Raw genomic sequence first — 57255 nt, 5'->3', positions numbered from 1 at the left:
AGGAGGTGCTGGACATCCTCGAAATTCCCGCCCGGCTGGACGTGCCGATCGGCCGGGGACGGATCGCCGGCCTGGTGCTGGTCGGCGAGCAGCAACTGGAACTGGTCGATCCGTTCACGCTGTTCGAGGAGGTCGCGGCCCGCCCGACCTCTGACGCCGCGCAGGCCGTGCGCTGCATGATCGCCGATGTCGAAGACCCGTGGATGCGCAACATCCTGGCGCCGCTGCTCGTGCAGGCCGGCTATGACGTCGTTCTGGGCGCCACAGGCGACGCGCCGCCCGATGTCGTACTATATGGGAGTGGACATGCCCCTGCACCCATGGGCGTTCCGGTGCTTGCCCTGCGGGATCAGCCGCAGCTGCCCGCCGACCCTGACGCGCCGCCTTCCATCTACCGCTATGACCGCGCCGGGCTGATGGCGGCGATCTCCAGCTTCGCACGGAAGGCCGCATGACCGACTCGCTGTTCCTGTTCGCGTCCATCGCGGGCGCCCCGATTACCGTGCGTGCCTGTGCCATCGAAGCCGTGGTGCGGCTGGGGGACATCGTACCCGTGCCCTTAGCGCCTGTGCATGTGCGCGGGCTGGCGGCGCTGCGCAGCCGGGTGCTCACCGTGATCGATCTGCAATCGCGCATCTTTGGCACGGCGGCGGATGCACAGACCGCACCGCTGGCGATCGTCGCAGACATTGCCGGGCACAGCTATGGTTTCCTCATCGATGCCGTGACCGATATCTGCCAGGCGCAGGGCGGCGTGCAGCCATTGCGCGGCCGCATCGATCCTGTCTGGCGGCCGTTCGTTTCCGGCCTCGTCGATTATGATGGCCGCAGCCATCTTCTGCTCACACTCGCCGATTTCACCAACGCCCCGTCTGGCGCGCTGGCCGCCTGAGATATTTAACGAATTTACCAAAATGACACGCTCTGCCCGTAGGTTACGTAGCCAAGCAAGTATCAGGGGTCGCGACTCATGCCGAACTGCCTCATTGTCGATGACTCCAAGGTGATCCGGAAGGTGGCGCGCCACATTCTCGAATCCCTCGATCTCGACGTTCACGAAGCGCAGGACGGGCGTGAGGCGCTGGACATGTGCGAAGGCCAGGTGCCGGACGTGGTGCTGCTCGACTGGAACATGCCGGTGATGAGTGGCCTGGAATTCCTCAAGGAACTCTCCCGCCGCAATTTCGCCCAGCCGCCCAAGGTGATCTTCTGCACCACCGAGAATGGCGTGGACCATATCCGCGCCGCCGTCGATGCCGGTGCCGACGAATATGTCATGAAGCCCTTCGATCGCGACACGCTGGAGAGCAAGCTCCAGATCGTCGGGATTCTCTAGGGGCTCGGGAGCGCCGGGAATGGCGTGCGCTGCCCTCCTGTCCGATGCCAGCTCCGGAACCGATGGTTCGCGCATCGATGTGCTGATCGTCGATGATTCGCTGGTCGTCCGGCGCGTGCTTGGCCGGGTGCTGGGCGAAGATCCGCGCTTCCGCGTGGTCGGGACGGTCGCCAGCGGAAAGCAGGCTCTGGCTTTCGTGGCCAGAAAGTCGGTGGACCTGGTGCTTCTCGATATCGACATGCCCGAGCTGGACGGCTTGCAGGTGCTTCCTCACCTGCTTGGCCCCGATCAGCGCCGGCAGGTGGTGCTGCTCAGCGGCTCGTGCAGCGAGGGCAGCGAGGTCGCCTTGCAGGCGTTGGCTTTGGGTGCCGGTGATGTCGTCGCCAAGCCCAGCGCCGGCCATTTCAGCCCGCAATTCGTGGAACATCTGCTCGATCGCCTGGCCCATCTGGCGCCGGCGGCCGAACGAAGCCGCACCCCGGAGCGGTTCGACGAGGCAAGCGCCCGCCTGCGGCCGCCCGGCACGCTCGTGCGCGCCGTGGCCATCGGCGGATCGACCGGCGGGATCAGCGCAATCCTCTCGGTCATCAAGGGCCTTGAGGACAATCCGGCCTTTCCCATCTTCATTACCCAGCATCTGCCTGCCAGCTTCCAGCCGCTGCTGGCAGAACAGCTCCGCCGCGCCACACATCTGCCCGTGGTTCTGGCGGAACAGGCCATGCCGGTGCAGCCGGGTACCATCCATCTGGCAGCGGGCACTGCCCATCTTTCGCTCGGCAAAGGCGCGCGCGGGCAAATACTGGTGCGATTGAGCACCCAGCGCTGCCTGCATGAGAGCTTCCCGGCGGTCGACCCGATGTTCACCGCCCTGGCGCGCCATTATGGACGCGGCGCCTGCGGCGTCATCCTCTCCGGCATGGGACGCGACGGACTGGCTGGCGCGCAAGCCATTGTCGGCGCGGACGGCTGGCTGATCGCGCAGGACCATCAGTCGAGCGCGGTATGGGGCATGCCCGGTTCGGTCGTGAAGGGAGGTCTCGCCAGTGCCATTCTGCCCCCCGCTCAGATTGCCGAGTTGATCCTGCAGCAATGGCAGGCAGGCGCATGACCATGCAGTCAGTTTCCAACGCCGCCTGTCGCCTGGCCGAATTGCTCCACCGGGAGACCGGGCAGACGCTCTCGGAAGCCCGGCGATGGCGTATCGAAACGTCGCTGCGACCGCTGCTGCGCGCGCACGGGCTGCGTACTCTGGAAGAGCTCGTGAACGCGATTGATCGGGCGCCTCACGGGCTCCTGCAGGCCGAAGTGATTGACGCCCTGCTCAATCACGAAAGCTCGTTCTTCCGGGACGTCAGCGTCTTCCACGCGATCGAAAACAGCGTCCTGCCCGCACTCGCCCGGACGCGCACGGATCGGCGACTGCGCATCTGGTGCGGCGGGTGCTCGACCGGGCAGGAAGCCTATTCGCTGGCCATGATCGTCCACCGCTCGGCCGCGCTGGCCGATTGCACGGTCAGCATCCACGCCACGGACGTATCGGCCCTCGCGATCGCCAAGGCAAAGCGCGGTCGGTTTTCGCAGATGGACATGCAGCGCGGCCTGCCGATCAGCGAATTGCTGCGCTGGTTCCATCCCGTCGACAACGAATGGCAGATTGCCGGCGAGCTTCAGCAAATGATCGTGTTCCAGCAGGACAATCTGCTCGACCCCGTTCATGGCGCAGGCCCGTTCGATCTCATCCTGTGCCGCAACGTGCTCTTTTACTTTTCCGAAGAGAGGCGCCGCCGCGCGTGGAAAACGCTGTCCAGCCGGGTTCGGCCCGGCGGCTATCTCGCGCTCGGGGCCGGCGAAATGGCCTGTGCTGAGGCCGGCTTTTTGGCCTGCCGGGGCCTCAGCTGCCTTTATCAGGCCCGTGAAGCCCGGCCCGATCAACCGCGCATGATGCTGCCTGCAGGCGGCGCTTCCTCCGCACCCGCCATTGAGCTAGGACAGGGCTGACCGCACCGCCCGGCAACATGCCGGCATGCGCAAGGAAAGTGGCCCAGTTCTGCATGATCGAGACGCCGTCACCCAATTTTGACGACCGAACGCTCCCGGTTTCCATCCTCGTCCTGCACTATACGGGGATGCCGGACGCCCAGAGCGCGATCAACTGGATGGCCAATCCGGATAGCAAGGTCTCCGCCCATTATGTCGTCACGGAGGAGGGCAAGGTGGTCCGCATGGTCGACGAGACCAAGCGCGCCTGGCACGCCGGACGAGCCTGGTGGCGCGGCATCACCGACGTCAATTCCGCGAGCATCGGCATCGAGATCGTCAATCCTGGCCATGAATGGGGCTATCGGCCCTTCCCGCAGGCGCAGATCGATGCGCTGATCCCGCTCGTCCACGACATCATGCAGCGCCACCGCATCACGCGCGGCAATGTCGTCGGCCACAGCGATGTGGCGCCCGCACGCAAGCAGGACCCCGGCGAGTTGTTCCCCTGGAGCAAGCTCTCCCGGCTGCGCCTCGCCCTGCCGCGCCCGACCCGCAATCTCATGGACCCACTCTGGAGCGACGGCGCCTTCATGCTCGCGCTCGAGCGATTCGGCTATGATATCGCCGAGCCGGAAGCCGCGGTGACGGCGTTCCAGCGCCGTTTCCGGCCGGAATTGATCGACGGCGTGATCGACGGGGAATGCCGCGCCATCCTGCTCGCGCTGCTGCTGCCAAGGCCCCGCGGCGACGACTGAGCGCGATCGGACAAGACGGACCGGAATATTTTTCAGTGCCCGCACACTGAAATCCATTTCGGGCGTTTGGCGGGGATGATGACAGCGAGGGTGGTCGCGCAGCGCCGCGACGGGCTTGGGGGGAGAATGCGATGACCGGGCCGCAATGGCTCTCTATCGCCACGCTTGCCGGCATGATGGTGCTCTTCCTGTGGGGGCGCTTCCGCTATGATGTCACGGCTGTCATCGTTCTGCTCTTCGCGGTCCTGATCGGCATTGTCGATCCGGCCGACGCCTTCTCCGGCTTCTCGGACGATATCGTCATCATCGTTGGCTCGGCGCTGGTACTTTCGGCCGCCGTGCAGCGCTCCGGCGCGATCGAGGTGGGGCTGAAATTCGTCGCGGGCCGTGTGCGCCATGTCCGCTCGCAACTGCTGCTGCTTACCGCCACGGTCGGCACGGCCTCGGCGCTGGTCAAGAATGTCGGCGCGCTTGCCATGCTGATGCCCGCCGCCTTCCAGATGGCCAAGCGCAACAACGCCAGTCCCTCGGTCTTCCTCATGCCCATGGCCTTCGCCTCGCTGCTGGGCGGGCTGATGACGCTGGTCGGCACCTCGCCGAACATCATCGTCAGCCGCGTGCGCACGGAGATGACTGGCGAGCCCTTCGGCATGTTCGATTATTTCCCGACGGGCTTCGGCCTGTTCATCGTCGGCCTGCTGTTCCTGCGCTTCGGCTACCGGCTGCTCCCGCGCGATCGGCGCGGCGCGGCGACCATGGGCGATGCCATGGACATCTCCGGCTATGTCACCGAAGCGACGGTGCGCGAAGACACGCCGCCCGACGGTGAGACGATCGCCGCCTTCCTCAAGCGCCACGATCATGAGGTGCAGATCACCAGCCGTCTGCGCGGCCGGCGTCCGCTCTCGACGCAGGGCAATGCGCGGTTGCAGGAAGGCGACGTGCTGATTCTCTATGGCGAGCCGGATGCGCTGGAGCGGGTCATCGCCCGCGACGCGCTGGAGCTGGATGGCGAGACGCGCGATCTGCCTGAGGGCAGTGAAGGGGACGAGATCGGCGTCACCGAGGCAGTCGTGACGGCCGAGTCCCCGCTGGTCGGGCAGAGCGCAGAGCGGCTGCTCCTCCAGCAGCGCTATGGCGTCAACCTCATCGCCGTCTCGCGCGCCGGGCAGATGCTCGGGCGCAAGCTGGGGGAGATCAATCTGCGCGCGGGCGATGTCATCGTGCTGCAGGGGCCGCTTGGGCTGCTGCCGGCGCGGCTGCGCGATCTGGGCGCGCTGCCGCTGGCGGAGCGGGGCGTCAAGCTGGGCAAGTCACACCGCGGCTGGCTGCCGCTGCTGATCCTCGCCGTCGCCATGACGGCCACGGCGAGCGGTTATGTGCCGGTAGCCATCGCCTTCTTCGCCGCAGCCGCGCTCACCGTCATCAGCGGCGCGTTGCCGGTGCGGGAAGCCTATGATGCGGTCGAGTGGCCCATCCTCATCATGCTCGCCGCGCTCATCCCGGTCAGCGACAGCATCCGCAGCACCGGCGCGTCTGATGTCATCGCCACCAATCTCGCTCATGTCGCCGCTGCCCTTCCCCCCTGGGGCGCCGTCGCACTGATTCTGGTCGCAGCCATGGCCGTGACGCCGTTCCTCAACAATGCCGCGACGGTGCTGGTGATGGCCCCCATCGCCGGCGTCTTCGCGCACGACCTCGGCTACCGGCCGGAAGCCTTCCTCATCGCCACCGCCGTCGGCGCGGGCTGCGATTTCCTCACGCCCATCGGCCATCAGTGCAACACGCTGGTCCTCGGCCCCGGCGGCTACCGCTTCAGCGACTATGCCCGCCTGGGCGCACCCCTTTCGCTACTGGTGGTGCTCATCGGCACCCCGCTCATCATCTGGACCTGGCCACTGCAATAAGGTCAGTTGAGGCGAGCGCTCGCCACCAGAGCCTCGAAATCCGGCGCGTTCCGGCTGAAATAGTTCAGCCGCGGAGCATCATAGGTCATCATGTACAGCTTACCGGCGATGATCGCCGCGCGCGCTTCCCCCTGTCGCGTCAGCCCGTCCTTGTCGGTGAACGCGTACCGGAAGCGCACACCCTCCGCTCCGACGAATGCCGAGGGCTCCGTTGAGATGAGTTCAAAGGCGGCGAGATCTTTCGCAGTCCGGTACGTCCTTTCCAGCAGCTCGGGAATCTCGATCAGCAGCGTTTCGCTGGTGAACTTGGGCAGAGGCTCCCGCTTCTTGCTGCGCTCCTTGATCAGGGGCTGGCCCGCAGGCACGGCGGCGTAGAAGGTGACGTCGTTCAGCTGGGCGCCGTCCACCGTCCAGCTTTCCGCAAACTGGCCCAGCCGCCGGCCGAGTTGATTCCAGTCGCGGGAGGGCGTCACCGTCAACGAGGAGGCGGCTACTTGAGCGGCCACTCCGCCGGGACGCAGCTTGTGCGCAAGAGCCGGTGTGGCCATCAGCAGCGCGAGCGCTGCGGCGCCAGCGAGCGGAAGCTTGAAATGCGTGCGTTTCATTGGTGGGCCGTTTCTTTCGGAAGCATCATTTTAATCATGGTTGCGTCGGACGCATCAGGCTTCAACCGCAGGTAGCTGCGCAGCCCCTCCCACGCCTCGGCGCGCACGCCTGTCTTCAGCTTGGACAAGCCCAGCCCTCGGTAGGCCTCGGCGAAATCCGGGTCGGCCTTGATGGCGTTTGCGTAAAAGTCGGCCGCCTGGATCAGATCGCGCGGGTGCCCACGGCTGCGATACAGCTCCCCTCTGGAGAACCAGAGTTGCGCGGTCCAACCGTCCTGCGCCAGCGCCTGGATCAGGTAATCGCTGCCGCCGAAATCGTTCAGCTTGATCTGGTCCTCGAGAAACCGGGGCGTCCAGGTCGCCAGTGCGGCCCGATATCGCGCCACCCCATCGTCTCGCCCGGCGCCCTCCGGTGCTGCCAGCTCGGCCAGATAGGATGCGCGCTCTCCCTCCGGCGGATGCGAGGCCGTGAAGGCGATTTTCTTGAAATTGGGCTTGCTCAGCCCCTTCGCGCTGGCGGAGGCACTCATCTCGCCCATGAAATTTTCCCACACCTGGGCTGCAGCCTGCGGGCGGTAGTCACTGCGGTTCAGATAGGCGAGTCCGAGCAGGTCTGCCTCCCGCTCCTGATCTCGTCCGAACCGATACAAGGTGCCGTAGACCTGCAACTGCATGTCGCGATAGGTCTGCATGCCCCCGTAAGGTGCGGCCATGCTCGCGAGCACGGCGGTCCACGCGAGCAGGTCGGTGCCGGACCGCCGCGAGCGAAATTGCTGCAGCGAATGCCGGCTCTCGAAATGGCCGAACTCGTGGCCGAGTATCGCCGCCAGTTCCGCTTCGTTGCGCATCCGCAGCAGCAACCCGCTGTAGACGCGCATCGTGCCGTTGGGGGCCATGCTGGCGTTGAAGCTCGGCTCGCGGATCACATAAATCCGCGTGGCCTTGCACCGGTCGTCGCCAACCGTGCTGCACAAAACTCTGGTGATGTAGCCGGTCAGGGCCTCGTCGCGGATCACGAGCGGCGATGTCGCCAGCACGCGTTCCTCTTCGTCCATTTCCCGCCACATGCCGATTTCATCGACACCCTGCGGCTGGTAGGCACCCGCATAAGGCGGCGGAAGCGGCGGCACGGCGTGCGCGCCAGCTGCAAGCAATTCCGCCAGCGTCGCCGCGACGGTGCAGGCGAGGCGCCGCATTACTTCGCAGCCTTGCCGATGCTGCTGCCCGGGAAATCCTCCAACAGCTGGGCGACGCGCTTTTCCGAGCCATCCGGCTCACGCACATCGCCGCCCATCTGGCCGTCCGCGTTCAGCCAGAGCAGATCGCCGGTCTTGAGATCGACAAGCCCAGCGAACCCCATATGCTCGCCGGACGTAACCGAGACGCCGCCCATCAAGGCCATGATCTGCAGCACCTTGCGCCCGGTCGAGCCGTAAGCATCGCGATTGTAGATGAAGAGGCCGTAGTCGGCATCCTGCGCACCGGGCAGGCGCGCAACCCCGTCGCCAAGGGACCACTCGAAGACTTGCTCTTTATTGTCCCGCTTCTTGGTCGGCAGCCGGTTGCCGACGAAGAACTGATACTCGATCACCGCCTGCGAAACGGCCGAGAACAGGGACATATATTCCTGCAGATTCTGGTCCTGTTCGCCATAGGCTTCGGGCGCCACGACGACCTGATTGCCCAGCCTGCTCTGATACTGCGTCAGCGCCGCCTCGATATTTGCCTTGGCCTTCTCGGTCCATTCGGCATTGGGCTCGAACATCCCGCCAGTGGACTGCGCGCCCACGCGGACCGCCGGACGAAACAGCAGGATTTTCTTCTGACTGTTTGGCGGCAGCGAGAAGCCCTGCTTCACGGCCGAACGCTCCTGCGCAAAGCCCGCGCTACAAATGGATGCGGAAAGACCCGCCGCAAAGGCGAGCCACATAGTGAATAGTCTCAAGCAATCCCCCCATTCGCTTTGCAGCGACCTGATGGAAGATAACAACGCGAAGTTGACTTGTGCAAGTCCTCTTTCGGGGGAGCTGGTTACTATCTTGCACTATCTGCGTGACACCGCCCGTGACTCTCCGCCCGCCTGCACCTATAGCCCCGTTCGCCAGGCGGTCGGGCGGCCGCGGCGGGCGCTTGCGTCCGGCGAGGAAAGTCCGGGCTCCACGAAACAACGGTGCCGGATAACGTCCGGCGGCTCTCCTCGCGGGAGTTAGGGACAGTGCAACAGAGAGCAGGTCACGTGCGCCTTCGGGCTTGGGCTTCGGCCGCGTGAACAGTGAAAGGGTGCGGTAAGAGCGCACCGCGTCCCCGGCAACGGCGGACGGCACGGTAAACCCCACCGGGAGCAAGACCGAATAGGGGCGGCGCGCAGGTCTTCGGGCCTGCTAGGCTTGTTTCGGCCGAGATCGCCCGGGTTGGTTGCTTGAGGCCCTGCGAGAGCATGGCCCTAGAGGAATGGTCGCCCATCCGCATGCGCGTCCCTTTACGGGATACGGCGGCGGTGGACAGAACCCGGCTTACAGACCGCCTGGCATTTTGCTGATCGCCTGCAGGGCAATTGCACGACCGCTGCGATACCCGCATTTTCACCGCGCTACGGTGGATTTCACTACGAACCCACACTAAGTGAGATCGGATGGCCAGAAGCGGACGGAACAATGACTGGGGCTTTCCCCGCTGGCGCAGCTATGGCTCCACGCGGGAAGCGCAGGCCGTTCGGCTGTGTGACCGGCATGGCTGCGACCAGCCCGGCAACTGCCCCGCGCCCAAATCCCCCAACAGCCCGGACCGCTGGTATTTCTGCCAGGCTCATGCCGCTGAATATAACAAGGGCTGGGATTATTTCGCGGGATTGGACGAGGAAGAGCGCAACGAGCGCATGCACAATGAGCAACGCGATGCCTCCGGCTATCGGACCAGCGCCCATAATCAATGGGCCGGCCCCGGCGATGGCACCCGCTCGCGCGACGAGATGCGCGCGCTCGATGTGCTGGGGCTGGAGAGCGATGCCGATTTCGAGGCGGTGAAGCGAAGCTGGCGCGCACTCGCCAAGGAATGCCACCCGGATGTGCGCCCAGGCGATGCCGACGCCGCCACGCGCTTTCAGGCCATCCAGGCCGCTTATGACGTGCTGCGCGTGGCCGAGGAGCGCAAGAGCTGGAAGCCCGCGCCATGAGCGCCCGTCAGGTTCGCAGTCGCTGGTCCAACGCGGTGCTGGTCTGTCGCAAATGCGAGAAGAAGATCAAGGGTGGCGGTTTTGGGCCGGAGGGGAACAAGACCCTCGGCAAGGCCCTGCGCAAGCATCTGCAACTCGGCAAGGGTCGCAAGGCCGGCGCGGGCATTCTCGAGGTCGGCTGCCTAGATATCTGCCCCAAGCGCGCGGTGACCGTGGTCGACACCAGCAAGCCGGACCGATGGCTGATCATCCACCCCGGCGCCAATCTGGATGTTCTCGCGCACGATCTGGGGCTGCGCAACAAATCCTGAGATGATCGATGCGGCCCGGCTGACCGGTGCCGTCAGTCGATGGGCGGCACGGGCTGCGGCGGCGCGTCGGGATCGGCCTCATGCACCTCGACGGTGCCGCGCCCGACATGGCTGCGCGAGCGGCTATAGGCGAAATAGACGACGAGACCGACTACAGCCCAGGCCACGAACATCAGCTTCGTCTCGATACCGAGTTTGAAGAAGAGGTAGATGCAGCCGAGGATCGCGACCGGCGCGGTGATGGCGATGGCCGGTGTACGGAACGGCCGCTTGCGCGTCGGGTCCGTCCGCCTCAGCACGAGCACGGCGATGGAGACGGCGGCAAAGGCAAACAGCGTGCCGGAATTGGAAATGTCGGCGAGAATGCCGACCGGGAAGAAGGCCGCGAACAGGGCCACGAAAACGCCGGTGATGATCGTGATGACATGCGGCGTGTGGAACTTGGGGTGGACCTTGGAGAACACCGCCGGCAGCAGCCCGTCCCGGCTCATGACGAAGAAGATGCGCGTCTGGCCGAACATCATCATGAGGATGACCGACGGCAGGGCAAGACCAGCAGCCAAACCGATGAGATTGCCGATCTGCGGCCAGCCGATCTCCCGCATCGTCCAGGCCAACGCTTCTTTCGAGCAGACCACTGCCTGATCGCCGATGGCCGCGCACTGATCGGCCAGCGCCTTGCTGCCCGGCGCCAGCGCTTCCCCGGCCGGGCCCATCAAAGGCTGCGAGCCCACCGTGCCGACAACCCCGGCAGCAACCAACAGGTAGAAAATCGTGCAGATGGTGAGCGAGCCAATGAGGCCGATCGGCATGTTGCGCTGGGGATTCTTGGTTTCCTCCGCCGCGGTGGAGACCGCATCGAAGCCCACATAGGCAAAGAAGATCGACGCCGCCGCCGCGCCGATGCCGCCGAAGCCCAAAGGCGCAAACGGCGAGAACTGCTCCATGTTCATCACTGGCAGCGCCAGCACGATGAACAAGGTGAGTGCCGCGACCTTGATCACCACGAGCACGGCATTGACTATCGCGCTTTCACGCGTGCCGATGACGAGCAGCCAGGTGACCAATAGGGCGATGCCCATGGCCGGCAGATTGACCAGCCCCCCATCGAACGGACCGCGCACCAGCATGTTGGGAATATCGATCCCCAGCGCATGTTCGAGCAGGCCGACGACATAGCCGGACCAGCCGACCGAGACCGCCCCCGCCGCCACGGCATATTCGAGGATCAAGGCCCAGCCGACCATCCAGGCGATCAGTTCGCCCATCACCGCATAGCTGTAGGTGTAGGCCGACCCCGAAACCGGGACCATCGAGGCCATTTCCGAATAGCAGAGGGCGGCGACCGCGCAGACGAAGCCAGCGATGACGAAGGAGAGCATCATGCCCGGCCCCGCCTTCTGCGCCGCTTCCGCCGTCAGCACGAAAATGCCGGTGCCGATCACGGCGCCCACACCCAGCATGGTCAGCTGGAAGGCCCCGAGCGATCGGTGCAGTGATTTCTTTTCGGCAGTGGCGAGAATGGCGTCGAGTGGCTTGATGCGGCCAAAGATCATGCGCGTCTCTCTATACAGCGCGGCCGCAGCCGCTCCCCCTGAACTGACCGCCAAGCCTATAGGCTTATCGGCGACGCGCAAGGGGCTTGCGACAGGGGAAGGCGTCGCGGGCAGGCAAACCGCGCTCAGCGCGCCAGCATCGGCCCCAGTGCGCGTCCGCCGAACAGATGAACGTGCAGATGCGGCACTTCCTGCCCGCCATCCGCGCCGACATTGGCGAGCAGGCGATAGCCCGGCTCCACCAGCCCCGCCTCGCGGGCAATCACGCCGACCGCGCGCACGAATGCTGCGATCTCGCCCTCACTTGCACGGGCCGAGAAATCATCCCAGCTCACATAGGCGCCCTTGGGAATCACGAGAATGTGCGTCGGCGCCTGCGGGGCGATGTCGTGAAAGGCGAGGACATGATCGTCCTCGAACACCTTGTTGCAGGGGATGTCTCCGCGCAGGATCTTCGCGAAGATATTGCTCTCGTCATAGGGAAGGGTCGGGTCGATCGCCATGGCTCACTCCTTTTTGCGCGATGCCTTTTCGTCCAGCCCAGAAACGCCCTCGCGCCGGTCCAGCTCGGCGCAGACATCGGCAAGGGTAATGCCGCGCTCGGCGAGCAGGACGAGCAGGTGGAACAAGAGGTCGGCCGCTTCGCCGGTCAGGGCCGCCTTGTCCTCACTCAGCGCGGCAATCACCGTCTCGACGGCTTCCTCGCCGAATTTCTGCGTCATCTTGCCCAGCCCCTTGGCGCGCAGGCGGGCAACATAGGAGCTGTCGGGATCGGCCTCGCGCCGGGCGAGGATGGTCTGTTCGAGGCGGAAGAGGCTGTCCATGGCGCTTGTCCTTGCCGCTGCGCCGCCGGGCGTCAATGGCTTTTCCGGCTGACGCCACGCTCAGGGGTGACGGACGGGAATGCCCGCAGCGGCCAATGCCGCCCGCGCCTCACGCACGCTGTGCTGGCCGAAATGGAAGATGGAGGCCGCGAGCACCGCGCTGGCATGGCCCTGCGTCACGCCCTCGACCAGATGATCGAGCGTGCCGACGCCACCGCTGGCGATGACCGGCACGGTGACCGCATCGGCAATGGCGCGGGTCAGCGCAAGGTCATAGCCCTGCTTCGTACCATCGCCATCCATGGAGGTGACGAGCAATTCGCCCGCGCCAAGCTCCGCAAGCCGCGCCGCGTGAGCAAGCGCGTCGATGCCGGTGGCGCGACGGCCGCCATGGGTGAAGATTTCCCAGCGGCCCTCACCGACCCGCCGGGCATCGACGGAGGCCACGATGCACTGGCTGCCGAACCGATCCGCGATCTCGCTCACCACTTCGGGGCGCGACACGGCGGCGCTGTTCACGGCGACCTTGTCCGCGCCGGCGAGCAGGAGCGCCCGCGCATCCTCCGCGCTGCGCACGCCACCGCCGACGGTGAGCGGCATGAAGCAGACTTCCGCCGTGCGCGCGACAATATCGAGCAGCGTGCCGCGATCCTCGTGGCTGGCGGTGATATCAAGGAAGCACAATTCGTCCGCGCCGGCAGCATCATAGACCTTCGCCTGCTCCACCGGATCACCGGCATCGCGCAGATCGACGAAGTTCACGCCCTTGACCACACGGCCATTGGCAACATCGAGACAGGGGATGATGCGGGTGCGGACGGTCACTGGACTAAATCCTCACATCCGTTCGTGTCGAGCGAAGTCGAGACACGGCCAGCACTGTCCTCGCGTGTCTCGACTTCGCTCGACACGAACGGGAGGTGGCTGCGTGACATTCACGCGGCATTCGCCACCGCAATGGCGGCGCGCAGATCGAGACGACCGTCGTAAAGCGCCCGGCCGGTCACCACGCCCTCGATGCCATCGCCAGCATGGAGGCTGAGCACCCGAATGTCCGAGATATCCGCCACGCCGCCACTGGCGATCACGGGAATGTCCACGGCGCGCGCCAGTTCGACCGTCGCATCGATGTTCACGCCCTTGAGCAGGCCATCGCGGCCCACATCGGTGAACAGCAGCGAAGCAACCCCGGCATCCTCGAAGCGGCGGGCGAGATCGACCACCGGCATGTCAGATTTCTCGGCCCAGCCGTCGGTCGCGATCATGCCGTCGCGCGCATCCACGGCGACGACGATGCCGCCGGGATACTCCGCCGCCATATCCTTGACGAACTGCGGGTTCTTGAGCGCCGCCGTGCCGATGACGACACGCGACACGCCGAGCGCGAACCAGCCCTGCACCGCCTGCGGATCGCGAATGCCACCGCCAAGCTGGACATGGCCGGGGAAGGCCTGGACGATGGACGCAATCGCTGCGCCATTGACGGCATGGCCGGCAAAGCTGCCGTCCAGATCCACCACATGCAGGAAATCCGAGCCTTGCTCGGCCCAGATCAAGGCCTGCGCGGCGGGATCGTCGCCATAGACGGTCGCCCGATCCATATCGCCCTCGGCCAAGCGGACGACCTGCCCGCCCTTGAGATCGATGGCGGGAAAAACGATGAACGGCGGAATTTCACTCATGGGGCCCACTCCAGAAAGCGGGCGAGGGTCGCAAGGCCATAGGCCTGGCTCTTTTCCGGATGGAACTGAACGCCCAAAATATTGTCCTTGCCGACCGCCGCCACCAGCGGTCCGCCATGGTCGGTGGTGGCAACGACATGCGCCGCCTCCGCCGCCTCGAAATGATAGCTGTGCAGGAAATAGGCCTCACCCGGCTCGACCAGCGGATGGGCGCGCGCGCCGACAACATCGTTCCAGCCCATATGCGGGATCTTGATCGCCGGATTGTCGCGCTCGATGCGCCGCACCGTGCCCGGAATCCAGCCCAGCCCTTCATGCCGCCCGAACTCCTCGCCGGCATCGGCCAGCAACTGCATGCCCACGCAAATGCCGAGGAACGGCCGCCCGACCTCGAACACCGCCTCGTGCATCGCCTCGATCATGCCCGGCAGCGCGCGCAACGGCTCGATGCAGGCGCGGAAAGCGCCCACACCCGGCAGCACGATGCGGTCGGCCCGGCGCACCACCTCGGCATCGGCGGTAATGACGACGCCATGCGCCCCGGCGGCCCGGAGCGCATTGTGCACGGAGTGGAGGTTCCCCGCGCCATAATCGATGAGCGCGATGGTCATGGACTGTCAGCCGCCCAGCGTGCCCTTGGTGGAGGGGATCGCATCGCTCTTGCGCGGATCGATCTCCACCGCCTGTCGCAGCGCGCGGGCCAGCGCCTTGAAGCAGCTCTCCACGATGTGGTGATTGTTGCTGCCATAAAGGTTCTCGACATGCAGGGTGATCCCCGCCGACTGCGCGAAGCTCTGGAACCAGTGCTCGATCAGCTCGGTGTCCCACTCACCCAGCCGATGCATGGGGATCTCCACCTTCCAGACCAGCCAGGGACGACCGGAAATGTCGAGCGCGACGCGGGTCAGCGTCTCGTCCATCGGCGCGTGCGCCTCGCCATAACGGGCGATCCCGCGCTTGTCCCCGAGCGCCTTGGCGATCGCCTCGCCGACCGCGATGCCGGTATCTTCGGTGGTGTGGTGCTGGTCGATATGCAGATCGCCGACCGCCTTCACGCTCAGATCGATCAGCGAATGGCGCGAGAGCTGCTCCAGCATATGGTCGAGAAACCCGATGCCGGTCGAAATGGAATAAGTGCCGGACCCATCGAGATTGACGCTCACCTCGATATCGGTCTCGCCGGTTTTCCGCCTGATCTCCGCGCTACGCATGGTTGCGGCCTATAACGCGCGCGGCGGACCATGCAATGCGCTTCTCGACCGTTAACGGCTGTAACGCTCTGTGCTTGACCGGCGAGCCCCCCGCGCTAGGACTGTGGCCATGACGGAAGAGCCAGCAGACAGCCTGATTCCCTATGACGAAATCGTGCAGGAGGCGCTGCGTGCGATTCCGGGGCGCGTTTTGCAGGATATTGCGCTGACGGGCGTCCTGCCGGGCAATCATCATTTCTACATCACGTTCAAGACGCAGGCGCCGGGGGTGAGTATCCCCACCTGGCTGGCGGAGCGCTTCCCGGACGAGATGACTATCGTGCTGCAGCACAAATTCTGGGATCTCAAGGTTACCGATACCAGCTTCGAGGTCGGCCTCACCTTCAACCAGGTGCCCGCGCATCTGGTGATCCCGTTCGCGGCGCTGCGCTTCTTCGTGGACCCGGCCGTCAACTTCTCGCTGGAATTCCAGGTGATGGAGAGCGGCGAAGCCGTCGAAACCATGGAGATGGCGGAGAACGATACGCCGGTCGCACAGGCCGAAGACGGCTCCAACGTGGTGACGGTAGACTTCGGAAAGAAGAAATAAGGGTCAGGCGCGACCCGAGCGCGCCCTGTTCCCGCTTACTCCGCCCGCTTTGCCTGAAAATTGAAGCTGATCGTTACGGCATCCGGAATCGTACTGGTGTCGGACCATTCTCTGGTTCCGACGCCGAAGGCCGTGCGGTCGATGCGCGTGGTGCCGCGGGCGCGCGCAACCGTTCCGTCGATATCCAGCGTGAAATCGAGCGTTACCGGCTTTTGCTGCCCGTTGAGCGAGAGCGTGCCCGTCGCGCGGTAGCGATTGCCATCGCGATGCGTGATGCGCGTTGCCCGGAACGTCGCGCGCGGATGCGCCGACACGCCGAAGAACTCGTCGCCGCGCAGCATCTCGTCGCGCTGGCTGTCGGCACTGTCGACCGACGCCAGATCGACCGTCACGGCGATGCGCGAGCCGGGCAGATCATCCGGGCTGAAGACTATGTCGGCATCCCAGCGCGAAAAGCCGCCGTCGATGTCGGAGCCGGAATAGGCCGTGCGGAAATTGAGCGTGCCGCCGCGCTGCACCGTCCAGGCGGCGGCCTTTTGCGCCTCATCCTTGGCTGGCTCATCGGCAGGCGCCGCTGCCTGATTGACCGCCACCGCGTCTTCGACTGCGTTGCTGGCGTTGACAGCAGGGTCACCCGCGTTATCCGCGACCGCCACGTTTGAGCCCGCAAGACCGGCTTCCGCTTGCGCCGGGGCCTTGCCGCCGAACGGCAGCACCCAGGCCAGTGCAAAGGCCGTTAGCGCGCCCGCAATCGCGAGACCGGCCACCACATTGAGCGCGCCCCGTCTGCTCAAGGCACTAGGCACCATGCGGCCAAGAGTATCCTTGCGCAAAAAGTGGTGCCGCAGTGCTCCCGCGACATGCAGAATCACCAGCCCGGCCAGGAGCCAGCCAAGCAGGCTGTGCACGGCTTCCGCCGGGTCGTGCAGGGCAGCGCTCACAGGCAGATGCGGCCATGGAATGACGCCGAACAGCAGTGTCGGCACCTTGATCGCCGAGGTCGAGACGATGATCCAGCCTGTGAGCGGTCCGAGGATCATCACCACATAGAACAGGGCATGGACACCGCCGGCGAGGGCGGCAAGCAGCAGGCTCGTGTTGAGCGGGCGGGGCCGGGGCACCAGCAGCCGGATCATCAGGCGCGCCACGCTGAGCAGCAGGATGCTGATGCCGATGGTCTTGTGAAGCTGATAGGCCGCGAACTGCGGCAGGCCCGTCAAATCCTCCAGGCGCCATCCCAGCGACACCTGAAAGAGCAGCAAAGCGGCAAGCAACCAGTGCAGAATAATCGCGGCAAGCGAATAGCGCGCAGGCGATTGATGCAGGCTCATGTCCGTCGCGTTCCCCCAACACCCAGTCGAATAGAGTGGTGCCGAACCTGCCAGCCGAACCGGCGCTTAGCAAGCGGGTTGGGAGCGGCGTACCGCTTCGGGGAGGGCAAGCGCTCAAAAGGCAAGGAAGTCGAAGCAGCCGCCAGACCGGGACGACCGCACAAGACCCGCCTTTAGGGAAAATGGTGCCACAGACGACAAAGATGGGCACTCAAATCACCGAGAAGTTTCTATTGATCGCGCGTCATAGGGCAGCTTGGAAAGGTCCGTGAGACAACCCACCCTAAAATCGGACGTTAATCCCTCGCGTCGCGGAGCGCTTCCAGTTCGGCCAGCCTCACTGGATCGCCGGCGGCAAGCGTTTCCTCAAGGTAGAAGCTATAGGGTATGTCGAGCACCAATTTGTGGGCCTCGCCGCTATATTCTGAGGCGATCACAGGAAATGCATCGACCAGCTCTCGAAGAAAACCTTTGTCCAAATCTTGAAGCCTCGCTGCCATATCCTCCATCATGAGGACAGCTGCATCAGGATCAAGAACCTCATCATCGGTGAGATCGAGAAACAATATGAAATCAGCGATGATCCGCGCCACCCCTAGCACACTCATGGCTTCACCACCCTCACCTTGATGTTCGTGATCTTCATCTCTTTAAACAGCTTTAGCGCAGCGATTCGCTCGGCTTCAATGGGCACTTCCCAAGTTCCAATGGCGCGATTATGCGCTAGTGCTTCTGACTGTCGCAACAACTGGGCACGCGCCCTGGGACGGTTCACGACCCTGAACTTTCGGTCGATCACATAGTCGCCCTGCACGCCATCAAACTTGACCCGGCGTCCCGAGCCATCCGGCATCGTCCGCATCAACGTGGGCGCCTGACCGGGCCGCGCGCCCGTCGCGGCATCATTATATCGCTTCGCCAGCGTTCCGCGACCGAGGTTTTCCTTAACCCAGCCGATCTGCGGCGGCTCATGAGATGGGCGAGGGACGGTTCCGCGCAGACGGCGTAACGCGGAAACTTTGCCAAGAGCCGCTTGGCGTACAAGACACTGGCCTAGGCCGTTCTCCGCCATAATAATGTCCTGATCCGGCAAAAGTGAACCAGCCATCTTCCGGATCATGCAAAGGATTGAACTTGCACTCTATCGCATCGTTTTTTGGCACCGAAGACACTTTGCCGGTGCGCAACCACGTCGAAAAGGCACGACGCCATTCGTCCTCCGATAACTCGATCATTCGCCCCACCTCCACCTTGAGATGAGAACATTTCAGGAACATTTTCCAGCAAGTCAAGCGGACTGTCGCCAGACCCAGATGCGTGGCGATCAGCTGGGGATATCACCCGTTGGGAAAAATGGTGCCGCTTAGGTGACTCGAACACCTGACCCTCGCATTACGAATGCGATGCTCTACCGGCTGAGCTAAAGCGGCTCCGGCTCGCCGGCAAACCGGCGATCATCATGACGCGTGTCCAGTGCGGGACACGATCATGCAGGCGGGGCGCTTATCAGCGTGTGTCGGGCATGGCAAGCGCCGATCGCGTTTTCGCCTTTGGTGTAGCGCGGGCCGGCGGCGATATTTGGTGCCTTTACCGGGCCTTTACCCTTCATGGCGCAGGGTTCGCCCCTTGCACGCGACCACAGGCGAATCCTCGAATGGACGTACATCACAGCCAGGCCGACGCGGTCACCACGCTGGACGAAGCCATGGATGCCCCTCCGCTCGTCCGCTTCGATGAGCGGCGCATGCACATCCGCGCCTATAATTACTGGTCTTCGCTGCTGCGCGATCGTTCGCTGCCGAGCATCGAGGATCTCAATCCCGAGGAACTGCAGGATTTCGGCTCGCACAGCGTGCTGCTGGACTTCACGGCGGGCGTCGAGGATCCGACCATTGCCTTCATCGGCCCCGCTCTGGCCGCGCAGTGTGATATCGACACCTCCGTGCGCCGGGCCAGCCAGGTTCCGGCGCGCACATTGCTCTCCCGCCTGACCGACCATTATCTGCAGATCGTGGCCAACGCCGCGCCCATCGGGTTCGAGGCGGAGTTCACCAACCAGCGCGGCGTCGAGGTCATGTATCGCGGCATCATGATGCCCTTCTCGACCCGCGACGACGCGATCGACTTCGTCTACGGCGTGATCAACTGGAAAGAGGTCGCGACGGATGCGCTGACCGAAAGCATCATCGCGCAGGCCGAGGCCGCCTCTCCGGTGCGTGTGAGGACGACCGACGCCACCGCCATCTGGGCCGATGGCCCCTCCGCGCAGACGATCGCGGCTGCGTCCGTGACCGATTTCGCCGAAGACGTGCCGACCGACGATGCGCTCGACCTGACCAGCGAGACGATCACCCTGCCGGACCAGGATACGGCGCTGGCCGACATGCTGGCCCTGGCGCGCGATGCCGCCATGGCCGCCCATGCCCAGGAGGGGCGGACACGCCACGCGCTCTACCGCGCGGTCGGGCTCGCGCATGCGCTGGCGCAGGTCGCCGCCGCCCGGCCGGAGGATTATGCCGCGCTACTCGCCGACTCCGGCATAGCCGTGCAGCCCCGCAGCCCGCTGACCGCGCTGGTGAAGCTGGTCTTCGGCACGCACTATGACAAGACGCGCCTGGCCGAGTTCGTCTGCGCCATCCAGTTCGCGCTCGACGCGCGGATGCAGCCGGGCGCCCTGATCGCGCATCTTCATGCCACGGTGGGCGGCCTCAAGGGCGTGGTAGCGCAGGTCCGCGCGGCGCGCCGCAACGAAGCTCCCAAAGAGCCGCATAAGGCCATCATGCGCTCCCGCCGGGTGCTGAAGCAGGCCCCTGCCCTCCCCGCCGATCAATTGGCCATGGACGGCGAAGGGCTGGCCGTGGTGATCATGCGGCGAGAGGCCGATGGCTCGCTTGCGATGGTCGCAGCGCTCGACGGCGCCGATCAGCTGTCCGAACGGGTTCTGAAGAAAGCAGCCAGGGCCCTTCCGGCATCCTGAGCAGGCGCGGAGCATAAGCAGGCCGAGCAATGGTCCGGTTGCGGACCCTGCCGGCGGGGTTTAACCACACAGGCCCGACACTGCTTCCACAGATGTGCGTTAGGCAGACAAGGGCCGGCACAAGTGGAAGAGGATGTCCATGACCATCAAGACCAATCGCGACGACGCGCTGACGGCAGCCATCGCGGAGGCACTGGCCAAGGGCGTGCTCGAAAGCGAGCAGCAATCGCCTCAGCCGGACCAATGGAACGAGGCGGCGCGCTTCGTGCTGGAAGCCGCCGCAATGCGCAAGGATGGCGAGAGCGCCATCCTCATTGACAGCCTGACCGATGAGCGCAGTGCCGGCGCCGCGAGCCGGCGGCAGCGCATCGCCATCATCAACGCCGACATGCCCTTTCTTGTCGACAGCATCGGCAATTGCCTGAGCCAGGCCGATCTGGTGATCCACGTGCTCGCCCACCCGATTCTCCCGGTGCGGCGTAACGAGGACGGCGGGTTGCTGGCCATTGGCGATGAGGACGGCGCCGTCCGCGAATCGCTGATTTATATCGAGACCGACCGCATCGACGCGCGCGGTCGGCGGGAGCTTTGTCGGGCGCTGGAGGAAACCCTGTGCCACGTCCGCGCGGCGGTGAGCGACTGGCGGGCGATGATCGACGCGCTCAATGGCGATGCCAATCGCCTGGGCGCCGGCGAAGGCGGCGACTTTCTGCGCTGGCTGCTCAAGGGCAATCTCACCCAATTGGGGCACGAGCTTTGGACCCCGAATGCCCAGCCAAGCCGGCGCAGGGGCATTTGCCGGGCTGCCGAAAGCCCCGTGCTTTCGGACCAGTCCGCCGCTGCCGCCCTGGCCTGGTTCGAGTCTGGCCATGCCGGGCCGCTGATTCTCAAATCCAACATGATGGCCAAGGTCCATCGCCATGTGCTGATCGACCTGTTCCTTGTGCCGGTGCGGGAAGAGGGCAAGATCACCGCCATTTCCATCCATGCGGGCCTGTGGACGAGCGCAGCGCTCGCCACCGCGCCGGAGGATGTGCCCATCCTGCGCGACACGCTTTCGGGATTAATGGCACGGTTCGGCTACAATCCCTCCGGTCATGCCGGCAAATCGCTGGTGCACGCCCTCACCGCCCTGCCGCACGACCTGATGCTGGCGTTTAGCGCGCAGGACCGGGACCGCATCACGCTCACCGCCATGTCGCTGGCCGACCGGCCCCGCCCCAAGCTGGAGCTGGTGAGCGATGTGCTGGGCCGGCACCTCTTCGCCTTCGTCTGGATGATGCGCGACGACCTCTCGACCAGCCGTCGCGAAGGCATCTCCGCGCTGATCGCCTCGGCGGCGCACGCCAGCCTGCTCGGCTGGTCCATCGCGCTGGAAGAGAGCGGTCTGGCGCTGGTGCGCTTCACCTTCGACCTGCGTGATGAAGGACAGGTGCCCGATGCCGAGGCGCTGGACCTGCAGATCGCGCAGTTGCTGCGCGGCTGGACCCCGGCCGTGGAACAGGGCCTGATCGAGCTTGGCGAAAGCTCACGCGCCGCCGTGCTCGCCCAGCGTTATGCGCCCACCTTCCCGATGTCCTACCGGGAAAGCGCGGGGCCGGACGAAGCCGCCCGGGACGTGCTGGCGCTGCACCAACTCACCGGCCCCGATGATCGCAGCGTGCGCTTCTACCGCATCGCGCAGGATGGCGACCACCAGCTGCGGGTGAAGATCTATTCGCTCGAACCGCTCGTGCTGTCCGAGGCGGTGCCGGCGTTCGAGAATTTCGGCTTCCGGGTGCTGGAGGAACGCAGCACCAGCGCGGGCGCGGAGGGTTCGCTCGGCCATATCCAGCGCTTCACCCTCGAGCGGCAGGATGGCGGCCCCGCGGCCGAGGTGCTCGACCGCGCGGCAATTGTCAGCGAGGCGCTCGATGCCGTGCTGGAAGGCAGGGCGGAAAATGATCGCTTTGCCGAACTGATCGTCACGGCGCAGCTGGGGCCGCGCGACATCGTCTTCCTGCGCGCCATCTTCCGCTATCTGCGCCAGACCGGCCTTGCCTACGGCCTTTTGACCGTCGTCGAAACACTGCGGCGCGAGGCGCATATCGCCCGCCAGATCGTGGACCTGTTCTTCGCGCTGCACGATCCCGCGCGCGGCAAGGATGCTGACGACGCCGCGACGATCAATGCCGCCATCGACACCGCACTCGAAGGCGTCAAGGGCCTCGATGAAGACCGCATCCTGCGGCTCTACCGTGCGGTGGTCAACGCCACGCTGCGGACCAATGCCTTCACCCCGGCCGCGCAGGAGGCGCTGGCCTTCAAGCTGGATAGCGCGCTGGTGCCCGGCCTGCCTAAACCGCTGCCTTGGCGCGAGATCTGGGTCTATTCGCCGCGCGTCGAAGGCATCCACCTGCGCACCGGGCGCATCGCCCGCGGCGGGCTGCGCTGGTCCGACCGGCGCGACGACTTCCGCACCGAAATCCTGGGGCTGATGAAAGCCCAGCGGGTGAAGAATGCGGTGATCGTGCCGACTGGCGCCAAGGGCGGCTTCTACCCCAAGATGCTGCCCAACCCGGCAAGCGACCGCGATGCGTGGCTGGCCGAAGGCACCGAGAGCTACCGCGTGTTCATCCGGGCGCTGCTCTCCGTCACCGACAATATCGTCAAGGGCAAGACCGTGCACCCAAAGGGCATGGTCATCCGCGACGGCGCCGACCCCTATTTCGTGGTGGCGGCCGACAAGGGCACGGCGAGTTTCTCGGACGTCGCCAATGCCATCGCCATCGATCATGATTTCTGGCTAGGCGATGCGTTCGCCAGCGGCGGCTCCAACGGCTATGACCACAAGGCGATGGGCATCACCGCGCGCGGAGCGTGGATCAGCGTCCAGCGCCATTTCGCGGAAATGGGCGTCGACCTTCAGAAGAACCCGGTGCGGGTGATCGGCGTGGGCGACATGTCCGGCGACGTGTTCGGCAACGGCATGCTGCTCAGCAAGAGCATCCGCCTGGTCGCGGCGTTCGACCACCGCCATATCTTCATCGATCCCGACCCCGATGCATCCGCCAGTTGGAAGGAGCGCCAGCGCCTGTTCAAGCTGCCGCGCTCAAGCTGGGCGGATTACAAGGAAAGCCTCATCAGCGAAGGCGGCGGCGTGTTCGCCCGCAGCGAAAAGAGCATCCCGCTCAGCCCGCAGATGCAGGCGTTGGTCGGCACCGACCAGACGGCCATGGAGCCGGCGGCGCTGATTTCGGCGCTGCTGCGCACGGAGACCGATCTGCTCTGGTTCGGCGGCATCGGCACCTACATCAAGGCCGCCAACCAGAACAACGCCGAGGTCGGCGACACCGCGAACGACCGTCTGCGCGTGGATGGCGAGGACGTGCGCGCCAAGGTAATCGGCGAGGGCGCCAATCTGGGCGTCACCCAGGCCGGGCGCATCGCCTATGCGCTCAAGGGCGGCCGGATCAATACCGACTTCATCGACAATAGCGCGGGCGTCGATTGCTCCGATAATGAAGTGAACATCAAGATCGCGCTCAACAAGGAGGTCGCCGAAGGGCGGCTTGCGCAGGAGGCGCGCAATGACCTGCTGCGGGCCATGACCGATGAGGTCGCCGCCATCGTTCTGGAAGATAACCGCCTGCAGGCACTCGGCCTCTCCATTGCGGAGCAGGGGGGGAGCGCAGACCTCGCCTCCTATGTCCACCTGATCCACACGCTGGAGGATGGCGGGCATCTCGACCGCAAGGTGGAAGGTCTTGCCCCGGACGAGGAGCTGATGCGCCGCGCCAGCGAAGGGTTGGGGCTGACAAGGCCGGAACTGGCCGTGCTCTTCTCAACCGCGAAGCTGACGCTGCAGGACGCCATCGAGAAGAGCGACCTCGCCCGCGATCCCGCACTGGAAAGCGACCTGATCGGCGCCTTCCCGCCCCTGATGCAGCAACGCGAGGGGGATGCGATTGCCGCCCACCAGCTGCGCGACGAGATCATCGCCACCAAGATCGCCAACCGCATCGTCAATCGCCTCGGCGTGATCCTGCCCTTTGCCCTCACCGAGGAAGCCAGTTGCTCGCTCGATGAAATCGCCCATGCCTTCGTGATCGCCGAGCGCCTGTTCGGCGTGCGGCAGCTCTGGGACGATATCGACAGCGCCGATCTCTCCGAGCAGGCGCGGCTCGCCCTCTACCGCAGCGTCGCCAACGCGATGGCAGGCCATATCGGCGATGCGCACCGCTCCTTGCCGACCGGCATCGCGCCGCACAAAGCCATAGCGATGCTCGATGGCGCCATCGACACGCTCAAGACCAAGGTCGACAGTCTGCTGCAGCCCGAGCCGCTCAAGGCCGCCGAAGCCATGAGAGCCATGCTCACCAGCCTTGGCGTGCCGGATGCGCTGGCCGAACGGACCGTGATGCTGGTGAAGATGGATGGCGCCATCGGCCTTGCCCTGCTCGCGCAGAATGGGCCGCAGGACGCGCTGAGCGTTGCCGCCGCCTTCACGCGGCTGGGCAGCCTGCTCGGTATCGACTGGCTCCAGGCCCTCGCCGCCCAGATGACGCCGAGCGACCCGTGGGAGCGCTTGCTGGTCGCCGGCAGCGCGCGGGAATTGCAGCAGATGCGGCTCGGCTTCCTGGCCCGCGCCGGCGCGAAGACGAGCGAGGAGCATCTCGATCGCTGGCTCGCGGAGAACAAGGTTGCGGTGGAGAAGTTCACGGACTTCATTGCGCGCGCCCGGCAGGCCCCGGCACCCTCTGCCGCTATGGTCGCAGAACTGACCGGACAGGCCCGAACGCTGCTCAGCCGCTAGCGAACCGCGCCGCGCGGGCTCACCAGCCAGGGCTTCACCACGCCGCTCGGCTTGGCCGTGCCATCAAGCCGCACGGCGCGCTTGATCGTGACGCGGTCCTTGATCATCTGGCCGAACATCACGCCGCGCCCGCAGCAGGTGTCGCGCGCCATGATGCGCCTGACCACATCCATGCCCGCGACCACCTGGCCGAAGGCGGCATAGCCCGCATAGCCCGGCCTTGCATCGAGCGTGGGGTTGGCGCCGACCTGAATGGAGAAGTTGCCGGTACCCGAATTCGGCTCCTTGTGGCGCGCCATGGAAATAGTGCCATCGAGATGCTTGAGGCCGGTCTGATCGGTCGGCTCCAGCTCCACAGTGGGGAAGTAGACCCGCCGCGCCTCGGTATCGATCCCGCCCTGGACGAAGCCCGACTTGGGATCGTTCTTGCGGCGGAAGGCGCGGTAGAAGCTCGTCCCGTCCAGCCGGCCATCATCCACATAGATCATGAAATTGGCGACTGTCTTGGGCGCGCGGCGGGCGTTCAAAGCGAGCACGATGTTGCCCATGTCCGTCTCCAGCCGCACGCGGATGAAGCCCGGCGTCGGCTTCGTCGCGCTTTGCGCAAGCACCGGGCCGGGCAGCGCAACCAGCAGCAGGGTGAAGAGAGCGAGGAAGATGAGGTTCAGGCGCAGGACGGGGACAGGCTGAAGAAACAAGAGCATCGATCCGGGCAGTGGCAGGGCGGGCGAAGCCGCACCATGTCACATCGCGGCGCCCGGCATCAACCCGCCGGCGCGCAGAACCGGGCGGACCGAGGCGCGCTCCGGCTGCATGCCTACGTCTGCCGGCACAGCTTAGTGGCGGAAGTGACGCATCCCGGTGAAGACCATCGCCAGCCCGGCCTCATCCGCCGCCGCGATCACCGCGTCGTCGCCCAGCGACCCGCCCGGCTGGATCACCGCGCGTGCGCCAGCCTCGGCCGCTGCGAGCAGGCCGTCGGAGAAGGGGAAGAAGGCATCGGACGCTACGGCGCTACCGACGGTGCGCGGCTCGCTCCAGCCCGCAGCCTCGGCCGCCTCGCGCGCGCGGATGGCCGCGATGCGGGAGGAATCGCGCCGGTTCATCTGCCCGGCACCGATGCCCGCCGTCACACCATTCTTAGCATAGACGATGGCATTGGAGCGGACATGCTTGGCGACGGTCCAGGCGAACAGGCAGTCGGTCAGTTCCTGATCGGTCGGCGCCCGCTTGGTCACCACCTTGAGGTCATCGCGGCTGATGCGGCCATTGTCGCGCGTCTGCACCAACATGCCGCCCGCAATGGACTTCATCGTCATGCCCGCGCGCGCCGGATCGGGCAGCGGGCCGGTGAGGATGAGCCGCAAATTCTTCTTCTTCGCGAACACGGCCCGCGCCGCATCATCGGCATCCGGCGCGCAGACGACTTCAGTGAAAATCTCGGTGATTGCTTCTGCCGTCGGCCCGTCGAGCGGCCGGTTGACTGCAATGATGCCGCCAAAGGCCGACACGGTGTCGCACTGGAAGGCGGCGCGATAGGCGTCGATCAGCGTCTCGCCGGTCGCGACGCCGCAGGGATTGGCGTGCTTGATGATGACCACCGTGGGCGGCCCGTCGCGGAACTCGCTGACCAGCTCCATCGCCGCATCGGCATCGGCCAGATTATTGTAGCTCAGCTCCTTGCCCTGCACCTGCCGGTGATCGGCAAGGCCGCCCTCGGGCGCGAAGGCCGGCAGATACAGCGCGGCCTGCTGGTGCGGGTTTTCACCATAACGCAGCGACTGGCCGAGACGCAGCGGCACCGCCATGCGGGGCGCGAACGGCTCGCCCTGATCCACCGTGGCGAACCAGCTGGCAATCATGGCATCATATTCCGCCGTCGCGGCATAGGCCTTGGCGGCGCAGAGGCGCCGGAAATCATAACTGGTCGCGCCGCCCTTCTCGTCCATCTCGTCCATCAGACGCGCATAATCGGCCGGATCGGTGAGGATCGTCACGCTGGCGTGGTTCTTGGCCGCAGAGCGGACCATCGAGGGACCGCCGATATCGATATTCTCGATCACCTCGTCGCGGTCCGCGCCCTTGGCGACGGTGGCGGCGAAGGGATAGAGATTGACCACGACGAGATCGATCGCACCGATCTCATGCGCCTCCATCGCCGCGACATGTTCGGCATTGTCGCGCACCGCGAGCAGGCCGCCATGCACCTTGGGGTGCAGCGTCTTGACGCGCCCGTCCATCATCTCAGGAAAACCGGTGAGGTCCGAAATATCCTGCACCTCGAGCCCCGCCTCGCGCAGCGCCTTGGCCGTGCCGCCGGTGGAAACCAGCTCCACGCCATGGCGCGCCAGCGCGGCACCCAGCTCGAATAGCCCGGTCTTGTCGGACACCGAAAGGAGTGCCCGCCGGATCGTCACATCCTGCATCTGTCTTGTCCTTATCCCGATTTCTTGAGCAGCCAGCCGATGCTTGTTCCGCCCGGCCCCGTGGTGGCGCTCACCACGAGTTGCTGCGTGGGGTGGGGCCTGCCTTCGCCGTCCACCCAGAGGCTTTCTTCCACTGCGAGTTCCCCGGCGCCGACCCGGAACTGCCACAAGGCACCGCTGGGCAGACGCAGCAACGCGCCCTGCCGGTCAGCGGTCAACGTCGGCTCGATATCGGGGCCAAGATGGAAGCGGATGGCGAGCGGGCAGCTGACCGGCTTGCGGCGGCGGCTGCCGGGCAGCAGCACGTCCTCACCGCGCAGTTCCCGCCCTTCATGCGTGAGAACCAGCGTGCGCCGATGCAAATGGCCAAGGCGCCGCGCATAGCCATCATGCGCAATTTCGAGCCGGCTGCCCTGCTCATGCTCCTGCCGATCCAGCTCGACTTCGCTCACGCCCTTGCCGAGCGCGCCATCGGGGAGGATCGCGGTGGAATTGGTATCGTCCAGCACCAGCGTCGAATGCGCCGCCGTTGTGCGCAGGCCCTGGGTCAGATCAGCCGGGAGAGACGCGCCCGCCAGTGCCGCGCCGCCGCAATTGACGATCAGCCGCACCGGCCCATCCGACACTTCCAGCGCTGTCGTCGAGGCGCAGCCATTGGAGGCCAGCCGGGCCACCGGCGGCGGGGCCGCATCGACCTGAACGACAGTCGTGCCGCCGCTCAGCCGCTGATAACCCCAGTCGCGTGCCTGCCGCAGCGGCCGGGCGCGAATCCCGGAGGCCGCGACGATAGCTGTGATCCGTGCGGGATCGAGCGGCGCCCCGCCCTGCCAGCTTCCCGGCGCGCCATCGCCATGCAATATGCCGAGCAGGGCAGCGACGATGCGCTCCATCGTTTCAGCCAGCCAGGCCGGCAGGTCGGCACGGCGCACGTCGTAGACGGCGCGCAGCATCGCCAGCAGCGTGATCGCCTCGACCTGCTCCAGCGGCGAGCGGGAAATGATGCCGCCATCGCTCGAAAAGCCCGTCTCCAGCGCCCGCCGCAGCCCGGCCTCGCCAAATATCCTTCGCGGATCGCCACCGGGCAGCAACAGGCCAGCCGCAACGATGCCGGTCCAGGCGATCACGCGCGGCAGGCCCAGCGGCGCCTTGTCGGCACCGCGATCGAGATGACGCGCCGTGCGCGCGATGCTGTTGAGCACCAGGCTGCGGTAAACGAGATCGTTGCTGGAGAGGATCAGCGGCGAATAGGCCGTCCAATACAGGATGCGCCAGCCGGCATTATCGGCACGCCAGGCAGGGTCCGTCGGCTTTTCGGCATGGGCGGTCAGCCAGGCCCGCATCTGCGCCTCGGCGACGGGCACCGCATTGTCCCGCGTGGTGGCGGCCGCCAGATCGCGCATCCAGCGGAAACTGTGGAGATAATCCACGAACTCCGCCGGCTGCTCGATGCGGCGCCAGTCCAGCGTGGCCACGGGCTGCTTGAGGCCGCGAAACAGGAAATAGCCCGCCCGCAGCGCCTTGCCCGCCCGCGCGTCGCCCGGAATGCCGTCATCCGGCACGGCGAGCAGCTTGAGCGGATATTTGCCCTTGAGCCGCATATTGTGGAATGGCGTCGCCCAGCTCAGGCGATAGAAATGATTGGCGAGTCGCTCGGTCAGCGACACACCGCGATCATCCGAGACGCGAATCAGCCGCTTGCCCCGCTCAATACCGTCTTCCACCGGCGGTTCCGGGGGCGGCGTAGGCGTGGGGAGCGGCCGGGCGCTCATCCGCCCCTCAGCATCCGGATGTTGTCGGCATAGGATGCTGGTCCGCCCCGGAAGGTCGCGGTGCCCGCCACCAGCACATCGGCCCCCGCCGCAATGACGCGCGGCGCGGTAACGGCATCCACGCCGCCGTCGACTTCCAGCGCGATGTCCTTGCCGGTCTTGTCGATGGCCTTGCGCACAGCCTCAATCTTGCGAAGCTGGCTGTCGATGAAGCTCTGGCCGCCAAAGCCGGGGTTCACGCTCATGATGAGGACCAGATCGAGATCCTCGAGCAGATAGTCCAGCATCTTGGCCGGCGTGCCGGGATTGAGCGAAACGCCCGCCTTCTTGCCCAGCGCCTTGATCCGCTGAACCGTGCGGTGAATGTGCGGCCCGGCCTCGGGATGCACGGTCAGGATATCCGCGCCGGCCTCCGCAAACGCATCCAGGAAGCTGTCCACCGGCGAGATCATCAGGTGCACGTCGAGCGGCTTTTGAGTGTGCGGCCGCAGCGCCTTCACGACCATCGGGCCGATGGTGATGTTGGGCACGAAATGCCCGTCCATCACGTCGACATGGATCCAGTCGGCACCTGCCTCATCAACGGCGCGAACCTCCTCGCCCAGGCGCGCGAAGTCAGCGGAGAGGATCGACGGGGAAATACGCACGGATGGCATCATGAATTTCGCTTAACCCTGCGATTCGGACAGTGCAACTGCCACAGGCCGAAAGTTGTGGATGGATTGGGGCCCGCGCGCCCTAAAGCGAGTCAGAGCGGGACAGGCTGGCGATGAAGAAGCCGTCAAGCCCGCCCGCCGGCATCAACGCGCCGGGGAGAAGACGCAGCACATGCCCTTCTGCCACGAGCCCCTCGGGCAGCAAGGCCGTGTCGATCGGCCGTGGCAGCATCTCGGGATGGTTCGCGCGCAGGGTGTCCATCTGCGCCTCGCCCTCCTCGGGCTCCAGCGAACAGGTGGCGTAGACCAGCACGCCACCGGGCTTCAGCCAGCCGCACACACGCGCAACAAGCGCCGCCTGGATTTCGGCCATCTCGGCAATCTGTCGCGGGCCAACGCGGTGCAGCACGTCCGGGTGGCGCCGGAAAATGCCGGTCGCGCTACAGGGCGCATCGAGCAGGATCGCGTCCACCGGCGCGTCCGGCGCCCAGTTGGTGAGGTCGGCGCGCAGCACAGCTGCCTCAAGCCCGGTGCGCGCAAGATTGGCCTGCATCCGCTCCAGCCGGCGCTGGGACTGGTCCACAGCGGTGACAGTCCAGCCCGCAGCCGCAAGCTGCATGGTCTTGCCGCCAGGCGCCGCGCACAGATCGAGCACGGAACGGCCTCCCCCCGCCCCGAGCAGCCGGGCCGGAAGCGAGGCGGCGAGGTCCTGCACCCACCACTGCCCCTCGGCATAGCCGGGCAGGGCTGTTACCTCGCTATCCGCCGGCAAACGGACGTGACCGGGCATAAGTGACACGCCGCCAAGCCGCTCCGTCCATTCATCAGTCGTTCCGGCATCGCGCAATGTGAGATCGAGCGGGGGGCGGTGCGCGATCAGCTGCCGCGCCGCGCCGACGACCTCTTCGCCCCACGCCTCGCCCCAGCGCGCCTCAACTTCGTCCGGCAGGCGAGGCGCCTCGGGGAGGGCCAGCTGGCGCCGGAACAAGGTGCCCAGAACGCCATGAACGAGCTTGCGTGGCCCGCCATCGACCAGCGGCAGGGATGTGGCGATCACGGCGTGAGGCGGCGTTTCAAGGATCAGCGCCTGCGCCAGCGCCAGCCGCAGCACCATGCGCGCTTTCGCGTCCACGGGCAGCGGGCGCGGCGTTGCGCTGTCGATCAGCGCATCCAGCTCCGTCATGTAACGCAGCACGCCAGCCGCGATGCCATGCGCCAGCGCGCGGTCGGGCGGATGACTGATGTTGCGGGCCGCCGCCCCCAGCGCCTGTTCGAGCGGTTGCCCCCGCCGGATCACGGCATCGAGCAGGCTGAGCGCCGCCCGCCGCGCCGGCAGCCCGGCAGGCTGGGCATTTTGAGGGATGTGCTGCGATTTGACGGTTGGGCGGGACATGGCTTGGCCCTATAACAGCTAAAGTCGATACGTGGCCGGGAAATGCCGCTTAAGGCATCATCAGGTCACGGACCGCGTGCCACGGCACGAAAACGGAGCATTAAAGCGTGGGAAAACGCCCCGATCATCTCAAGCCGCCGAGCTACCTTTCGAAAAGTCCGCCGGTGCCCCAGCCGGAGGAAGCCCGGGCGCAGCCGCGCCCCGCTGACGAAGGGCTGGACCCGACGCGCTTCGGCGATTGGGAGCGCAAGGGCATCGCCGTTGATTTCTGAGCGCCGACCCCTGCACGCAATGTTGCATTTTTTTGGCGTTCGCCTTGGTTCAACGCAATTTTCGGATGCACTATCGGCCGCTATCAGTCATATAGTACACTTAACACTCCACAAAGAGAGTGGGACGAAGAGTCGGTTCGCTGGTCTTGGGGCGAGATGCCATTGTGTCTGCTGTGATGATCCCACCATCATGCCGATGCGCGCTGTTGCCTGACGGATGAGCAACATGTCCGATTCCCACCGAACTTCTGCTTCGCCCGGTAACAATGCCGGTGTCGAGCAAGGAACGCCGGTCGGTTCTCCCACGCCGACCGGCGAACCACTTTCAGAAGACCAGCCCGATCTTTTCCCCGGCGCACGACCTGCGACTACGCCTGCCGATGGCGATGCCGCGCTGCTGCAGGCGGTCGGTCGCCTGATTCTCGCCTGGGGCCAGCTTGAGCGCACAACCGCCGATAAGGTTTCCACCATGCGCGAGTCGTTCGGCGATGTGCGCTCCGTGGGTGGCCGAACCCGCCCCACGCTGCAAAAGCTGCTCGCCGAACTGCGCGCGCTGGTCGCCATGCGCGATCGCCACGATCAGGATGCGCTGGCGGTAATCGCCACCATCGATGGCAGCCTCCAGCGCACCGCCCAGTTCCGCCAGCTGATCATCGACGGCGCACAGGGCGCATCCGGCAAGATCCTGAACTGCCGGGATATCAAGAACTGCCCGCTCGAAATCGGCCTGCGGGAAGTCGAGCGGGAAGCCGCCTCGCTCGACCGGATCTGCGCGCAGATCGCGGAAATCTAGGCGAGCGGGGGCGAGGCTGATCCTTAGCGCGCGATGGCTAGTTCCAGCTCCCGCTCCACCTCCTGCTGGCCCTCGTCGATCTGGATGATGATCGCCCTGTAGCCCTGCCGCAGCAGCTCGCCCAGCCGCTGGACCGTGTTGACGACGATCGGAGGCCGCGCCGGCCCAACCGCAGCGGTGGCGGGCGCGATTACGCCCAGCGTGAGATTGGCGGGCAGGATGATCTCGCCGGTGCCGGTCACCTGGCCACCGACGGGCGTGATGAACGTGTCGGTGATAATCTGGTTCGGGTTGATCTTGCCGCCAGCCACCACGGGCTGATCGTTGACCACGAACGACCCGTCGCCATTGCTGCTGATCTCCTTGAACACACCCTCGATGGTGCCGCCGGGCGCATCGACGACGAGCGCGCCGCCATTGACCTGCACGTTGAGCGGCGTGTTCGACTGCAGCGAGATCGTGCCGCCCGAGCTGATCGTGCTGGTCACCGCACCCGGCGCCGCCACCGACACGGCGCCACCGGCGTTGATCGCGCTGGAGATACTGCCCGTGCCCGAGGTGACCGAGGCGCTGCCCGCCGTGACGATCTGCGAACTGATCGACCCGGCACTGGCCAGCACGGTGACCGGCCCGGTCGCCTTGATCGATCCGCTGACATTGCCGGACCCCGCCGAGACGCTGACGCCGCCGCCGGCATTGACCGTGCTCGATATGCCCGATTGCGAGGCGATGGACGCCGAGCCCCCGGAGGTGACGGACGAGCTGACCGGCCCCGTCGCGCTCAGCGCCACCGGCCCGGCCGCCTGGATGGAGCCACCCACGCTGCCGTTCGAGGTGAGCGAGACGCTGCTTTGCGAACTGACGTCGCGCGAGACATTGCTGGTATAGGCAAGCTGCACCGGGCCGCCCGCTATGATCGAGCCCGTGCCCGAACCGCCCGCGCTCACCGCCACGGAGCCGCCCGCCACGATGGGGCCGCTTTCGCTGCCAGTCACCGACGCGCTGACATTGCCGAGCGTATCCAGCGTGTTCGCGCTGAACAGCTGGTTGCCACTCAATTGCGAGGTGAAGTCGCCCGCCAGCTTGACGGTTGCGGCGGAGAAGTTCCCGCCCGTGACGGACAGACTGCCCAGCCTTATGCTTTCGCTGCCGAGATTGCCGAGGCTGACGTCACCATCCCCGGTGGCACCCGCAAGACCGGTGCCGGTGAGGAACGCCACGCTTTGCGCGGCATTGGCGGTACCGATCAGATTGGGGCTGATCGCGATCGACCCGCCGGGACGCGCATCGAATTGGGTGAGCGCCTGTGTCAGGCGCAGCGCTGATCCGGTCGCCGTTCCGCTGAACGTCAGCCCGCTCGCCGTGTAGCTGCTGCCGTTCAGCACGACCTGATTGCCGATTACACGCGTTGCGCCGAGCCGGGTGATCTGGCCGATATTGCCCAGAGCGACCGTGCTCGCATTGAGCGTGAACGTCTGGCCACCGCCTGCACCCCCGTTGATGCCGAGGAAACTAGCCACCGCCAGCGCATCGACCGTGGTGGCGCCGGCCAGCGTCGTGGCGCCGTTCACGGAGAAGCTGGTTGCGCTGTACGTGCCGGCCAGCGTCGTCGCGCCGGTGTAGCTCTGCGCTCCCGTCGTGACAGTGCCCGCGGTCATGATCTGACGCCCGGTCGCCGTAATGCTGCCGACGTTCACCGACCCCAGCTCGATCGCGCCTTGCCCGGCGTCCACGGCCAGCGTCTGGGGTCCGCTGACGACACCCAGACGGACAGCCCCACCGTTCGTCACCAGCGTGGTTGCGCCACCGAGCATGGTCGCGCCATCCACGCGGAAGGCGCCTCCGCCTGTGCTGAACGTGCCGGAGAGGATGGTCGCGCCGGTGTAGGTCTGGGTGGCGGTCGTTGCGATGTTGGAGGCCGAGAGCATCGTGCCCGTGGCGTCCAGACGACCGATTGCCGCGCTTCCGATGGCGGCAGTGTTGCCGCTCAGGCTCAGCCCATGGTTTCCGTCGACCGAGGCAAGGCTGATCGTGCCCGCCGGCGCTCCAATCACCATATCCCCGGAGAGGGTGAGGAGACCGGCGGCGGTGAAGCCGCCCTGTCCCACCGTCACCGAGCCCCTGACACTGCTGCCAGCCGCGCCGCCGCCAAGTGTCATCCCGTCCAAAGTCGCGCCCTCGAAGATGAGCGCGCGCAAGCCGGACAGGCTGGCCGCTTCGCTATAGCGGCCGGCACCGACGAAGATCGCATCACCCATGCTGGAGCCGTCGAGCGCCGACTGGAGCGAGAGCATCGCCGTCCCCCCGCCATCGAGCTGCCCCTCGCCGACATAATAGGTGCCGCTGCTCGCCGTGCCAGACCAGCCCTGAACAAGGCTCGCGTTCGCCGCTGCAAGGTTGACGGCATAGTCGAAGGCGTCCTGCCGGCTCTTCTGGAAGAAGGTGAACTGCGCGCCGTCCTGCCGGTGCTCCGCATTCCGGACGATATAGTCATAGCCCAGGATATTGATCGCACCGGGCGCCGTCATCGTGGAAGAATTCTGCAGGTAGAGGCCGTTCGATTCACCGAAGCTGTTGCTCGCCTCGATCGTGATATTGGTGAGTTGCTGGGTGCTGCCACCACCGTCGATGTTGTTGGCCTGATAGAGCGCCAGCCCACCCCAGGCATTGCCGGCCGTCTGGCTGTTGCGCACAACGACATTGGCGCTGTCGGTGATCGAAATGCCGTTGCCGGCCACGACGCCGCTGACTGAAACCCCATCGATGGTCGCGCCGACGACGGCGTTCAGATCGAGACCGGTCTTGTGCGATCCGCTGATCGCCACATCAGTAATCGCAAAGCCCGTGTTGCGGGAGTCGGCATCGCCGCGCTTTTCAACCTTGATCCCATAGGTGGAGCTGGTGTTCGCTTGTGAGCCGAGCAACGCAAAGCCGCTCAAGGCGACATCGTCGGCATTCACCCTTATGCCGTAATGGCCGTGCCCGCTGGCATCGATCACGGTCAGCCCGGAGCCCTGGCCAACCACATCGATATCCTTGGTAATAAACAGCGTGTCGGCGAGACTGTGGGTGCCTGCCGACAGGTTCAGCCTGTCGCCATCTTGGCCCAGCCCCAGGGCCCGCCGCACGGCATCCGGGCCGGACGCGGTGGTGACGAAGAGCTGGCCGGCCACCACATGGGCGAGACCCGCGCCAGCCACGTCGACGCCATGGGTAATCCGATCTTCGACAGCGAAGAGCTGGTCCAGCGTCAGTGCGCTTGCCAGCACGCCGTTGAAGCTGACTCCGGTCAGATCGAGATCATTCGCGCTGCGCCACACAATATGCTGCACGGTGGCGTCACCCGCGACGAAATTGTTGCCGCTGCCGAAGCTGAGTGTCCCCGCGCCGGCGACATTGGTCGGCAGGTAAAAATCATAGCGATTGTTGATGAAGCTGTTGCCGGTGATGGTCGTCGCCGTCGGCAAGCCAAAGCCGGGCTCGACAGCCAGAACCTGATTGTTGTTGGTGAAAATGTTGTCGGTAAGGTTTAGCGCCTCCACGCCGCGCATGATCAGCACGGCGCCGTAGGTGGCTTCGCCGCTGGGGGTCCAACTGCTCACGCCGACATCGCTGACGCTGTTGCCGACGAAATTGACGGTTCCGGCGCGGAACGCCTTGAAGATCGCGCCGAACGAGAGATCCGAATCGCCGCCATTGCGCACGATATTCTGAGCAATCGTCACATCCGGATAATCGAAGTCGCCGCTCTGCTGCCGGAAGGCGATGTGCCCTGCCGTGTGGTCGAGCAGATTGCCGCTGAACACGACACTACCAATCTGTGCGCCGTCATTAGCGCCGCCGGCGCCGCTGCGCGTATCGAATGCTGCCCAGCCACGGATATTGAGGAATTCCGAGCCGGTGATCGCGATATCGCCACCGATCTGCCCGCCGATGAAGCCGTGGCGACCCGCGACATTTTCGCCGTCGATCCGCACGCCGCTCAGGGTCAGTCCGGTGATCGTCCCGCTGTTGCTGATTACGGCGGAGCCGGCCGAGCCCCGCACCGCAAAGTTCCGCAGGGTCAGTCCGCTCGGGCTGCCGCTGATCGTCATGCCGCCGGTGATGACCGTCTCGTTCATGCCCGCGCCACTCAGGGTCAGCGCCTTGGTGACGGCCGCGGTCTCTTCATAGGTGCCGGCGGCGACATTCACGGTCGCGCCGGACCGCGCATCGCCGATCGCGGTGTTGATCGACAGACCTTCGGCCACGGTGAAGATGTTGGTCAGGCCACCCGGGCCGTATCCCTCGATCGAACTGGCCGCAGCATTGCCCACGTCCCGCGCGAAACTGAGCGCATCCGCCAGGTCGGTGCGATAGAAAATGAACTGCCCGTCGAGATCATCGCTGCGATGATCGCTGTTGCGCACCGCATAATCGAAGCCGGTGAGGTTGAGCTGGCCGAACTGCTGCGTGGTCGATTCAAGCTGGCTGAACAGACCCAGCTGTTCTTCGAAGCTGTTGAGAGCAGCATCGATGGTGATGTTCGTCGTCTGCCCATTATAGCCGCTGCTCTTGTTGCTCTGATACAGCGCGACGCCGCCCCAATCATTGCCAAAGGTATGCACGCCCTCCAGCACCACATTGGCACTATCGGTGATCTGCACACCGGCCCCTTCCGTGAGAATTGCGTCGTCGGCGACGCTGCGGCCATCGGCGGTGAAGTTGGTGATGCGGGCGCCGACCACACCATTAAGGTCCAGCTCGGCTCGCCGCGAGCCGCGCACCGTCACATTACTGATCGCAAAGTCATGGACCCGCTCGCTCGTTCCGCCCGGCGTGCTGACATGCCCTGCCGGATTGGGCTGGACCTTGATGCCGTAATTACCGCCGGCGAGCGTGCTGCCATATAGCGTGAAATTCGACAGAGACACATTATCGGCAAGGACCGAGATCGTCCCCAGCCCGTTGCCGCTGACCGCGCGCCCATCGAGGATCACGCCGCTCTCAGACTGGCCGGTCAGGGTCAGCGCCTTGCGGATGACGAGTTGCGAACTGCCAAGATCGTAGGTGCCGTCCCGCACCTCCACCATGCCGCCGGACACGACGGCGTTCACGCCATCCTGCACCGACAACAGAGGTGTCGCCGCTGATCCCTGAGCACTTCCGGAACCGTTCGTTGCGACCGTGACATGCGTCCGGTTCGAGGCGGTATAGGCCTGGTTGAACACGGACATGCCGCCATTGGCACCGCTCAGCGCTAGCAGTCGCGCCTGCTCCTCCAGAGAGATATTGGCACCGAGCAGGCCGTTTCCGGACGTGGTCGTGGTGCCGTTCCACACCCCGTTCAGATGCAGGTTCATGCCCCACTCGTTGCCGAAAGCACCCGCGCTGTTGCCGCTGATCACGAACCCGGGGGCGGAACCATCGACATACTGGAGGGAAATGCCGCTCTTCGTGTTGTCGATCAGGTTGCCGGTGATCCGCAGATCGGTGACATTGCGTCCATCGACGAGAATACCGTTGCGCACGCCAATGATGCTGTTGCCGGCGATCGTTGCATTATCTGCGCCATTGAGCAGCGCGATGCCACGCGTAACTGAGTTCCCCCAATCAAAACCCGATGCGGTCGCGCCTTCGGGCAGCATGCCAGTGAACCGCATGCCGGTAATCGTCACGTCATCGGCATTGACGGTCAGCCCGTTGATTGCGCCGCCCGTCAGCGGAAGCCGGATGGTCGCCAGACCGCCACCATTGATGGTCACATTGTCGCGTGAAATGGTCGCACCGGCGGCGTAGATGCCCTCACCCAGGTTCAGCAGCGTGCCACCGGCGGCGGTGCCGATCACACCGAGCGCATCCCCGATCACATCGCCATTGCCGCTCACATCGGCACCGCCGATGTTGAGGGACATTTCCAGCGCCCCGTCGCCTACATTGATCTGCCCGGCCCCGCCGATGCGGGCGCCCTCCACGAGCATATCGCCAGACACGGACAGGGCCGAGGTGACGTCGATCCCGCCCGCCGCTCTGGCGCCGACCAGACCGTCCGCACCGGCATCCATGGTTCCGCTCATCGCAAGATCGCCACTCTGGGCGAACAGCACGACCGTCCCGTCGGGTTCGGAGGTCATGCCGGATGCCGTGAGCGTGCCGCTATTGACCACCTGATCAATCAGGGCACCGGCTGTCCGGGCGGTGAGCAGGATCTGGCCGCCCCGCGCGGCAATCGTGCCGCTGTTCTCGACCAGCGCATTGTCTGCGCCAAGGCCGATCTCCAGAAAGCCCGTGCCGTCCAGATCCAGTGTGGCGCTGCTGCCCGAGGCGAGCACGACGCGGCCAAGCCGGGCCGAGATCACGCCCTGATTGCGCACGGTCGGCGCGAAGAACGCGGCAAGGCCCTGATCGGCAATGCTGATATTGGCGCCAGCGCTGACCACGATCTCGGCCGTCGAGCCTTGCATGCCGGTGAAGGCCAGCGGACCGCCGTTCATGAAATCGGCATCCACCACATTGGCGCTGCTGGCGATCAGGCCGCCGACATTCACGTCGGCCGTGCCGGCAAACATCACGCCATTGCTGTTGATGACCGCCACGATGCCGTTGGCATTGAGAGACCCGGCGATCTGCGACGGCGCATCGCCTCCAACGACACGGTTGAGCGCGACGGCGCTGGCGCCCGGCTGCGAAATGGTGACCTGCGCATTCGAGCCGATGTCGAAGCTGTTCCACTCGATCAGCGCGCGGTCGCTGGTCTGCGTGATGGCCAGGGTGGAGGAAACGGGCGCACCGATGGTGGCGCTGCCGCCGACCACCACGCCGCCGGTCGGCAGGGCATTGGCGTCCTGCGCGAGAGCGGGGCGTGCGCTGGCCAGCGCGAGAATGGCTGCCGAGAGCAGCAGCGCGGTACGGCGGCCCCGAAGGGGTGAGAGGGCGGGCTGGGCTGCGAGAGTGGACGTGCTCATATCAGGTCTCCACGAAATCGGAACGATCGGCGCGACGAGGATCGCGCCGGCTCAGTAAGCGGCGCTCAGGGACACGAAGATGCGGCCATCCCGGTTGCCCTCTGCGCTCACGGCGCGGCGGACAGGCTTGGCGTATTCCATCGAGAGGCTGAAACGGTCGGCAATGCCGGCCCGCAAGCCGACGCCATAGGATCGCAATCCGGCGCGCGGGCGCTCGCCCGGCAGCAGATCATTCTGCCAGACACGGCCGCCTTCATAATAGACATAGGGTTCGACCGTCCCCATGCCGCGCGCGGCGATGGTGTAGAAAAGCTCCACCTTGCCGGCGATGCCCTTGTCCCCGGTGATTTCGGAGGGATCATAGGCACGGCCGTATTGGGCGCCGCCCAAGCCGAACTCCTCGGAGGCCAGCAGGCTTTCGGCCGACCACTGACCTGTGGCGCCGAGCAGAAGATGCAGTCCGCGATAGAGAGGCTGCACCCGCGTCACTTCGCCATTGAGACGGGTGAACATCGCCGATGCGGTACCCCGTGATTTCGCGGGGTCACCCAGCCTTGTCGCATCGAAAACGTCGAGCCCCTGCGTCACGGAGGCGCGCAGCGTCGTCTGGCCGCCCATCCGGTCGGCATGATTGCCCAGCAATTCGGCGGTGACGGTCCGAATGCGGTCATCGAAAACCGGATCGATCAGGCGATTGCGTGAACTGCTCTCCCGCGATTGCCAGGAGAACCGCCCGAGAACGTTGGTCTGCCGGCTGCGCACCAAGGGGTATTGGAGAGCAAGGCCCCAGCTGAAGCTCTTGCCCTTCACGGCCAGCACTCGCAGCTCGTCGCCCGGCTTGGTGCGCGCAAAGCTGGCAAAGCCGCTCATCCGCAGCCCGGAACCGCCGAGCGGCTGATCATAGGCACCAGACACGAAGGCCAGTTCACCGCTTTCGTCGGGCGCGGCCACCGCGGTGAGGGCGAGGCGTCCGCCCAGCTGCGCGAGATCGTTGAAGACCAGCCCTCCGAAGAGTTGCACCGGCCCGAGCCAGCGCGATCCGCGATTATCCACCGCGACAAAGGCCTCGATCGGTTGGCGCGCGACGAGGAGAGAGAGGTCGGCGGCACCTTCGTCGCTCGACGGGGTCAGCACAGCCCGCACGCTGGCGCCTTTGAGGTCGCGCGCGAGCAGCAGCGCACGTGCGAGATCATCGCCCGAGGTCGGCCGCTCGGCCCGCACCGGCGCGAAATAGCCTTCGAGGAGCGGGCGATAGCCGCCGGGATCGCCCTCGACGCGCACGTCACCGATGAAGCCCTCGACGATGTTGATCGTCGCAACGCCGTTTTCGATACGCTGCGGCGCGACCACCGCGCGGGACAGCACGAAACCCCGGCGCCGATATTCCGTCGTCACCGCTTCCGCGAGCCGGAAAAGGTCGGCCAAGGTGATGTCGCGGTTGAGATAGGGTTGGGCCAGAGCGTTCAGAACGTCGAGCGGCACCGCGGTCGCTCCCTCGAACCGGATGAGGGGGAGGCGGAGCGGCGCCGTGCTCTCCGGCGCAGCCTCCGATGTGGGCGCCTGCGGGAGTTCCACCGGCGAGACCGAGGGCATGGCCGGCTGCCCGCGCAGACGCTCGTCGACCCTTCCGGGATCGACAGTCTGCTGCGCATGCGCGGATGTGCCCGCCAGCGCGATGGCGGCCAGCAATAAGCTACGAGTCGTCATGGTCATTCCGATCCCCTTGTTCCCCATCGGAAAGTGATTGAGCGCCACGATGCAGCCCCCCTGCATCGCGGTGTGCGAGCGCCGTCAGGCGGCTCTGAAATCTTTAACGAGAGCGGTTGTCGCGCGGCGGCCGGTAACCGTGACAGGCTGGGGGCCAAGTCCCGGCCCAGCTGAAGCCCGACAAGCCTTTTGCTCTTGCTGCAAAGCCCGTGATCGCAGGGCTCCGCAGGGCCACCTCACCGTGCCGGCCCGCTCATTCTGCGGTGGCAGCGATGTCAGCGGCTCAAGGCTACGCCATCGCGCGCGCCACATTCGGCGCGCGAAAACGCGCCTTTTTTCAAGATATTCGAAGGAAAACCCGCATATCTCCGCTACGGAGCATGGCGGCTTTCGAAGGCTCCTGGGGGAGCCCGGAAGATCACGCGGTGTCATGTTCGACCTTTCGGCAACCCCGCTATCCTGAAGGCTCAGGACCGGAGGCTTTGCGTCCCGCCGTTACCGACGGTTTGCCCTTTCGAGATCAAGGCGATCTCATCGGTCTGTTAATGGGCATAGTTAATCGAGCCCGTCAAGGTTAATGAGAGCCGATTGCAAAGATGAAGGATTAATAGAAATTTCACGCTGACCCACGTTCGCGTGAAAATTTCGTGGATTCCGGAATAATCCGGGCAGTCGCCAAGATAAGGAGCGGAATTTGTCTTATCGCATCGCGGCATCGCTAATCGCGCGTCGCAATTGCTCTGCGGTATTGCGCTGAAGACTATAGTTAAACTCTATTTAACTGACGCGGACCCTGGGATTTTGACATGCTCACTGTGATCGGCGGCGCGGTCGCTCCCCTGGCGGCCAACTGCTTACGCCGCAGGCGCGGACAGACCCACGCGCAGAAGCGCTCCGCACGTCCATTCAGACTGCCGGCGCTAGCTTTATCGCTGCAAGGAACCCGCGCGCCTTGTGCGCCGGGCGACCGTCAGAACGGAATTTCGTCGTCATCCAGCCCGTCGTCGAACGCGCTGCTGCTCGAGCGCGCGCCACTGCCGCCAGACGAGGAGCGGCCACCGCTGAAGTCGTCGTTGCCGCCGCCCCAGCTATCGTTGCGGCTGCCGCCACCACCGCCCTGACCGCCGCCACCGCCGCCGCCCTGGCCGCCGTCGAGCATCGTCATCACAGCGCCGGGGCCGGAGAGCACGATCTCGGTGGAATAGCGGTCCTGCCCGTTCTGGTCCTGCCATTTGCGGGTCTGCAGCGAGCCTTCGAGGTAGACCTTCTTGCCCTTGCGCAGATATTTTTCGGCAATGCCGATCAGGCCATCCGAGCGGATCACGACGCTGTGCCATTCGGTCCGCTCACGGCGCTCGCCGGAGGCGCGATCGGTCCAGTTTTCCGACGTCGCGATGCGCAGATTGCAGATGCGTCCGCCATTGCTGAAGCTCTTCACTTCAGGATCGGCACCGAGATTGCCGACCAGAATGACCTTGTTGACGCTGCCTGCCATGGAGCTCTCCGAAAAACGCGACGAGGATAGGAAATCGAACGGCTGCTTATAAAGCTGAACGGCGTCTCGTCCAGATCGCAATACCGCTCAGCATCCGCCTTGCGTCGATTAAAGGCCGAAGGCGACCGCCGTCCAATAGGTCGCGCCCGCGGCCAGCCAGGCCAGCCCGAACAGATAGGCCGTCATGAAGAGCGGCCAGCGCCAGCCATTGGTCTCCCGCCGGGCAACCGCGATGGTCGACAGGCATTGCGGAGCGAACACGAACCAAGCGAGGAAGGCCAGCGCCGTCGGCAGCGACCAGCGCCCCTGCAGGCGTTCGCCGAGCGTGCGGGCGGTCTCATCCTCATCCTCACTGGCCTCGATGGCATTTGCCGTCGCGAGCGCCGACACGGCGACCTCACGCGCTGCCATGGCCGGGATCAGCGCCAGTGCGATTTCATGATTGAACCCCACTGGCCGCAGCACTGGCTCGATCACACTCGCGATGCGCCCAGCCGCACTATACTCGACCAGGCTGGCCGAACTGCCCGCCGGCGGCTTGGGGAAGGAGAGCAGCAGCCACAGGACAATGGTGGTGCCGAAGATGATCGTGCCGGCGCGGCGCAGGAAAATCCAAGCACGCTGCCACAGGCCGATGATGACGTCGCGCAGCATCGGCATCTGATATTTCGGCAATTCCATCAGGAAGCTGCCGCCCGGCCCCTTGATGACGCCCATGCGCAGCAGCATCGCAACGATGACCGCACCGATGATGCCGGAGACATAGAGCGCAAACAGCACCAGACCCTGCAGGCCAACCCCGCCCCAGACCGTGGTCGAGGGAATGAAGGCGGCGATGATCAGCGTATAGACCGGCAGGCGCGCCGAGCAGGTCATCAGCGGCGCGATGAGGATGGTCGTGAGGCGATCCTTGGGGTCCGAGATGGTCCGCGTCGCCATGATGCCGGGAATGGCGCAGGCGAAGCTGGAAAGCAGCGGAATGAATGCGCGACCGGACAGGCCCACCCGCGCCATCAGACCATCCATCAGGAAGGCGGCGCGGGTCATGTAGCCCGTCGCCTCCAGCATGAGGATGAAGAAGAAGAGAATGAGGATCTGCGGCAGGAAGACGACCACCGACCCCACGCCGTTGATGACGCCCTGTACGATGAGATCGCGCACGAAGCCTTCGGGCAGGATCGCTTCCATCGCCGCCTGAAGAGAGGCGAATGCTGCCTCGATCATGGCGATCGGCGCCTCGGACCAGGCGAAAACGGCCTGGAAGATGACGAACAGCAGCGCCAGCAGGATGAGCGGTCCCAGGAGTGGATGGAGCACGATCCGGTCGATCTGTGCGGTGATCCGGCGGGTGGGCGTTTCGGCGACGATGGCACGCTGGGCGATTCGGCGCGCTTCGCGACGCAGATCATCGGCATCCCGCGCTGCGTGCGTTGCGAGGACGGCGGGCGCGGGAGCATGGGCCGGCACTGCCGCCACCATGGCCGCCTTCAGATCATCCAGCCCGCGCCGGCGCACGGCGACGGTCGGGATGACCGGCACGCCCAAGTCGGTCGCAAGCTGTGTCGCGTCCAGTTCCAGTCCGTCGCGGGTCGCCAGGTCGACCATGTTCAGCGCCAGAATGCAGGGCGAGCCGAGTGCGATCAATTCCAGCGCGAAGCGCAGGTGATTGTCGAGATTGGCGGCATCGACGACGATGACGAGGAGGTCCGGCCGCCGTTCACCTTCCTGATGGCCGAACACGACATTGCGGGTCACCTGCTCGTCCGGGCTCTTTGCATCGAGACTGTAGGTACCGGGAAGATCGACAAGATCGGCCATCCTTCCATCCGGCAGCACCAGCCTGCCGAGCTTGCGCTCGACGGTGACGCCCGGATAATTGCCGACCTTCTGATGCGCGCCGGTCAGCGCATTGAAGAGCGCGCTCTTGCCGGCATTGGGGTTGCCGACCAGCGCGATGGTGAAGCGATCATCCATCACGCCGCTGCCCCACCTGCATCAGCCGCAGTACGGACATGGATGGCATCGGCATGCGCTGCCCTCATGGCGACGATCATGCGCCCGATGCGGCAGGCATGCGCGCCGCGACCGGTAAATCCGGCGCGATGGAGCAGTTCAACGCTGGCGCCCTCATGCAGGCCGAGCTCACGCAAGCGGCGACCGTCCATCTCGGATATGGCGTTCCAGTCGACACTGTCGACATAGGCGGGGCGATTGGGTTCTAGGGAGGTCAGGCGCAACGCAATATCGATCTCTGGTGGTTTTGCGAACGACTATCAATATCGCCCGAGAGAAGCAAGGCGATGCTGGCGCGGCCGTGGCTTATCGGCAGGACGCCAGACGTTTAGCGCCCCCGGTAGCGCAGCCGGCCCAGGAAACGCGCCATGCTGAAATGCTGGTCGGTCTGCCCAGTCAGCCGGCCCTTGGCTTTCTCGAACCGCATGATCCCTTCGATCCGCCGCGCCAGAAAGGCGCGGGTGTCAGCATAATCCGCGCTCTCGTCATTGACGAAGACGAGCAGGGTCGCGGCATAGACTCCCGCCAGGGTGGTACGCTTGGAATAATGATTATAATCCACCGCGCGGTCCCCGGCGGCGCGCCACATCGCATCGGCGGCGCGCCAGCCCAGCCGGGTCGCGCGCGGCAGGTTGAGCGGCATCGCCAGCACGGCCTGAGCGCGGCGCAGCGCCTCGCGATTGGGCGCCAGCACGGCAAGCCGGGCTTCGACCAGTGCCGTGATCCGCTCGCGAATTTTCATCGCAGCCAGACGCTCCGCCGGCAGGGCATCGAGCATGGCCTGATCGACGCTGGCGAACCACGCATCGATCATAGTCAGAGCGCCGCCGGAGAAAGCCAGCGCCGCCACGTCCCGATCCACACCAGCTGTGTCGGCTGCGACCGCGAGAGCCGCATCGGACCAGCCATCGAAGGCGGCATTGGCCGCGATCAACGGCGCGAGCCGCAGTCGCAGGTCGTCCAGTGTCTCATCAGCCAGCAGACCGGCAGTCTGCGGCGCGGCGGTGGGGGGCGCGAGGGTCATGGCCCCTGCTCTACGGCATTTTCACGCGCGAGGAAATCGCTGCCGCCATCGCCATGGCCGTCTCAGCGATACTCTTCGGCGATCTCCAGCATGCGGATCGCAGCAACGGCGGCCTCGCCACCCTTGTTCTTGCGGGCCGGATCGGCACGTTCGAGCGCCTGCGCCTCGTTTTCCACGGTCAGAATGCCATTGCCGATCGGGATGCCATCCATGGTGAGCGCCATCAGTCCACGCGCGCTTTCGTTGGAGACGATCTCGAAATGATAGGTTTCGCCACGGATCACGACGCCGATGGCGACGAAGCCCTCGTAGCGCCCGCTCTCTGCGGCCAGCGACACGGCAGCCGGAATCTCCAGCGCGCCGGGCACGGTGAGCACGTCGACCAGATGACCTGCCGCCTCCAGCGCCGCCCGCGCGCCGGCGATCAGCATATCGTTGAGGTGGTCATAGAAGCGCGCTTCGACGATCAGAAACTTGGCCATGTCGGTTCCTTTCAAGACATATGTTCGTGAGCTTATCTGAACGCCGTGCCGGCAATCACCGCGAGCGTGCCCGCCATCACCAGCAGACCGCCCGTCAGGCGGCGCCAGCCGAGCCTCTCCTTGAGCATCCACGCGCCGAGCACAAGCCCGAAGACGATGCTCGATTCGCGCACCGCCGCCACCGCGCCGACTGGCGCCAGACCAAGCGCGAACAGCGCCGGGGCAAACGCAACCACGGCCATCACCCCCGCCCGGAGCCCGGCGACCCGGTCGCGGATCATGAGGGACAAGGCGTTGCGACCGTGGCGCACCACCAGAGCGGCCGGCATGGGGAATGACCCGAGCAGGAAGAACCAGGCGATGAAGGTCAGCGAATCCGGCGCGGCGCGCACGCCCTTGGCATCGACCAGCGTGTAACAGGTGGTGAGCAGCCCGGCGATGGCGGCGGCGGCAAAGCCGGCCGGCGAAATGGAGCGGCCGCTCGCCAGCACCAATATGCCGGCGCTCACGACCGCGATGCCGGTCAGGACGAAACCATCCAGCCGGTCGCCCAGCAACGCCATACCGAGCAAGGCGGTGAACACCGGCACGAAGCCGCGAGCGATGGGATAGGCCGCATTGAAATCGCTGACCGAATAGGACCAGGAAAGGACCAATTGATAGATGGCATGAACCACGACGGCCGCGAGCAGCCAGGGCCAGAGCACTGCCGGCGGCAGGCCGATCCACAGCACGAATGGCAGGGCGAGCACGAATTCGACGCAGCGAATCCAAGCCAGCACCGCCAGCTTGTTCTCGCCCGATTTGAGCAGCGCATGCGCTGCCGCCGAGGCGAGCGCCGAAAACAATGCGAGCAGGAGGCCGGTTAGGACCGCCGCAGCGCTCCCTTCGATCATGGTCAGACGCCCGTGATCGCCCGCTCCTCGACAACCGCCAGATCATAGCCATCCAGCGCGATCAGATTGTGGTGGCTGTTGGTGAGCAGGATCATGTCATGCACGCCGAGATCGGCCAGGATTTGCGCGCCGACGCCATAATCGCGCAGCTCGTCCATGCCGGCTGGGCTCGCCTCACCGGTACGGATTTTCATCTGCCGGCTGAACCGGTCTTCGCTCGGGCGATTGATGACGACGATGACGCCGGCCCCTGCCTCCGCGATCATTTCCATCGCGCGGGAGAGCAGGCTGGCGCGCGGCCCTTCTTCCCCGAAAATATCGGTGAAGACAGACACCTGATGCATGCGCACAAGTGTCGGCTGCTCGGGCGTGACATGCCCCTTGATGAGCGCAACCTGTTCGGACTCGGTCGCCCGATTGAAGAAGGTCACCGCGCGCCACTCGCCGCCCCAGCGGCTGGTGAACGTGGCTTCTGCGCGCCGCTCCAGCATGTGATCGTTGCGGCGGCGATAGGCGATGAGATCGCGAATGGTGCCGATTTTGAGGCGATGCTTCTGCGCGAAGGGGATGAGATCATCGAGGCGGGCCATGGTCCCGTCGTCCTTCATAATCTCGCAGATCACGCCGGAGGGATTGAGACCCGCCAGCCGCGCGACGTCCACCGCCGCCTCAGTATGGCCGGTGCGCACGAGCACCCCGCCATCGCGTGCGATCAGCGGGAAGACATGGCCCGGGGTCACGATGGCCTCGCGCCCCTTGGAGGCATCGATAGCCACGGCGACGGTCCGTGCGCGGTCGGCTGCGGAGATTCCGGTGGTCACGCCTTCGCGGGCCTCGATTGACACCGTGAAAGCCGTCTCATGCCGGGTGCCGTTGCTGGCGCTCATCAGGTTGAGGCCCAGCGTTTCGACGCGCTGACGGGTCAGCGCCAGACAGATGAGGCCGCGGCCGTGCGTGGCCATGAAGTTGATCGCATCCGGGGTGGCCATCTGCGCGGGGATGACCAGATCGCCCTCATTCTCGCGATCCTCGTCATCGACCAGAATGAACATCCGGCCATTGCGCGCCTCGTTGATGATCTCCTCGGCGCTGGCCAAAGCCGTGCCATGGGCGCGGGCAAGCAGATAGCTTTCCAGCTTGCCCAGTGTGTCGGCGGTGGGATTCCAGTCGGCTTCATCCAGCCGGCGCAGGCTGTTGGCGTGGAGCCCGGCGGCACGGGCGAGACCGGAGCGGGACAGAATGCCATCCCGCACCAGCTTACGGACGTTTTCGATCAATTCGCTGCTCATGACGGGCAGATATCACATTGTAATGTGATTGCCAACGTTTCCCGGCAGCTGCGCCTTAGTTGCGGGCCTGATGATCCTTCATGCGCGCCAGATATCGGGCCAGCACGTCGATTTCCAGATTGACCGGCTGGCCCGGTGCGAGCTGGCCGAAGGTCGTCACCGACCAAGTGTGCGGAATGATGTTGAGGCCGAAGGTCGACCCCTCCGGACCGTCTTCCACGGAATTCACGGTCAGCGATACGCCATCGACCGTGATCGACCCCTTGGCCGCGACATAGGGGGCAAGATCGGCCGGAAGCCGCACGGTCACCCGGTGCGAATCACCTTCGGCTGTGACGTCTGCGACTTCGCCGATGCCATCGACATGCCCGGTGACGATGTGCCCGCCCAGCTCATCCCCGAGCTTGAGCGCGCGCTCCAGATTGAGCAACCGCCCTTCTGCCCAGGCGCCCTGCGCGGTGCGCGAGACGGTCTCGGCGGACAGGTCGACCGCGAACCAGTTGGCGCCCTTGTCCACCACTGTAAGGCACACGCCGGAACAGGCAATGGAGGCGCCGATATCCACGCCCTCCATGTCATAATGGCAGCCGATGACCAGACGCAGGTCGCCGCGCTGCTGCGCGCTCTGGATGGTGCCGATGTCGGTGATGATGCCGGTAAACATGCCTGCTGCTCTATGCGGGCCGCACGCGTTCGTAAACCTCCAGCCGGTCTGGCGCCAAATTGCGCGCGTCGACCAGCCGCCAGCGGCCGTGGGCATCGGCCAGACGATTGAGCCCAATGTCGCCCAGCGCCGCCTTGCCGCGCCCGATGAGGATCGGCGCGCGGTAGAGCAGAAGGCGATCCACCAGATCGGCCGCGAGAAAGGCGCCAGCCGTTTGCGCGCCGCCCTCGACCATCAGATGATCGCCGGGAAGGCCTGCGATTTGAGCCGGAGTTTGGATCGCAAGCCAACCATCTGGCGCCGCACCGCTGTGACTTAGGAGCACCCGGACGGGCGAGCGCGCCTCCAGCCCGGGCAGGCGCACGTCCAGCCGGGGCTGATCCTGCGTGAGCGTGCCGCGCCCAACCAGGATCAGCTCATGCCGCGCCCGCTCCAGATGCGTGTGCGCCCGCGCCGCTGGGCCGGTGATCCACTGGCTCGTCCCGTCTGCCTGCGCAATGCAGCCGTCGAGCGAGGTGGCGAGCTTGAGTGTAACGTGAGGACGCGCGGCCCGCTGGCGCGTGAAGAAGCCAGCCATCGCTTCGCGCGCTCTGGACGCTAGTTCTGGCAGTGCCTCAACGGTCAACCCCGCGTCCCGCAAGCGCGCGATGCCGCGACCGTTGGTCCGTGGATCGGGATCGCCCGCCGCCACGACGACGCGACGCACGCCGGCCTCCACCAGCAGATCCGAACAGCAAGGGCCGCGCGCGGATTGGTGCGCGCAGGGCTCCAGGCTGGCATAGGCCGTGCTGCCCCGCGCCGATGCCCCGGCCATGGCCAGCGCCATCGCCTCGGCATGAGGGCGGCCGCCAGGCTGAGTCCAGCCCCGCCCGACGACGCGGCCTGCGGCATCGAGCATTATGCATCCGACATTGGGATTGGGCGCGGTGCGACCGCGCGAGCGGTGGGACAAGGCGATGGCTGCCATCAGCCAGGCGCTGTCGCCCGGAAGAGTCAGGGCGTTGCCGTCGCGGTATTGCCCGCTACGCCGCCTTCCTTGGCCAGAGCCGCAGCAAGCTTCTGCTGCAACTCCTTTTCCTTCGCATCGAACAGTTCTTCGCGCTCGCGCTTGGTGCGCGCGGCATCTTCGCGCCAGTCGATACCGAGACTATCGGCGAGGCGCTGAAACTCGCCCTGCTTGCTCTCAAGCGCCACCCGATACCGCGCGAAATCCTCAATCTGGCGCTGGATGATCGCACTGTCCGGCCGGTTGGCCTCCCAATTCTCGATGTAGATGATCTGCCGTTCCTGCCCCGGCTTGCGCGAGTCGATCGCGAACCCCCAGAGCAGAACGCCAGTCAGCGTCACCGAGAGCGCAAGAATGCTCCAGCGGTGCGGGCGATCGGGCGCGAACATCTCGCGCAGATCGGACGCAGCACTCCGTGGAGAAACCGGGCGGGGAAAAATGGCCATGGCGCCTACATAGGGAGGCACCATGGCCTTGAAAAGCAGCGCGTCATCGTGACGCCCCGCTTAACGCTCCAGTTCGAAGCGCAAGGTGAGCACCTGCTCGGACGCGACCGGTACGCCATCCCGCGTGGCCGGGCGGAAACGCCAAGCCCGCAGCGCGTGGCGCTGGGCCGCCTCGAAGAAGGCCGGACCGCTCGCGCGGACCTGCTCGACCGCGGTCACCCGTCCACGCTCGTCGATGCTGACCCGCACCGTGACGCTGCCCTCGCGCCCTTCGCGCTGCATGGCGGGCGGATAAGGCGGGCGAAACCGGTCAGCAAACCGCGCATCCGGCTGAGCGGGCACGATGACTGGCGCAGCGGGCGGCGTGACGATGGTCTTGCCGGCATCCGGGTCAGGCAAAGGGGGGTAGGGCTTCGTCGTCAAATCGGTCATGGTGCCGAGGTTGATCTGCGGATCGACCCTCACCGGGTCGCGTGGCGTATCGAGCGGGCGAGTCGGCTGAGTCTCCACTTTCGCCTCCGGCTCCGGTGTGACGGGCGGCGGCAACGGAGCGGTCGGGACGAACCGCACATCAATGGGAGGGGTCGGTGAGGGCCTCAAATAATGGGTGGCCGGCAAGGCGATCAGCAGCCCGATCAGCCCGCCATTAAACGCAATGGCCGCTGCCAGCGCGCCCGGTGACCGCCGGGCCGCATAGCCGCTCTGGGGGGCATAGGATGATTGAGACGACACAAGGGACATGACACCTCTCCTGATTTTATTTGTGATGTTATACTATCACTAAATAGAGATCAGGCGAAGCGGTTTTTATAGGGTGTCAGAGTGCGTATGGGTCGGCCGCCGGTGGGCGTTACCGGCGCCGAGTATCGCTCAGCTGGTGGCGGCAGCACGCAGCCGGGCGAGCGCGCGATCCCGCCCGATCAGCGGTAGCAGCGCGGCCATGTCCGGGCCGTGATCCACGCCGGTGAGGGCGAGACGCAGCGGCAGGAATAATGCCTTGCCCTTGCGCCCGCTGCCCTGCTTGAGGGCACTGGTCAGCGCCCGCCAGGGATCGGCGGCGAAGTCGATATCCGCTGCCACCTCGGCAGCCTGGGCGAGGAATGCGCGGTCTTCGGCATCAAGATCGGGCCGCGCGATCTCGCCGCTGAGCACCGCAACCCAATCCGCTGCCCCCGCCACCGTCTCGAGATTGGGCTGCACGACCGGCCATGCGGCAGCATCGATGTGCGCCGGGAGGCGATCGGCGACCGCCTCATAGGGCAGCATGTGGACGATCTTGGCGTTGAGGCCGAACAGCTCTTCATCCGAGAAGCGGGCGGGCGCTCGCCCGAAATGCGCGAAATCGAAGCGCTCGACCAGCGGGGCCATGTCGATCACAGGCTCCACCGGATCGCTGGTGCCGAGCCGCGCAAGCAGCGCGCTGATAGTGATCGCCTCGACCCCCGCTTCCCGCAGATCGCCAACGCCGACCGCGCCGAGTCGCTTGGAGAGCTTGCCTTCCGCGCCGGTGAGCAGGGCCATATGGGCAAACTGCGGCAGCGGCGCACCCAGCGCCGCAAACATCTGCAACTGCGTGGCCGTGTTGGAGACATGATCCTCGCCGCGCAGCACATGGGTGACGCCCATGTCGATATCGTCGATCACCGAGGGCAGCATGTAGAGCCAGCTGCCGTCCGCCCGGCGAATCACCGGGTCGGAGAGCAGCCGGGGGTCGAAATGCTGGTCGCCCCGGATCAGGTCGACCCATTCGATCGGCGCATCATGATCCAACTTGAAGCGCCAATGCGGCTGCTCGCCGGCGGCCTGCTTCGCCGCGATCTCGTCCGCGCTCAGCGCCAGCGCCGCACGGTCATAGACCGGGGGCAGACCGCGCCCGAGCAGGATCTTGCGCCGCAAGTCCAGCTCCTGCGCCGACTCGAAGCAGGGATAGACCCGCCCGGCAGCCCGCAGTGCCGCGAACTTCTCCTCATAAAGGTCGAACCGCGCGGACTGGCGCACCTCGCCATCCATCGTGAGGCCAAGCCAGGCGAGATCGGCCCGAATGCCCTCGACAAAACGTTCCTCGCTGCGCGCCGTATCGGTATCGTCGATGCGCAGCAGGCACTGCCCGCCCATCTTGCGCGCCCACAACCAGTTATGCAGCGCCGCGCGGATGTTGCCGACATGCAGATGGCCGGTCGGCGACGGCGCGAAACGGGTGATGACGGTCATGGTTCAGGCGGTCCGGAAAGCATTGGTGATGGGATAACGCCGGTCGCGGCCGAAATTGCGGCCACCCAGCTTCACTCCCGGCGGTGCCTGCCGGCGCTTATATTCGGCCACGTAAAGCAGCCGCTCGATGCGGGCGACGGTCGCGCGATCAAAGCCCATGGCAGCAAGCTGATCGACCGACTTTTCCTGCTCGACCAGGCCGTAGAGAATTGGATCCAGCACCTCATAAGGCGGCAGGCTGTCCGAATCCTTCTGGTCCTCGCGCAATTCGGCGGTGGGTGGCTTGGTGATAACCCGTTCCGGCATTACCGGCCCGTCCGGCCCTAGGCCCAGCGCCGGCTTCTCCGCATTGCGCCAGCGCGAGAGATCGAACACGGTCGTTTTGTAGGCATCCTTGAGCACCGAATATCCGCCCGCCATGTCGCCATAAATGGTCGCATAGCCCACGCTCATCTCGCTCTTGTTGCCGGTGGTGAGCAGCATGTGGCCGAACTTGTTGGAGAGCGCCATCAGCGTCACGCCACGAATGCGCGACTGGATGTTTTCCTCGGTCAGGTCCGCCGTTCGCTCCGCGAACACATCCGCCAGCATGGCATCGAACGCGCCGACAGCGGGGGAAATCGGGATGGTATCGAGCCGGCAGCCGAGCAGACGCGCGCACTCCGCCGCATCGTCCAGGCTTTCCTGGCCGGTGAAACGGGAGGGCATCATCACGCACCAGACGCGATCCGCACCCAGCGCATCCACCGCCACGGCTGCGGAAAGCGCGCTGTCTATCCCGCCCGAAAGGCCCAGCACCACGCCGGGAAAGCGGTTGCGATTCACATAGTCGCGCAGGCCCACGACCATCGCGTGATAAATATCCGCCGGATGCGCATCGAGCGCGTGGACCTCGCCCGGTTTGCAGAACCAGCGGCCATCGTCGCCTCGGTCCCACTGCGTGATGACCAGCGCTTCCTCCCAGTCCGGCAGCATATGGGCGATGTCGCCGTCCGCATTCAGCACGAAGGAAGCGCCGTCAAATACCAGCTCGTCCTGCCCGCCAACGCGGTTGAGATACAATAGCGGCAAGCCCGTCTCGTTGACGCGCTCCATGCACACGCCCCGGACGCGGAAATCATCCTTGGCCACCTCATAGGGGCTGCCGTTGATCGAGATGAGCAGCTCCGCGCCCTTTTCCGCCAGATGCCCGGTGACGAAGGGGAACCAGATGTCCTCGCAGATCGGCAGACCCAGCTTCACGCCGCGAAACTCGACCGGGTCTGGCAGCGGGCCGGGTGCGAACAGGCGCTTCTCGTCAAAGGTGCCGTAATTGGGCAGCTCGCGCTTCTGGCGGATCGCGACAACCTTGCCGCCATCGAGAAGCGCCGCGCAATTGAACAGCAGGCCTTTGTTGGCGATGACCGTGCCGACAAGCATCGCCGGGCCGCCATCCGCCGTCGCCTCGGCAAGCCGATGCAGCGCGGTCTCGGCGCGTGCGGCCAGCGCGGGCTTGAGCACCAGATCCTCGGGCGGATAGCCGATGAGCTGCAATTCGGGATAGACGATCAGATCTGCGCCCTGCTCGCGCGCCTTGTCCCGCCAGGCCAGCATGGCCTCCGCATTACCCGTGATATCGCCCATGCTCTGATTGAGCTGGGCCATGGCGATCCGGAGAGAGGCTGTCATAGCGCCGCTTTATGGGCGGGCGGGGGCGGGAGCAAGGGCGTCGCCGAGCCGGATATGCGGGCGCGCCGCGCCATTGACCGCAATCCCTTGTCCCCGAACCGTCACAAGCGCCTTTTCAGCGGCGCACCTGCTCGCTAGAGGGGCCGCGACAACCGCAGCCATGGGGACCCCGACATGAAGATCATCTCTGGCAACGGCAACATGCCGCTCGCCCAGGCGATTGCCGATTATGTGGAGCTCCCGCTCACCGATGCGAGCGTGCGGCGTTTTGCGGACGAGGAAATCTTCGTCGAGATTCATGAGAATGTGCGCGGCGAGGACGTGTTCGTCGTGCAGTCGACCAGCTATCCGGCGAACGACAATCTCATGGAACTGCTGATCATGATCGATGCGCTCAAGCGCGCCTCGGCGCGGCGCATCACGGCGGTGGTCCCTTATTTCGGCTACGCCCGGCAGGACCGCAAGCCGGGCCCGCGCACGCCGATCTCGGCCAAGCTGGTGGCGAACCTCATCACCACCGCCGGCGCCAATCGCGTCCTCTCGGTCGACCTCCATGCCGGGCAGATTCAGGGCTTCTTCGATATCCCGACCGACAATCTGTTCGGCGCACCGGTGATGTCCGCGGACATTCAGGCCCGTTTCCCGAATGAGAATCTGATGGTCGTCTCGCCCGACGTCGGCGGCGTGGTCCGTGCTCGCGCGCTGGCCAAGCGGCTCGACAATGCGCCGCTCGCCATCGTCGACAAGCGCCGCGAGCGCGCTGGCGAATCGGAAGTGATGAACATCATCGGTGACGTGAAGGGCCGCTTCTGCATCCTGATCGACGATATCGTCGATTCGGCGGGCACGCTCTGCAACGCAGCCGCCGCGCTGAAGAATGCCGGCGCGACCGACGTCGTGGCTTATGTGACGCATGGCGTGCTCTCGGGCGGCGCTGTCGCGCGGGTGGAAGGCTCCGCCCTGCGCGAGCTGGTCATCACCGACTCGATTCTCGCCACGCCATCCGTCGCGGCCTCGACCAAGATCCGGCAACTGCCGATTGCGCCGCTGCTCGGTGAAGCCATCCGCCGCATTGCCGACGAAAGCTCGGTCAGCTCGCTGTTCGACTGATCGGGCGTCGGGGCAGCTGACCCCGGCCGCAGATCAGAAACCGGCGTCGAGTCGGCGCAGACGCATGGTGGCGCCGACAAAGCCCATCACGCAGATCATCAGCGACCAGCGCGCCGCCTCGGGCGCGGAACGCAGCAACAGGGCAAGGCCCAGCGCCGCGAACAGAGCCACTATTGCGCCTGCGATCCTGCCAAACCCGAACATTATACGCCTTCCGCTCCCGCGATAGCCGATGACACGGATTCGCCATGCGCCGAACAGCGGCTGACAATCCACGACATTGACGGTGCCGGCTGGCCCAAACCGGGGTGGCCCGTCGATTTTGGGAGAGACTGTGTCATCCAATCCACAGCCAGGGCGGCACGAACGGTCCGCCCATTAACGGATGCGCCCATGTGGCGCCGAGCCAGAGGATGACGCCGCCGAGCACCGGGACGACGCCTGGCCACAGCGCGTGCCACTCCGCCTTGCCGGACAGGAGCGCAGCGAATGGCACAAAGCTCGTGCGCGCCTGCCATTGGCGCCATGGCGCACCCAGGAGCCGCGCCTTCTTCCGGTCCTGCCCCAGCGCGCCCGCGCTGGCGAGCAGGGCGATGCCGCCACTCAGGATCAGCGTCCGTCCGGATGGCCAGAGCGTGGCGTGAACCAGCGCCCAGAGAATGAAGCTCCACATCATCGGGTGGCGCGTCACGGCATAGACACCCCGGGCGCGGTCATCTGCCCGGTGGGATCGACCATCGCCGGATTGCCGATGAGCGAGCCAACCAACATGACGCCAGCGAGCGCCATCACGAGTCCGCCAAGGTGCCACAGGCCGATGGGCGCCATCCACAGCAGCGGCGCGGCGGGCGCGGCCCGGAAAGCGAGGATCGTCAAGCCCAGCGTGGCAAAGGCGGTGAGGGTATAGAAGCCAAGAAAGCCCCGCTCGCCCAGCCGCGCCACCAGAGGCGCACGAAGGGGATGGGACAGGAGAAGGTGCGTGCCGACGAAGCTCCCCATCGCCAGAGCCAGATGTATCAAAGCCTGCATGAGACGTACCTCCTGGACGCTGCCGCCTGTCCAGCTTCTACACCGAGTCTGACGGTGCTGAAACGCTGGCCTTGATGCCATCACGCTGCCAATAGGGCGCCATGACTCGCCCCGCCCTGCCCATATCGTCCGACGCACCCTTTGTGCTGCTCGATGATGCGCGGGCAGACGGATCGGGCAGCGCAATGCTATTCCGCGACCCGGTCGAGATCATCCGCGCCGATCGGCTGGTCGATGTGTTGCCTGCGCTGGCGCGGGTGGACGCTGCCGTCAAAACCGGCCTCCACGCCGCCGGCTACCTCTCTTATGCGGCGGGCCACGCCTTCGAGGCGCGGCTGAACGGCTATGTGCCGCGCGAGGGCGATGCCGGGCCCTTGCTCTGGTTCGGCTTGTTCGACGCGCCCCAGCCCATCGCGGCGGATGCCGTGGATGCGCTGTTGCCGGAGACGCCCGTCACGATCGGCCCGATCGAGCCGATGATCTCGCGCGCGGACTATGGCCGCGCCATCGGGACAGTGCTGGACTATATCCGCGCCGGCGACATCTATCAGGCGAACCTGACCTTCCCTGCGCGAGTCGCCATCAATGGCGATCCCCTCGCCGCCTATCGCGCCATCCGGCCCCGCGCCGCCGCCGGCCACGGCGCCTTGCTGCGCCATGACGGCCGGCATGTCCTCTCCTTCTCACCCGAGAGTTTCTTCACGCTGGCCGATGGCACGGTGACGACCCGGCCGATGAAAGGCACTGCGCGGCGCGATGCCGATCCGGACCGCGATGCCGCCGCCGCACGCGACCTCGCCAGCGACCCCAAGCAGCGCGCCGAAAATCTGATGATCGTTGACCTGTTGCGCAACGACATCTCGCGCGTAACGCAGGCGGGCAGCGTCGCGGTGCCGGCGCTCTTCCATGTCGAGCATTATCCGACGGTCCA

52 protein-coding genes, 1 tRNA gene, 1 other RNA gene and 1 riboswitch (2 of these 55 only partly in view) are annotated in these 57255 nt (G+C 65.6%); of the genes, 17 read left to right on the top strand and 37 right to left on the bottom strand.

The annotated features are described in order from the left end of the window. The 7 genes from M2335_RS01945 to M2335_RS01915 form a co-directional block, all read left to right on the top strand. On the top strand, positions 1-455 hold the 3' end of the coding sequence (locus M2335_RS01945) for a chemotaxis protein CheA (protein WP_264593608.1). Its footprint begins 1993 nt before the window's first position; only the last 455 of its 2448 coding nucleotides appear in the window; its start codon lies off the left edge, out of view; its stop codon occupies positions 453-455. After that, positions 452-892 (top strand): chemotaxis protein CheW, encoded by a 441-nt coding sequence (locus tag M2335_RS01940; RefSeq protein ID WP_264593607.1) that lies wholly within the window; start codon positions 452-454, stop codon positions 890-892. Before M2335_RS01945 ends, M2335_RS01940 begins: the two co-directional genes overlap by 4 nt. A 78-nt stretch (positions 893-970) precedes the next feature. Next, on the top strand, positions 971-1336 hold the full coding sequence (locus tag M2335_RS01935) for a response regulator (RefSeq protein ID WP_264593606.1): 366 nt from the start codon (positions 971-973) through the stop codon (positions 1334-1336). Between the two features lie 19 nt (positions 1337-1355). Further along, positions 1356-2444: a chemotaxis protein CheB gene (locus tag M2335_RS01930; protein WP_264593605.1), complete on the top strand. Its 1089-nt coding sequence runs from the start codon at positions 1356-1358 to the stop codon at positions 2442-2444. After that, positions 2441-3334, top strand: coding sequence for a CheR family methyltransferase (locus tag M2335_RS01925; protein ID WP_264593604.1), 894 nt, complete (start codon positions 2441-2443; stop codon positions 3332-3334). Before M2335_RS01930 ends, M2335_RS01925 begins: the two co-directional genes overlap by 4 nt. 53 nt (positions 3335-3387) lie before the next feature. Further along, positions 3388-4071: an N-acetylmuramoyl-L-alanine amidase gene (locus M2335_RS01920; protein WP_264595342.1), complete on the top strand. Its 684-nt coding sequence runs from the start codon at positions 3388-3390 to the stop codon at positions 4069-4071. Positions 4072-4202: 131 nt separating this feature from the next. Continuing rightward, positions 4203-5978: an SLC13 family permease gene (locus M2335_RS01915; protein WP_264593603.1), complete on the top strand. Its 1776-nt coding sequence runs from the start codon at positions 4203-4205 to the stop codon at positions 5976-5978. A 2-nt stretch (positions 5979-5980) separates the two neighbouring features. Here the strand turns inward: M2335_RS01915 and M2335_RS01910 are convergent, their stop codons facing one another. From M2335_RS01910 to M2335_RS01900, 3 genes are read right to left on the bottom strand one after another with little or no spacing between them, the layout of a single operon-like run. Beyond that, the gene (locus tag M2335_RS01910; protein ID WP_264593602.1) at positions 5981-6583 is read right to left on the bottom strand and encodes a hypothetical protein; all 603 of its coding nucleotides are present in this window, start codon (positions 6581-6583) and stop codon (positions 5981-5983) included. Further along, positions 6580-7779, bottom strand: coding sequence for a M48 family metallopeptidase (locus M2335_RS01905; RefSeq protein ID WP_264593601.1), 1200 nt, complete (start codon positions 7777-7779; stop codon positions 6580-6582). Before M2335_RS01905 ends, M2335_RS01910 begins: the two co-directional genes overlap by 4 nt. Beyond that, complete coding sequence (locus tag M2335_RS01900) at positions 7779-8513, bottom strand: hypothetical protein (protein WP_264579945.1); 735 nt, start codon at positions 8511-8513, stop codon at positions 7779-7781. The genes M2335_RS01905 and M2335_RS01900 overlap by 1 nt, the downstream gene beginning before the upstream one ends. Before the next feature lie 171 nt (positions 8514-8684). Here M2335_RS01900 and rnpB point away from each other — a divergent pair. The 3 genes from rnpB to M2335_RS01885 all read left to right on the top strand — a co-directional run bounded on the left by rnpB (position 8685) and on the right by M2335_RS01885 (position 10066). Next, positions 8685-9115: RNase P RNA component class A (gene rnpB / locus M2335_RS01895), an RNA gene on the top strand. Between the two features lie 100 nt (positions 9116-9215). Beyond that, positions 9216-9755, top strand: a complete 540-nt coding sequence (locus M2335_RS01890) for a J domain-containing protein (RefSeq protein ID WP_264577119.1) — start codon at positions 9216-9218, stop codon at positions 9753-9755. Next, on the top strand, positions 9752-10066 hold the full coding sequence (locus tag M2335_RS01885) for a (2Fe-2S) ferredoxin domain-containing protein (RefSeq protein WP_181561185.1): 315 nt from the start codon (positions 9752-9754) through the stop codon (positions 10064-10066). The genes M2335_RS01890 and M2335_RS01885 overlap by 4 nt, the downstream gene beginning before the upstream one ends. 32 nt (positions 10067-10098) lie before the next feature. Here the strand turns inward: M2335_RS01885 and M2335_RS01880 are convergent, their stop codons facing one another. From M2335_RS01880 to hisB, 7 genes are all read right to left on the bottom strand, one after another. Continuing rightward, on the bottom strand, positions 10099-11622 hold the full coding sequence (locus tag M2335_RS01880) for an amino acid permease (protein ID WP_264593600.1): 1524 nt from the start codon (positions 11620-11622) through the stop codon (positions 10099-10101). A gap of 125 nt (positions 11623-11747) precedes the next feature. Further along, positions 11748-12125, bottom strand: a complete 378-nt coding sequence (locus M2335_RS01875; protein ID WP_264593599.1) for a histidine triad nucleotide-binding protein — start codon at positions 12123-12125, stop codon at positions 11748-11750. Positions 12126-12128: 3 nt separating this feature from the next. Next, a complete protein-coding gene (locus M2335_RS01870; RefSeq protein ID WP_264593598.1) occupies positions 12129-12446 on the bottom strand; it encodes a phosphoribosyl-ATP diphosphatase in 318 nt (105 codons plus the stop codon). 60 nt (positions 12447-12506) lie between these two features. After that, positions 12507-13271, bottom strand: a complete 765-nt coding sequence (hisF, locus tag M2335_RS01865; RefSeq protein ID WP_264583768.1) for an imidazole glycerol phosphate synthase subunit HisF — start codon at positions 13269-13271, stop codon at positions 12507-12509. A 110-nt stretch (positions 13272-13381) separates the two neighbouring features. Continuing rightward, the gene (gene hisA, locus M2335_RS01860) at positions 13382-14128 is read right to left on the bottom strand and encodes a 1-(5-phosphoribosyl)-5-[(5-phosphoribosylamino)methylideneamino]imidazole-4-carboxamide isomerase (RefSeq protein WP_264593597.1); all 747 of its coding nucleotides are present in this window, start codon (positions 14126-14128) and stop codon (positions 13382-13384) included. Beyond that, positions 14125-14739: an imidazole glycerol phosphate synthase subunit HisH gene (gene hisH, locus M2335_RS01855; protein WP_264583770.1), complete on the bottom strand. Its 615-nt coding sequence runs from the start codon at positions 14737-14739 to the stop codon at positions 14125-14127. Before hisH ends, hisA begins: the two co-directional genes overlap by 4 nt. Before the next feature lie 6 nt (positions 14740-14745). Further along, entirely contained in the window at positions 14746-15339 is a 594-nt protein-coding gene (gene hisB / locus M2335_RS01850; RefSeq protein WP_264577112.1) for an imidazoleglycerol-phosphate dehydratase HisB, read from the bottom strand. Positions 15340-15448: 109 nt separating this feature from the next. Here hisB and M2335_RS01845 point away from each other — a divergent pair, with 109 nt between their 5' ends. Then, complete coding sequence (locus M2335_RS01845) at positions 15449-15928, top strand: SspB family protein (RefSeq protein WP_181561177.1); 480 nt, start codon at positions 15449-15451, stop codon at positions 15926-15928. Positions 15929-15963: 35 nt separating this feature from the next. On the opposite strand, the gene M2335_RS01840 is transcribed toward M2335_RS01845, so the two are convergent. From M2335_RS01840 to M2335_RS01825, 4 genes are all read right to left on the bottom strand, one after another. After that, positions 15964-17259: a YceI family protein gene (locus tag M2335_RS01840; protein ID WP_264593596.1), complete on the bottom strand. Its 1296-nt coding sequence runs from the start codon at positions 17257-17259 to the stop codon at positions 15964-15966. Between the two features lie 296 nt (positions 17260-17555). Further along, entirely contained in the window at positions 17556-17852 is a 297-nt protein-coding gene (locus M2335_RS01835) for a hypothetical protein (RefSeq protein ID WP_264593595.1), read from the bottom strand. An 11-nt stretch (positions 17853-17863) separates the two neighbouring features. Next, entirely contained in the window at positions 17864-18367 is a 504-nt protein-coding gene (locus tag M2335_RS01830; RefSeq protein ID WP_264593594.1) for a hypothetical protein, read from the bottom strand. Positions 18368-18613: 246 nt separating this feature from the next. Continuing rightward, a tRNA-Thr gene (locus tag M2335_RS01825) sits at positions 18614-18689 on the bottom strand. A 224-nt stretch (positions 18690-18913) separates the two neighbouring features. On the opposite strand from M2335_RS01825, the gene M2335_RS01820 reads away from it, so the two are divergent. Together M2335_RS01820 and M2335_RS01815 are read left to right on the top strand one after the other, a co-directional pair. After that, positions 18914-20236: a hypothetical protein gene (locus M2335_RS01820; RefSeq protein WP_264593593.1), complete on the top strand. Its 1323-nt coding sequence runs from the start codon at positions 18914-18916 to the stop codon at positions 20234-20236. A 139-nt stretch (positions 20237-20375) separates the two neighbouring features. Then, entirely contained in the window at positions 20376-25031 is a 4656-nt protein-coding gene (locus M2335_RS01815) for an NAD-glutamate dehydrogenase (RefSeq protein WP_413716096.1), read from the top strand. On the opposite strand, the gene M2335_RS01810 is transcribed toward M2335_RS01815, so the two are convergent. The 5 genes from M2335_RS01810 to M2335_RS01790 form a co-directional block, all read right to left on the bottom strand. Further along, positions 25028-25729, bottom strand: coding sequence for a peptidylprolyl isomerase (locus tag M2335_RS01810; protein WP_413716095.1), 702 nt, complete (start codon positions 25727-25729; stop codon positions 25028-25030). The two genes, M2335_RS01815 and M2335_RS01810, sit on opposite strands and share 4 nt — an antisense overlap. A 138-nt stretch (positions 25730-25867) precedes the next feature. Continuing rightward, positions 25868-27457, bottom strand: a complete 1590-nt coding sequence (gene purH / locus M2335_RS01805; protein WP_264573931.1) for a bifunctional phosphoribosylaminoimidazolecarboxamide formyltransferase/IMP cyclohydrolase — start codon at positions 27455-27457, stop codon at positions 25868-25870. A gap of 11 nt (positions 27458-27468) precedes the next feature. Then, positions 27469-29226, bottom strand: a complete 1758-nt coding sequence (locus tag M2335_RS01800; protein ID WP_181561169.1) for a heparinase II/III family protein — start codon at positions 29224-29226, stop codon at positions 27469-27471. Next, complete coding sequence (gene rpe, locus M2335_RS01795) at positions 29223-29885, bottom strand: ribulose-phosphate 3-epimerase (RefSeq protein ID WP_181561168.1); 663 nt, start codon at positions 29883-29885, stop codon at positions 29223-29225. Before rpe ends, M2335_RS01800 begins: the two co-directional genes overlap by 4 nt. 79 nt (positions 29886-29964) lie before the next feature. After that, on the bottom strand, positions 29965-31275 hold the full coding sequence (locus M2335_RS01790; protein ID WP_264593591.1) for an RsmB/NOP family class I SAM-dependent RNA methyltransferase: 1311 nt from the start codon (positions 31273-31275) through the stop codon (positions 29965-29967). 107 nt (positions 31276-31382) lie between these two features. Between M2335_RS01790 and M2335_RS01785 the strand changes: the two genes are divergently transcribed. Together M2335_RS01785 and M2335_RS01780 are read left to right on the top strand one after the other, a co-directional pair. Then, positions 31383-31547: a DUF1674 domain-containing protein gene (locus tag M2335_RS01785; RefSeq protein WP_264593590.1), complete on the top strand. Its 165-nt coding sequence runs from the start codon at positions 31383-31385 to the stop codon at positions 31545-31547. Between the two features lie 226 nt (positions 31548-31773). Continuing rightward, on the top strand, positions 31774-32340 hold the full coding sequence (locus M2335_RS01780; protein WP_264593589.1) for a hypothetical protein: 567 nt from the start codon (positions 31774-31776) through the stop codon (positions 32338-32340). Between the two features lie 23 nt (positions 32341-32363). Here M2335_RS01780 and M2335_RS01775 read toward each other — a convergent pair whose 3' ends face one another. The 15 genes from M2335_RS01775 to M2335_RS01705 form a co-directional block, all read right to left on the bottom strand. Next, a complete protein-coding gene (locus M2335_RS01775) occupies positions 32364-39284 on the bottom strand; it encodes a beta strand repeat-containing protein (protein ID WP_264593588.1) in 6921 nt (2306 codons plus the stop codon). A gap of 51 nt (positions 39285-39335) precedes the next feature. Then, positions 39336-40997 (bottom strand): ShlB/FhaC/HecB family hemolysin secretion/activation protein, encoded by a 1662-nt coding sequence (locus M2335_RS01770; protein WP_264593587.1) that lies wholly within the window; start codon positions 40995-40997, stop codon positions 39336-39338. A gap of 435 nt (positions 40998-41432) precedes the next feature. After that, positions 41433-41512: riboswitch (cyclic di-GMP riboswitch) on the bottom strand. 449 nt (positions 41513-41961) lie between these two features. Beyond that, a complete protein-coding gene (ssb, locus tag M2335_RS01765; protein ID WP_264577668.1) occupies positions 41962-42486 on the bottom strand; it encodes a single-stranded DNA-binding protein in 525 nt (174 codons plus the stop codon). Between the two features lie 108 nt (positions 42487-42594). Further along, positions 42595-44460, bottom strand: a complete 1866-nt coding sequence (feoB, locus tag M2335_RS01760; protein ID WP_264593586.1) for a ferrous iron transporter B — start codon at positions 44458-44460, stop codon at positions 42595-42597. Continuing rightward, positions 44460-44723 carry a FeoA family protein gene (locus tag M2335_RS01755; protein ID WP_264573940.1) on the bottom strand — a complete coding sequence of 88 codons (264 nt, stop codon included), beginning with the start codon at positions 44721-44723 and terminating at the stop codon, positions 44460-44462. Before M2335_RS01755 ends, feoB begins: the two co-directional genes overlap by 1 nt. Before the next feature lie 104 nt (positions 44724-44827). After that, positions 44828-45523, bottom strand: a complete 696-nt coding sequence (locus M2335_RS01750; RefSeq protein ID WP_264577669.1) for a COQ9 family protein — start codon at positions 45521-45523, stop codon at positions 44828-44830. A gap of 62 nt (positions 45524-45585) precedes the next feature. Then, positions 45586-46005 (bottom strand): 6,7-dimethyl-8-ribityllumazine synthase, encoded by a 420-nt coding sequence (gene ribH / locus M2335_RS01745; RefSeq protein ID WP_181561158.1) that lies wholly within the window; start codon positions 46003-46005, stop codon positions 45586-45588. A 32-nt stretch (positions 46006-46037) separates the two neighbouring features. After that, the gene (locus M2335_RS01740) at positions 46038-46901 is read right to left on the bottom strand and encodes a DMT family transporter (RefSeq protein WP_264573942.1); all 864 of its coding nucleotides are present in this window, start codon (positions 46899-46901) and stop codon (positions 46038-46040) included. 2 nt (positions 46902-46903) lie between these two features. Next, positions 46904-48190 (bottom strand): 3,4-dihydroxy-2-butanone-4-phosphate synthase, encoded by a 1287-nt coding sequence (gene ribB / locus M2335_RS01735; protein ID WP_264571710.1) that lies wholly within the window; start codon positions 48188-48190, stop codon positions 46904-46906. A 55-nt stretch (positions 48191-48245) separates the two neighbouring features. After that, positions 48246-48854: a riboflavin synthase gene (locus tag M2335_RS01730; protein ID WP_264593585.1), complete on the bottom strand. Its 609-nt coding sequence runs from the start codon at positions 48852-48854 to the stop codon at positions 48246-48248. Positions 48855-48864: 10 nt separating this feature from the next. After that, positions 48865-49821 carry a bifunctional diaminohydroxyphosphoribosylaminopyrimidine deaminase/5-amino-6-(5-phosphoribosylamino)uracil reductase RibD gene (gene ribD, locus M2335_RS01725; RefSeq protein WP_264593584.1) on the bottom strand — a complete coding sequence of 319 codons (957 nt, stop codon included), beginning with the start codon at positions 49819-49821 and terminating at the stop codon, positions 48865-48867. A 26-nt stretch (positions 49822-49847) separates the two neighbouring features. Continuing rightward, entirely contained in the window at positions 49848-50306 is a 459-nt protein-coding gene (locus M2335_RS01720) for an OmpH family outer membrane protein (protein WP_264593583.1), read from the bottom strand. Positions 50307-50366: 60 nt separating this feature from the next. Next, entirely contained in the window at positions 50367-51047 is a 681-nt protein-coding gene (locus M2335_RS01715; RefSeq protein WP_264593582.1) for an energy transducer TonB, read from the bottom strand. 129 nt (positions 51048-51176) lie between these two features. Beyond that, a complete protein-coding gene (gene gltX, locus M2335_RS01710; RefSeq protein ID WP_264593581.1) occupies positions 51177-52517 on the bottom strand; it encodes a glutamate--tRNA ligase in 1341 nt (446 codons plus the stop codon). A gap of 3 nt (positions 52518-52520) precedes the next feature. Then, the gene (locus M2335_RS01705) at positions 52521-54185 is read right to left on the bottom strand and encodes an NAD+ synthase (protein WP_264593580.1); all 1665 of its coding nucleotides are present in this window, start codon (positions 54183-54185) and stop codon (positions 52521-52523) included. Between the two features lie 174 nt (positions 54186-54359). Here M2335_RS01705 and M2335_RS01700 point away from each other — a divergent pair, with 174 nt between their 5' ends. Next, positions 54360-55295, top strand: a complete 936-nt coding sequence (locus M2335_RS01700; RefSeq protein ID WP_181561149.1) for a ribose-phosphate pyrophosphokinase — start codon at positions 54360-54362, stop codon at positions 55293-55295. Between the two features lie 33 nt (positions 55296-55328). Here M2335_RS01700 and M2335_RS01695 read toward each other — a convergent pair whose 3' ends face one another. The 3 genes from M2335_RS01695 to M2335_RS01685 all read right to left on the bottom strand — a co-directional run bounded on the left by M2335_RS01695 (position 55329) and on the right by M2335_RS01685 (position 56324). After that, the gene (locus M2335_RS01695; protein ID WP_264573947.1) at positions 55329-55466 is read right to left on the bottom strand and encodes a hypothetical protein; all 138 of its coding nucleotides are present in this window, start codon (positions 55464-55466) and stop codon (positions 55329-55331) included. 166 nt (positions 55467-55632) lie between these two features. Beyond that, entirely contained in the window at positions 55633-55986 is a 354-nt protein-coding gene (locus M2335_RS01690; protein ID WP_264593579.1) for an NnrU family protein, read from the bottom strand. Continuing rightward, positions 55983-56324, bottom strand: coding sequence for an NnrU family protein (locus M2335_RS01685; RefSeq protein ID WP_264593578.1), 342 nt, complete (start codon positions 56322-56324; stop codon positions 55983-55985). Before M2335_RS01685 ends, M2335_RS01690 begins: the two co-directional genes overlap by 4 nt. Positions 56325-56425: 101 nt before the next feature. Here M2335_RS01685 and M2335_RS01680 point away from each other — a divergent pair, with 101 nt between their 5' ends. Next, a protein-coding gene (locus tag M2335_RS01680; protein ID WP_264593577.1) for an aminodeoxychorismate synthase component I crosses the window boundary here: on the top strand, positions 56426-57255 show its 5' portion. It continues 358 nt past the right edge of the window; 830 of the gene's 1188 nt are visible here — the first part of the coding sequence; it begins with the start codon at positions 56426-56428; the stop codon falls past the right edge of the window.

Origin of the sequence: Sphingobium sp. B12D2B (assembly GCF_025961775.1) — a bacterium.
GTDB lineage: Bacteria > Pseudomonadota > Alphaproteobacteria > Sphingomonadales > Sphingomonadaceae > Sphingobium.
The sequence above is the reverse complement of the archived record's forward strand: the minus strand, read 5'-3'. Positions and strand labels throughout refer to the sequence as shown.

Excerpts from the sequence above, each read along its gene's own strand:
- M2335_RS01905 (WP_264593601.1), bottom strand. The coding sequence starts at position 7,779 with ATGCGGCGCCTCGCCTGCACCGTCGCGGCGACGCTGGCGGAATTGCTT.
- M2335_RS01870 (WP_264593598.1), bottom strand. The coding sequence starts at position 12,446 with ATGGACAGCCTCTTCCGCCTCGAACAGACCATCCTCGCCCGGCGCGAG.
- M2335_RS01830 (WP_264593594.1), bottom strand. The coding sequence starts at position 18,367 with ATGGCTGGTTCACTTTTGCCGGATCAGGACATTATTATGGCGGAGAAC.
- hisH (WP_264583770.1), bottom strand. The coding sequence starts at position 14,739 with ATGACCATCGCGCTCATCGATTATGGCGCGGGGAACCTCCACTCCGTG.
- M2335_RS01800 (WP_181561169.1), bottom strand. The coding sequence starts at position 29,226 with ATGAGCGCCCGGCCGCTCCCCACGCCTACGCCGCCCCCGGAACCGCCG.
- M2335_RS01730 (WP_264593585.1), bottom strand. The coding sequence starts at position 48,854 with ATGTTTACCGGCATCATCACCGACATCGGCACCATCCAGAGCGCGCAG.
- M2335_RS01885 (WP_181561185.1), top strand. The coding sequence starts at position 9,752 with ATGAGCGCCCGTCAGGTTCGCAGTCGCTGGTCCAACGCGGTGCTGGTC.
- ribD (WP_264593584.1), bottom strand. The coding sequence starts at position 49,821 with ATGGCAGCCATCGCCTTGTCCCACCGCTCGCGCGGTCGCACCGCGCCC.
- ribH (WP_181561158.1), bottom strand. The coding sequence starts at position 46,005 with ATGGCCAAGTTTCTGATCGTCGAAGCGCGCTTCTATGACCACCTCAAC.
- feoB (WP_264593586.1), bottom strand. The coding sequence starts at position 44,460 with ATGGATGATCGCTTCACCATCGCGCTGGTCGGCAACCCCAATGCCGGC.
- M2335_RS01920 (WP_264595342.1), top strand. The coding sequence starts at position 3,388 with ATGATCGAGACGCCGTCACCCAATTTTGACGACCGAACGCTCCCGGTT.
- gltX (WP_264593581.1), bottom strand. The coding sequence starts at position 52,517 with ATGACCGTCATCACCCGTTTCGCGCCGTCGCCGACCGGCCATCTGCAT.
- M2335_RS01915 (WP_264593603.1), top strand. The coding sequence starts at position 4,203 with ATGACCGGGCCGCAATGGCTCTCTATCGCCACGCTTGCCGGCATGATG.
- M2335_RS01840 (WP_264593596.1), bottom strand. The coding sequence starts at position 17,259 with ATGAGCCTGCATCAATCGCCTGCGCGCTATTCGCTTGCCGCGATTATT.
- M2335_RS01770 (WP_264593587.1), bottom strand. The coding sequence starts at position 40,997 with ATGACCATGACGACTCGTAGCTTATTGCTGGCCGCCATCGCGCTGGCG.
- M2335_RS01700 (WP_181561149.1), top strand. The coding sequence starts at position 54,360 with ATGAAGATCATCTCTGGCAACGGCAACATGCCGCTCGCCCAGGCGATT.
- M2335_RS01715 (WP_264593582.1), bottom strand. The coding sequence starts at position 51,047 with ATGTCCCTTGTGTCGTCTCAATCATCCTATGCCCCCCAGAGCGGCTAT.
- M2335_RS01815 (WP_413716096.1), top strand. The coding sequence starts at position 20,376 with ATGACCATCAAGACCAATCGCGACGACGCGCTGACGGCAGCCATCGCG.
- M2335_RS01720 (WP_264593583.1), bottom strand. The coding sequence starts at position 50,306 with ATGGCCATTTTTCCCCGCCCGGTTTCTCCACGGAGTGCTGCGTCCGAT.
- purH (WP_264573931.1), bottom strand. The coding sequence starts at position 27,457 with ATGCAGGATGTGACGATCCGGCGGGCACTCCTTTCGGTGTCCGACAAG.
- rpe (WP_181561168.1), bottom strand. The coding sequence starts at position 29,885 with ATGATGCCATCCGTGCGTATTTCCCCGTCGATCCTCTCCGCTGACTTC.
- M2335_RS01925 (WP_264593604.1), top strand. The coding sequence starts at position 2,441 with ATGACCATGCAGTCAGTTTCCAACGCCGCCTGTCGCCTGGCCGAATTG.
- M2335_RS01930 (WP_264593605.1), top strand. The coding sequence starts at position 1,356 with ATGGCGTGCGCTGCCCTCCTGTCCGATGCCAGCTCCGGAACCGATGGT.
- M2335_RS01900 (WP_264579945.1), bottom strand. The coding sequence starts at position 8,513 with ATGTGGCTCGCCTTTGCGGCGGGTCTTTCCGCATCCATTTGTAGCGCG.
- M2335_RS01940 (WP_264593607.1), top strand. The coding sequence starts at position 452 with ATGACCGACTCGCTGTTCCTGTTCGCGTCCATCGCGGGCGCCCCGATT.
- hisB (WP_264577112.1), bottom strand. The coding sequence starts at position 15,339 with ATGCGTAGCGCGGAGATCAGGCGGAAAACCGGCGAGACCGATATCGAG.
- M2335_RS01740 (WP_264573942.1), bottom strand. The coding sequence starts at position 46,901 with ATGATCGAAGGGAGCGCTGCGGCGGTCCTAACCGGCCTCCTGCTCGCA.
- M2335_RS01890 (WP_264577119.1), top strand. The coding sequence starts at position 9,216 with ATGGCCAGAAGCGGACGGAACAATGACTGGGGCTTTCCCCGCTGGCGC.
- M2335_RS01705 (WP_264593580.1), bottom strand. The coding sequence starts at position 54,185 with ATGACAGCCTCTCTCCGGATCGCCATGGCCCAGCTCAATCAGAGCATG.
- ssb (WP_264577668.1), bottom strand. The coding sequence starts at position 42,486 with ATGGCAGGCAGCGTCAACAAGGTCATTCTGGTCGGCAATCTCGGTGCC.
- ribB (WP_264571710.1), bottom strand. The coding sequence starts at position 48,190 with ATGAGCAGCGAATTGATCGAAAACGTCCGTAAGCTGGTGCGGGATGGC.
- M2335_RS01845 (WP_181561177.1), top strand. The coding sequence starts at position 15,449 with ATGACGGAAGAGCCAGCAGACAGCCTGATTCCCTATGACGAAATCGTG.
- M2335_RS01935 (WP_264593606.1), top strand. The coding sequence starts at position 971 with ATGCCGAACTGCCTCATTGTCGATGACTCCAAGGTGATCCGGAAGGTG.
- M2335_RS01780 (WP_264593589.1), top strand. The coding sequence starts at position 31,774 with ATGTCCGATTCCCACCGAACTTCTGCTTCGCCCGGTAACAATGCCGGT.
- M2335_RS01880 (WP_264593600.1), bottom strand. The coding sequence starts at position 11,622 with ATGATCTTTGGCCGCATCAAGCCACTCGACGCCATTCTCGCCACTGCC.
- M2335_RS01820 (WP_264593593.1), top strand. The coding sequence starts at position 18,914 with ATGGACGTACATCACAGCCAGGCCGACGCGGTCACCACGCTGGACGAA.
- M2335_RS01790 (WP_264593591.1), bottom strand. The coding sequence starts at position 31,275 with ATGTCCCGCCCAACCGTCAAATCGCAGCACATCCCTCAAAATGCCCAG.
- M2335_RS01910 (WP_264593602.1), bottom strand. The coding sequence starts at position 6,583 with ATGAAACGCACGCATTTCAAGCTTCCGCTCGCTGGCGCCGCAGCGCTC.
- hisA (WP_264593597.1), bottom strand. The coding sequence starts at position 14,128 with ATGAGTGAAATTCCGCCGTTCATCGTTTTTCCCGCCATCGATCTCAAG.
- M2335_RS01685 (WP_264593578.1), bottom strand. The coding sequence starts at position 56,324 with ATGCAGGCTTTGATACATCTGGCTCTGGCGATGGGGAGCTTCGTCGGC.
- M2335_RS01875 (WP_264593599.1), bottom strand. The coding sequence starts at position 12,125 with ATGGCGATCGACCCGACCCTTCCCTATGACGAGAGCAATATCTTCGCG.
- M2335_RS01775 (WP_264593588.1), bottom strand. The coding sequence starts at position 39,284 with ATGAGCACGTCCACTCTCGCAGCCCAGCCCGCCCTCTCACCCCTTCGG.
- M2335_RS01750 (WP_264577669.1), bottom strand. The coding sequence starts at position 45,523 with ATGACCCTCGCGCCCCCCACCGCCGCGCCGCAGACTGCCGGTCTGCTG.